The 56828-nt window shown below is 73.0% G+C and carries 50 protein-coding genes and 3 tRNA genes (1 of these 53 only partly in view); 33 read left to right on the top strand and 20 right to left on the bottom strand.

The window, feature by feature from the left end:
• Window positions 1-154 precede the first annotated feature (154 nt).
• The 3 genes from F7Q99_RS07495 to F7Q99_RS07485 all read left to right on the top strand — a co-directional run bounded on the left by F7Q99_RS07495 (window position 155) and on the right by F7Q99_RS07485 (window position 2676).
• The gene (locus F7Q99_RS07495; RefSeq protein ID WP_326846385.1) at window positions 155-847 is read left to right on the top strand and encodes a TerB family tellurite resistance protein; all 693 of its coding nucleotides are present in this window, start codon (window positions 155-157) and stop codon (window positions 845-847) included.
• A 238-nt stretch (window positions 848-1085) separates the two neighbouring features.
• Entirely contained in the window at window positions 1086-1832 is a 747-nt protein-coding gene (recO, locus tag F7Q99_RS07490) for a DNA repair protein RecO (protein WP_153460594.1), read from the top strand.
• A gap of 4 nt (window positions 1833-1836) precedes the next feature.
• Window positions 1837-2676: an isoprenyl transferase gene (locus F7Q99_RS07485; RefSeq protein ID WP_153460593.1), complete on the top strand. Its 840-nt coding sequence runs from the start codon at window positions 1837-1839 to the stop codon at window positions 2674-2676.
• Between the two features lie 69 nt (window positions 2677-2745).
• Here F7Q99_RS07485 and F7Q99_RS07480 read toward each other — a convergent pair whose 3' ends face one another.
• The 4 genes from F7Q99_RS07480 to F7Q99_RS07465 are packed head-to-tail and all read right to left on the bottom strand — an operon-like array spanning window position 2746 to window position 5904.
• Complete coding sequence (locus F7Q99_RS07480; RefSeq protein ID WP_326846384.1) at window positions 2746-3156, bottom strand: Fur family transcriptional regulator; 411 nt, start codon at window positions 3154-3156, stop codon at window positions 2746-2748.
• A gap of 35 nt (window positions 3157-3191) precedes the next feature.
• Window positions 3192-4154, bottom strand: a complete 963-nt coding sequence (locus F7Q99_RS07475) for a metal ABC transporter permease (protein WP_153460591.1) — start codon at window positions 4152-4154, stop codon at window positions 3192-3194.
• Window positions 4151-4915: a metal ABC transporter ATP-binding protein gene (locus F7Q99_RS07470; protein WP_153460590.1), complete on the bottom strand. Its 765-nt coding sequence runs from the start codon at window positions 4913-4915 to the stop codon at window positions 4151-4153. The genes F7Q99_RS07475 and F7Q99_RS07470 overlap by 4 nt, the downstream gene beginning before the upstream one ends.
• Window positions 4916-4932: 17 nt before the next feature.
• Window positions 4933-5904, bottom strand: a complete 972-nt coding sequence (locus tag F7Q99_RS07465; RefSeq protein ID WP_153465917.1) for a metal ABC transporter substrate-binding protein — start codon at window positions 5902-5904, stop codon at window positions 4933-4935.
• Between the two features lie 215 nt (window positions 5905-6119).
• On the opposite strand from F7Q99_RS07465, the gene F7Q99_RS07460 reads away from it, so the two are divergent.
• Window positions 6120-7502 carry a glycine--tRNA ligase gene (locus F7Q99_RS07460; RefSeq protein ID WP_326846383.1) on the top strand — a complete coding sequence of 461 codons (1383 nt, stop codon included), beginning with the start codon at window positions 6120-6122 and terminating at the stop codon, window positions 7500-7502.
• A 69-nt stretch (window positions 7503-7571) separates the two neighbouring features.
• On the opposite strand, the gene F7Q99_RS07455 is transcribed toward F7Q99_RS07460, so the two are convergent.
• The 4 genes from F7Q99_RS07455 to F7Q99_RS07440 form a co-directional block, all read right to left on the bottom strand.
• Window positions 7572-8627 carry a hypothetical protein gene (locus tag F7Q99_RS07455; protein ID WP_153460588.1) on the bottom strand — a complete coding sequence of 352 codons (1056 nt, stop codon included), beginning with the start codon at window positions 8625-8627 and terminating at the stop codon, window positions 7572-7574.
• A gap of 217 nt (window positions 8628-8844) precedes the next feature.
• Entirely contained in the window at window positions 8845-9423 is a 579-nt protein-coding gene (locus F7Q99_RS07450) for an NADAR family protein (protein WP_153460587.1), read from the bottom strand.
• A gap of 91 nt (window positions 9424-9514) precedes the next feature.
• Window positions 9515-9931 carry a type II toxin-antitoxin system VapC family toxin gene (locus F7Q99_RS07445; RefSeq protein WP_326846382.1) on the bottom strand — a complete coding sequence of 139 codons (417 nt, stop codon included), beginning with the start codon at window positions 9929-9931 and terminating at the stop codon, window positions 9515-9517.
• Between the two features lie 101 nt (window positions 9932-10032).
• Window positions 10033-11487, bottom strand: a complete 1455-nt coding sequence (locus F7Q99_RS07440) for an MFS transporter (RefSeq protein WP_407697754.1) — start codon at window positions 11485-11487, stop codon at window positions 10033-10035.
• Between the two features lie 102 nt (window positions 11488-11589).
• On the opposite strand from F7Q99_RS07440, the gene F7Q99_RS07435 reads away from it, so the two are divergent.
• A complete protein-coding gene (locus F7Q99_RS07435; RefSeq protein WP_153460585.1) occupies window positions 11590-12477 on the top strand; it encodes a helix-turn-helix transcriptional regulator in 888 nt (295 codons plus the stop codon).
• On the opposite strand, the gene F7Q99_RS07430 is transcribed toward F7Q99_RS07435, so the two are convergent.
• Window positions 12474-12860, bottom strand: coding sequence for a hypothetical protein (locus tag F7Q99_RS07430; protein WP_153460584.1), 387 nt, complete (start codon window positions 12858-12860; stop codon window positions 12474-12476). The two genes, F7Q99_RS07435 and F7Q99_RS07430, sit on opposite strands and share 4 nt — an antisense overlap.
• Window positions 12857-13411, bottom strand: coding sequence for a hypothetical protein (locus F7Q99_RS07425; protein WP_153460583.1), 555 nt, complete (start codon window positions 13409-13411; stop codon window positions 12857-12859). The genes F7Q99_RS07430 and F7Q99_RS07425 overlap by 4 nt, the downstream gene beginning before the upstream one ends.
• Window positions 13412-13545: 134 nt before the next feature.
• Here F7Q99_RS07425 and F7Q99_RS07420 point away from each other — a divergent pair, with 134 nt between their 5' ends.
• The 6 genes from F7Q99_RS07420 (at window position 13546) to F7Q99_RS07395 (ending at window position 21528) form a co-directional block, all read left to right on the top strand.
• Window positions 13546-14775 (top strand): sensor histidine kinase, encoded by a 1230-nt coding sequence (locus F7Q99_RS07420; RefSeq protein ID WP_153460582.1) that lies wholly within the window; start codon window positions 13546-13548, stop codon window positions 14773-14775.
• Entirely contained in the window at window positions 14763-15407 is a 645-nt protein-coding gene (locus F7Q99_RS07415; protein WP_326846381.1) for a response regulator transcription factor, read from the top strand. The genes F7Q99_RS07420 and F7Q99_RS07415 overlap by 13 nt, the downstream gene beginning before the upstream one ends.
• A 20-nt stretch (window positions 15408-15427) precedes the next feature.
• Window positions 15428-16222: a DUF4097 family beta strand repeat-containing protein gene (locus F7Q99_RS07410; protein ID WP_153460581.1), complete on the top strand. Its 795-nt coding sequence runs from the start codon at window positions 15428-15430 to the stop codon at window positions 16220-16222.
• A gap of 85 nt (window positions 16223-16307) precedes the next feature.
• The gene (dusB, locus tag F7Q99_RS07405) at window positions 16308-17477 is read left to right on the top strand and encodes a tRNA dihydrouridine synthase DusB (protein WP_153460580.1); all 1170 of its coding nucleotides are present in this window, start codon (window positions 16308-16310) and stop codon (window positions 17475-17477) included.
• 562 nt (window positions 17478-18039) lie between these two features.
• On the top strand, window positions 18040-20748 hold the full coding sequence (gene ppdK / locus F7Q99_RS07400; protein ID WP_326846380.1) for a pyruvate, phosphate dikinase: 2709 nt from the start codon (window positions 18040-18042) through the stop codon (window positions 20746-20748).
• Between the two features lie 267 nt (window positions 20749-21015).
• Entirely contained in the window at window positions 21016-21528 is a 513-nt protein-coding gene (locus F7Q99_RS07395; RefSeq protein WP_153460578.1) for a ribonuclease, read from the top strand.
• A 66-nt stretch (window positions 21529-21594) separates the two neighbouring features.
• Here F7Q99_RS07395 and F7Q99_RS07390 read toward each other — a convergent pair whose 3' ends face one another.
• Window positions 21595-22590 carry a hypothetical protein gene (locus F7Q99_RS07390; protein ID WP_153460577.1) on the bottom strand — a complete coding sequence of 332 codons (996 nt, stop codon included), beginning with the start codon at window positions 22588-22590 and terminating at the stop codon, window positions 21595-21597.
• Window positions 22591-22699: 109 nt separating this feature from the next.
• Here F7Q99_RS07390 and F7Q99_RS07385 point away from each other — a divergent pair, with 109 nt between their 5' ends.
• The gene (locus tag F7Q99_RS07385) at window positions 22700-23959 is read left to right on the top strand and encodes an ADP-ribosylglycohydrolase family protein (protein ID WP_326846379.1); all 1260 of its coding nucleotides are present in this window, start codon (window positions 22700-22702) and stop codon (window positions 23957-23959) included.
• Here F7Q99_RS07385 and F7Q99_RS07380 read toward each other — a convergent pair.
• Complete coding sequence (locus F7Q99_RS07380; RefSeq protein WP_326846378.1) at window positions 23949-24680, bottom strand: GNAT family N-acetyltransferase; 732 nt, start codon at window positions 24678-24680, stop codon at window positions 23949-23951. The two genes, F7Q99_RS07385 and F7Q99_RS07380, sit on opposite strands and share 11 nt — an antisense overlap.
• A 730-nt stretch (window positions 24681-25410) precedes the next feature.
• Here F7Q99_RS07380 and F7Q99_RS07375 point away from each other — a divergent pair.
• The 5 genes from F7Q99_RS07375 to F7Q99_RS07355 all read left to right on the top strand — a co-directional run bounded on the left by F7Q99_RS07375 (window position 25411) and on the right by F7Q99_RS07355 (window position 32170).
• A complete protein-coding gene (locus F7Q99_RS07375; protein ID WP_326846377.1) occupies window positions 25411-26355 on the top strand; it encodes a PAC2 family protein in 945 nt (314 codons plus the stop codon).
• Between the two features lie 118 nt (window positions 26356-26473).
• Window positions 26474-27475 carry an SGNH/GDSL hydrolase family protein gene (locus F7Q99_RS07370; protein ID WP_153460576.1) on the top strand — a complete coding sequence of 334 codons (1002 nt, stop codon included), beginning with the start codon at window positions 26474-26476 and terminating at the stop codon, window positions 27473-27475.
• A gap of 102 nt (window positions 27476-27577) precedes the next feature.
• Entirely contained in the window at window positions 27578-28891 is a 1314-nt protein-coding gene (locus tag F7Q99_RS07365) for a deoxyguanosinetriphosphate triphosphohydrolase (RefSeq protein WP_153460575.1), read from the top strand.
• A gap of 56 nt (window positions 28892-28947) precedes the next feature.
• On the top strand, window positions 28948-30852 hold the full coding sequence (gene dnaG, locus F7Q99_RS07360; RefSeq protein ID WP_326846376.1) for a DNA primase: 1905 nt from the start codon (window positions 28948-28950) through the stop codon (window positions 30850-30852).
• 142 nt (window positions 30853-30994) lie between these two features.
• A complete protein-coding gene (locus F7Q99_RS07355) occupies window positions 30995-32170 on the top strand; it encodes an RNA polymerase sigma factor (protein WP_153460574.1) in 1176 nt (391 codons plus the stop codon).
• 98 nt (window positions 32171-32268) lie between these two features.
• Here the strand turns inward: F7Q99_RS07355 and F7Q99_RS07350 are convergent, their stop codons facing one another.
• From F7Q99_RS07350 to F7Q99_RS07335, 4 genes are all read right to left on the bottom strand, one after another.
• Window positions 32269-33330 (bottom strand): helix-turn-helix domain-containing protein, encoded by a 1062-nt coding sequence (locus F7Q99_RS07350; protein WP_195911011.1) that lies wholly within the window; start codon window positions 33328-33330, stop codon window positions 32269-32271.
• A gap of 437 nt (window positions 33331-33767) precedes the next feature.
• Window positions 33768-35171, bottom strand: a complete 1404-nt coding sequence (locus F7Q99_RS07345; protein ID WP_153460572.1) for a glutamate decarboxylase — start codon at window positions 35169-35171, stop codon at window positions 33768-33770.
• 156 nt (window positions 35172-35327) lie between these two features.
• Complete coding sequence (locus tag F7Q99_RS07340; RefSeq protein ID WP_153460571.1) at window positions 35328-36761, bottom strand: FGGY family carbohydrate kinase; 1434 nt, start codon at window positions 36759-36761, stop codon at window positions 35328-35330.
• Between the two features lie 102 nt (window positions 36762-36863).
• A complete protein-coding gene (locus F7Q99_RS07335; RefSeq protein ID WP_153460570.1) occupies window positions 36864-37157 on the bottom strand; it encodes a hypothetical protein in 294 nt (97 codons plus the stop codon).
• Between the two features lie 243 nt (window positions 37158-37400).
• On the opposite strand from F7Q99_RS07335, the gene F7Q99_RS07330 reads away from it, so the two are divergent.
• Both F7Q99_RS07330 and F7Q99_RS07325 read left to right on the top strand, forming a co-directional pair.
• A tRNA-Asn gene (locus tag F7Q99_RS07330) sits at window positions 37401-37473 on the top strand.
• 61 nt (window positions 37474-37534) lie between these two features.
• A tRNA-Asn gene (locus F7Q99_RS07325) sits at window positions 37535-37607 on the top strand.
• A gap of 104 nt (window positions 37608-37711) precedes the next feature.
• On the opposite strand, the gene F7Q99_RS07320 is transcribed toward F7Q99_RS07325, so the two are convergent.
• A complete protein-coding gene (locus tag F7Q99_RS07320) occupies window positions 37712-38458 on the bottom strand; it encodes a trypsin-like serine peptidase (RefSeq protein WP_153460569.1) in 747 nt (248 codons plus the stop codon).
• A 141-nt stretch (window positions 38459-38599) separates the two neighbouring features.
• Window positions 38600-39454: a trypsin-like serine peptidase gene (locus F7Q99_RS07315; protein WP_153460568.1), complete on the bottom strand. Its 855-nt coding sequence runs from the start codon at window positions 39452-39454 to the stop codon at window positions 38600-38602.
• Between the two features lie 187 nt (window positions 39455-39641).
• Here F7Q99_RS07315 and F7Q99_RS07310 point away from each other — a divergent pair.
• The 8 genes from F7Q99_RS07310 (at window position 39642) to F7Q99_RS07275 (ending at window position 46015) form a co-directional block, all read left to right on the top strand.
• Window positions 39642-39715: transfer RNA gene (locus F7Q99_RS07310), tRNA-Ile, on the top strand.
• 327 nt (window positions 39716-40042) lie between these two features.
• Window positions 40043-40996, top strand: a complete 954-nt coding sequence (locus tag F7Q99_RS07305) for an SPFH domain-containing protein (protein ID WP_153460567.1) — start codon at window positions 40043-40045, stop codon at window positions 40994-40996.
• Between the two features lie 8 nt (window positions 40997-41004).
• Window positions 41005-41232: a hypothetical protein gene (locus F7Q99_RS07300; protein WP_326846374.1), complete on the top strand. Its 228-nt coding sequence runs from the start codon at window positions 41005-41007 to the stop codon at window positions 41230-41232.
• A 229-nt stretch (window positions 41233-41461) separates the two neighbouring features.
• A complete protein-coding gene (locus F7Q99_RS07295) occupies window positions 41462-42364 on the top strand; it encodes an ABC transporter ATP-binding protein (protein ID WP_153460566.1) in 903 nt (300 codons plus the stop codon).
• A gap of 30 nt (window positions 42365-42394) precedes the next feature.
• Window positions 42395-43144, top strand: a complete 750-nt coding sequence (locus F7Q99_RS07290) for an ABC transporter permease (protein ID WP_326846373.1) — start codon at window positions 42395-42397, stop codon at window positions 43142-43144.
• Complete coding sequence (locus tag F7Q99_RS07285) at window positions 43141-44430, top strand: sensor histidine kinase (RefSeq protein WP_153465909.1); 1290 nt, start codon at window positions 43141-43143, stop codon at window positions 44428-44430. Before F7Q99_RS07290 ends, F7Q99_RS07285 begins: the two co-directional genes overlap by 4 nt.
• Window positions 44431-44440: 10 nt before the next feature.
• The gene (locus F7Q99_RS07280; protein ID WP_326846372.1) at window positions 44441-45088 is read left to right on the top strand and encodes a response regulator transcription factor; all 648 of its coding nucleotides are present in this window, start codon (window positions 44441-44443) and stop codon (window positions 45086-45088) included.
• 18 nt (window positions 45089-45106) lie between these two features.
• On the top strand, window positions 45107-46015 hold the full coding sequence (locus tag F7Q99_RS07275; RefSeq protein WP_153460565.1) for a 1-aminocyclopropane-1-carboxylate deaminase/D-cysteine desulfhydrase: 909 nt from the start codon (window positions 45107-45109) through the stop codon (window positions 46013-46015).
• On the opposite strand, the gene F7Q99_RS07270 is transcribed toward F7Q99_RS07275, so the two are convergent.
• Window positions 46016-46963, bottom strand: a complete 948-nt coding sequence (locus F7Q99_RS07270; RefSeq protein ID WP_195911010.1) for an FkbM family methyltransferase — start codon at window positions 46961-46963, stop codon at window positions 46016-46018.
• Between the two features lie 392 nt (window positions 46964-47355).
• Here F7Q99_RS07270 and F7Q99_RS07265 point away from each other — a divergent pair, with 392 nt between their 5' ends.
• The 6 genes from F7Q99_RS07265 to F7Q99_RS07245 all read left to right on the top strand — a co-directional run bounded on the left by F7Q99_RS07265 (window position 47356) and on the right by F7Q99_RS07245 (window position 56797).
• Window positions 47356-48057, top strand: a complete 702-nt coding sequence (locus tag F7Q99_RS07265) for a hypothetical protein (RefSeq protein WP_153460563.1) — start codon at window positions 47356-47358, stop codon at window positions 48055-48057.
• Between the two features lie 82 nt (window positions 48058-48139).
• Window positions 48140-50284 (top strand): glycosyltransferase, encoded by a 2145-nt coding sequence (locus F7Q99_RS43065; RefSeq protein WP_195911009.1) that lies wholly within the window; start codon window positions 48140-48142, stop codon window positions 50282-50284.
• Between the two features lie 4 nt (window positions 50285-50288).
• Window positions 50289-51419: a glycosyltransferase family 4 protein gene (locus F7Q99_RS07255; protein ID WP_153460561.1), complete on the top strand. Its 1131-nt coding sequence runs from the start codon at window positions 50289-50291 to the stop codon at window positions 51417-51419.
• An 83-nt stretch (window positions 51420-51502) separates the two neighbouring features.
• Window positions 51503-55291, top strand: a complete 3789-nt coding sequence (locus tag F7Q99_RS40325; RefSeq protein ID WP_195911008.1) for a hypothetical protein — start codon at window positions 51503-51505, stop codon at window positions 55289-55291.
• The gene (locus F7Q99_RS07250) at window positions 55227-56012 is read left to right on the top strand and encodes a glycosyltransferase (RefSeq protein WP_195911007.1); all 786 of its coding nucleotides are present in this window, start codon (window positions 55227-55229) and stop codon (window positions 56010-56012) included. Before F7Q99_RS40325 ends, F7Q99_RS07250 begins: the two co-directional genes overlap by 65 nt.
• Window positions 56009-56797, top strand: a complete 789-nt coding sequence (locus tag F7Q99_RS07245) for a class E sortase (protein ID WP_153460559.1) — start codon at window positions 56009-56011, stop codon at window positions 56795-56797. Before F7Q99_RS07250 ends, F7Q99_RS07245 begins: the two co-directional genes overlap by 4 nt.
• Window positions 56798-56827: 30 nt before the next feature.
• On the opposite strand, the gene F7Q99_RS07240 is transcribed toward F7Q99_RS07245, so the two are convergent.
• On the bottom strand, window position 56828 holds a 1-nt sliver of the coding sequence (locus F7Q99_RS07240; protein ID WP_230210171.1) for an LCP family protein. It continues 1514 nt past the right edge of the window; just 1 of its 1515 coding nucleotides falls inside the window; its start codon lies off the right edge, out of view; the stop codon is cut by the window's right edge — 1 of its three bases falls inside, at window position 56828.

The raw sequence follows: 56828 nt of genomic DNA, 5'->3' as shown, positions 1-56828 counted from the left end.
TCGGCCCGGAAGCCGTTCGAGGTACTGACACGTGCCCGCAACCATGGCAACATCGATCCACCGGTAAGCCGGGCCGGTGGGACGGCCTCGGTGTCCGGTCGCGTGACCTGCCCGCAGTTGTGCAGGCCGCCTGCCATGTCTGGGGAGTGGCGCCGTGACCAGGTTGTGGGGTGTACGCCCGCGGTGGCGGACCGACGTTCTCGGTGACTTCTTCTGTCCCGGCTGTGGCGGGGACCGCAACTACCGGCGCCAGCACGGCCGGCGGTGGCTGCGCCTGCTGGGGACCCCGGTGCTCCCGCTCGGCCCGGTCATCGGCAGCGTGCAGTGCACCGGCTGCCACGGCCGCTTCGGGGTGGAGAGCCTCGAACAGCCCACCTGCGTCCGGCTCGGCGGCATGCTGCGGGACGCCCAGTACACGATCGCGCTGGCCCTGCTCGCGGCCGGCGGCACCGCCCACCGGGCGGCCCGGGAGGCGGCCTGCACGGCGGTGCGCGAGGCCGGGTTCGAGGACTGCGGCGAGGCCCAGGTGCTGGCCGCGCTCGCCGCCCTGTCCGGGCTCGGCGGCGAACTCCACGACGCACACGACGTGGGGGCGCCGTCCGGTCGGAGGCTGGGGGAGAGCAGCGGGCTGGCCGTGGAACTGCACGCGGTGCTCGAACCGCTCGCGCCGCACCTGGCCCACCAGGGCCGGGAGCGGCTGCTGCTCCAGGGCGCGGCGATCGCGCTCGCCGACGGGCGCTACCTGCCGCAGGAGCGGGAGGCGCTGGCCGCGGTCGGGCGCTGCCTGGACCTGCCGCAGGCCCGGGTCGGGGCGCTGCTGGAGGCGGCCACCCGGGCGCCGTACTAGACCGTCGGACCGTTCACCTACCCACTCGTCTCCGAGCCGAGCCTTCGAATCGACTGCTCCGAATCGACTCCTCCGAGCCACTTCCATCCCCCACAGATGGGCCCGACTCGCCCCCCGGCCTCCGGCCGGGAGGTGCCCCCACCGTCCGGGCCCGCCGTGACCCGCACCGCAGAGGCCTCCCCCACGGCCCCCGGTGCGGGCACACGGCTGCACCCGGGGGTGGGGGAGAATGGTCGGCATGAGCTTGTTCCGGGACGACGGCGTGGTGCTGCGGGCGCAGAAGCTCGGCGAGGCCGACCGGATCATCACCCTGCTGACCCGCCAGCACGGCAAGGTGCGGGCGGTGGCACGCGGAGTGCGCAAGACCAAGTCCAAGTTCGGCGCCCGCCTGGAGCCGTTCTCGCACGTGGACGTGCAGTTCTTCAGCCGGGGGAGCGACCTGGTCGGGCGCGGGCTGCCGCTGTGCACCCAGGTGGAGACGATCGCGCCGTACGGCGGTTCGATCGTCACCGACTACGGCCGCTACACGGCCGGGACGGCGATGCTGGAGACGGCCGAGCGGTTCGCCGAGAACGAGGGCGAACCGGCCGTCCAGCAGTACCTGCTGCTCGTGGGGGGCCTTCGCACCCTCGCGGCCGGGCTGCACGAGTCGCATCTGGTGCTGGACGCCTTCCTGCTGCGCTCGCTCGCCGTGAACGGGTACGGCGCGAGCTTCACCGACTGCGCCAAGTGCGGCCTGGAGGGGCCGAACCGTTTCTTCTCGCTTCCGGCGGGCGGTGTGCTCTGCACGGACTGCCGAGTGCCCGGATGTGCCGTACCCTCCCCTGAGACACTGGTACTGCTCGGGGCGCTGCTGTCAGGGGACTGGCAGACGGCCGATGCCTGCGAGCCGCGGTACTGGCGGGAGGGCAGCGGCCTGGTCGCGGCCTATCTGCAGTGGCACCTGGAGCGGGGCATCCGCTCGATGAGATACGTGGAGAAGTGAGCACATGGCAGCGCGACGGCTCTTCGGCGGCGGCAAGCAGCGGGCGTACGCTCCCCCGACCCCGCACCCCAGCGGCGCACAGCCCCCGAAGATCCCCGGCGAGCTGGTGCCCGAGCACGTCGCGATCGTGATGGACGGCAATGGCCGCTGGGCCAAGGAGCGCGGGCTGCCCCGTACCGAGGGCCACAAGGTCGGCGAGTCCGTCGTGCTCGACGTCCTCAAGGGCGCCATCGAGCTCGGGGTCAAGAACATCTCGCTGTACGCGTTCTCCACCGAGAACTGGAAGCGCTCGCCCGACGAGGTGAAGTTCCTGATGAACTTCAACCGGGACGTCATCCGCCGCCGCCGCGACGAGATGGACGCGATGGGGGTGCGGATCCGCTGGGCCGGCCGGATGCCCAAGCTGTGGAAGAGCGTCGTCCAGGAGCTCCAGGTCGCCGAGGAGCAGACCAAGGGCAACGACGCCGTCACGCTCTACATGTGCGTCAACTACGGTGGCCGGGCCGAACTGGCGGACGCGGCACAGGCGATCGCGCGGGACGTGGCGGCCGGGAAGCTCGACCCGAAGAAGGTCAACGAGAAGACCCTCGCCAAGTACATGTACCACCCGGACATGCCGGACGTGGACCTGTTCCTGCGCCCCAGCGGCGAGCAGCGCACCTCCAACTTCCTGCTCTGGCAGTCCGCGTACGCCGAGTTCGTGTTCCAGGACGTGCTCTGGCCGGACTTCGACCGCCGCGACCTGTGGCGCGCCTGCGAGCAGTACGCGATGCGCGACCGCCGCTTCGGCGGGGCGATCCCGAACGAGGTGCCCGCGCCGCTGGAGCTGCCCTCGCAGCGCTGACCCGGACTGATCCGGAGGTACGAGAAGGGCCCGTCGGTCTCGGCGGGCCCTTCTCGTACGTGGCGTTCCTCAGCCCTTCTTGGCGCACTCCGCGCAAGTGCCGAAGATCTCCAGGGTGTGCGCGATGTCGCTGAACCCGTGCTCGGCGGCGACCGAGTTGGCCCACCGCTCCACCGCCGGGCCCTCCACCTCGACGGTCGCGCCGCAGTGCCGGCAGACCAGGTGGTGGTGGTGCCCGCTGCTGCACCGGCGGTACACCGCCTCACCGTCGGCGGTGCGCAGCACGTCCACCTCGCCAGCGTCGGCGAGCGACTGGAGGGTGCGGTAGACCGTGGTCAGACCGACGGAGTCTCCGCGGTGCTTGAGCATGTCGTGGAGCTCCTGCGCGCTGCGGAAGTCCTCGATCTCGTCCAGGGCCGCCGAGACGGCGGCACGCTGCCGGGTCGATCGGGCGCGCGGCGACGGGCCTGCGGTGGTCACCGTGGGTCCTCCTGGGGGTGTGGGCGTCTCGCACCTCATTGTGCCAGCCCCGCCCGCCGCTCCGGCGTGGTCGTGTCAGAGGAGCCTTGAAGGGAGTTCTGTGGGGAATTCCGCCCGGGAACGGAACCCTGAGTGGGCAGTTGGACGTCGCACTCGCGCGGCCCGGAGTCGGCGCCGGCCCGGTGGCGCCGGCGGGCCAGCGGCGCGGCGATCACGCTGAACACCGCGAAGACGCCGATGGCGAGCAGCACGATGGCCGGGCCGGAGGGGACGTCGAGGTGGTACGAGCCGGTGACGCCGGCCAGCGAGACGACCACGCCGAGCGCGATCGAGGCGGCCTGGGTGGCGGCGAAGGAACGGGTGAGCTGCTGGGCGGCGACGACCGGGACCACCATCAGGGCGCTGACCAGCAGCAGCCCGACGACCCGCATGGCGACGGTGACGGTGACCGCGGCCATCACCGCGAGCAGCAGGTTGAGCGTGCGCACCGGCAGCCCGGTGACCCGGGTGAAGTCCTCGTCCTGGCAGATCGCGAAGAGCTGGCGGCGCAGGCCGACGGTGACCGCGATGACCACGGCGCCGAGCACCGCGATGGCGGCCAGGTCCTCCGGGGCGACGGTCAGGATGGAGCCCCACAGGTAGCTCTCCAGCGAGCCGGCGCCGGCCTGGGCGGAGAGCGAGACGAGCAGCTTGCCGCAGGCCATGCCGCCGTAGAAGAGCATCGCGAGGGCGATGTCGCCGCGCTGGTTGCCGCGTGAGCGGACCAGTTCCATGGTGACGGCGCCGAGCACGCAGACCAGGACGGCCATCCAGACCGGGCTGGTCTGGAAGATGAAGCCGAGGCCGACGCCGGTCATCGCGACGTGGCCCATGCCGTCGCCCATCAGGGCCTGCCGGCGCTGCACCAGGTAGATGCCGACGGCGGGGGCGGTGATCCCGACCAGGACGGCGGCGAGCAGGGCGCGCTGCATGAAGTCGTAGGAGAGCATCTCGGTCATGCGAGCAGCCTCGGCGGGGTGTGGCCGGCGTGCGGGTGGACGTGGTCGTGGCCGGGCAGTGCGTGCAGGCCGGTGTTGGGGACGGGCGGGCCGTCGTGCGCGACGCAGCCGTCCCGCAGGACGACGGCGCGGTCGATCAGCGGCTCCAGCGGCCCGAGTTCGTGCAGCACGAGGAGGACGGCGGCGCCGCGGGCGACCTCGGCGCGCAGGGTGTCGGCGAGCACCTGCTGGCTGGCGGCGTCCACGCCGGCCATCGGCTCGTCCATGATCAGCAGGTCGGGGGAGCCGACCAGGGCGCGGGCGATCAGCACCCGCTGCTGCTGGCCGCCGGACAGGTCGGCGACGCCGTCGCCGGCCCGGTCGAGCATGCCGACGGCGGCGAGCGCGCGGTCCACCGCCTCGCGGTCCCGGCGGCGGAACGGCAGCAGGCGGTGCTGCGGCAGCCGTCCGGTGGAGACCACCTCGCGCACCGTCGCCGGGACTCCGGAGGCCGCGGTGGTGCGCTGCGGGACGTACCCGATCCGGTGCCAGGCGCGGAACTTGGCGAAGGGGATGCCGAACAGCTCCAGGTCGCCCCGGTCCAGGGGGACGGAGCCGGTCACGGCCTTGACGGTGGTCGACTTGCCGGAGCCGTTGGCGCCGAGCAGGGCGACCACCTCGCCGGGATGGACCGTCAGGTCGACGCCGCGCAGCACCGGTCGGCCGCCGCGCGAGGCGACGGCGTCGCGAAGGTGGACGGCCGGGGGTATGGCGTGGTTCATGGCGTGCTGGGCTCCCGTCAGCTCGTGGCCGTGGAAGGGGCGGCGCTCGTCGCGCCCAGGGCGGCCTGGAGGTTGGCCAGGTTCTGCTTCATGACGCTCAGGTAGTCGTCCTTGGACGGGTCCTTGACGCCTTCCAGCGGGTCCAGGACGGCGGTCCTGAGGCCGAGGTCCTTGGCGACGGTGTCGGCGAGCCTGGGGCTGACCAGGGTCTCGAAGAAGATCGTGGTGACGCCGTTGTCCCTGGCGGCCTTCTGCACCTCGGCGAGGCGGGCCGGGGTGGGCTCGGACTCCGGGTCGACGCCGTTGATGGCGACCTGGGTGAGGCCGTAGTGGTCGGCGAGGTAGCCGAAGGCGGCGTGGCTGGTGACGAAGGTCCTGGTCGTGGCGTTCTTCAGCCCGGCCTGGAACTCCTTGTCCAGGGCGTCGAGCTTGCCGACCAGTTCGTCGGTGTTCTTCCGGTAGTCGTCCGCGTGCGCCGGATCGGCCTTGGCGAACTCGTCGCCGACGCTCCTGGCGATCGCCGCGTAACGGGTCGGGTCGAGCCAGATGTGCGGGTCGCCGGCCGGGCCCTTCGCCTTCTGGCCGTTGCCCTCCTCGGTGCCCTCGTCGAGGTGGTGGTCGACCAGCGGGCTGGCGGCGGTGGCGTCGATCCTGTGCTTGGCGGAGGACTGGTCGACCGCCTGGTCGACGGTGGGCTGGAGGCCCTTGAGGTAGACGACGGCGTCGGCCTTCTGGACGGCGCCGACCTGCTTGGCGGTGAGCTCGAGGTCGTGCGGCTCGACGCCGGCCGCGGTGAGGTCGGTGACCGCGACGTGGTCCCCGCCGATCTGCCGGGCGAGGAACTCCATCGGGTAGAAGGAGGCGACGACGTCCAGCTTGCCGTCCGCACCCTTGGCGCTGCTGCTGCCGCCGCAGGCGGTGAGGGTGAGGGAGGCGACGAGAGTGGTGGCGGCGAGGGCTATGGAGGTGCAGGCACGTCGTCCGATCATCATGACAATCATTCTCATCTTAATTGGAAACGATTGTCAACTCACTCGGCCGGCCGAACGGGCGGCGACGGACCGAAACGGCTTCGTGGGGATCGGTCGCGTCGGCCGGGCCATACCGACTTGAACCACGTACCCGTATGGCCGGTAACCTGAGGTATTCGGGTACGCGCAACCAGCCGTGCCCTGACCGTGCCGTACGTACTGAAGAGAGCACTGTGGCCGCCGACAAGATCGACACGATCGTCAGCCTGAGCAAGCGCCGTGGCTTCGTCTACCCCTGCAGCGAGATCTACGGCGGCACGCGTGCCGCCTGGGACTACGGGCCGCTGGGTGTCGAGCTCAAGGAGAACATCAAGCGCCAGTGGTGGCGCGCGATGGTCCAGGCCCGTGAGGACGTCGTCGGACTCGACTCGTCGGTGATCCTCGCCCGCGAGGTGTGGGAGGCTTCCGGCCACGTCGCCACCTTCAACGACCCGCTGACCGAGTGCCTCTCCTGCCACAAGCGCCACCGGGCCGACCACCTGGAGGAGAAGTACGAGGCCAAGCACGGCTTCCCGCCGCCGAACGGCCTCAAGGACGTCAACTGCCCCGACTGTGGCACCAAGGGCCAGTTCACCGAGCCCAAGGACTTCTCGGGCATGCTGAAGACCCACCTCGGCGTCACCGAGGAGGCCAGCGGCCTGGCGTACCTGCGCCCCGAGACCGCCCAGGGCATCTTCACCAACTTCAAGGCCGTCCAGACCACCTCGCGCAAGAAGCCGCCGTTCGGTATCGCCCAGGTCGGCAAGAGCTTCCGCAACGAGATCACCCCCGGCAACTTCATCTTCCGCACCCGCGAGTTCGAGCAGATGGAGATGGAGTTCTTCGTCAAGCCGGGCGAGGACGACGAGTGGCACGAGTACTGGCTCCAGCAGCGCTGGGACTGGTACGTCGACCTCGGCCTGCGCACCGAGAACATGCGCCTGTTCGAGCACCCGAAGGAGAAGCTGTCCCACTACGCCAAGCGCACGGTGGACATCGAGTACCGCTTCAACTTCGGCGGCAGCGAGTTCTCCGAGCTCGAGGGCATCGCCAACCGCACCGACTACGACCTGACGGTGCACAGCAACGCCTCCGGCCAGGACCTCAAGTACTTCGACCAGGAGTCCGGCGAGCGGTACTTCCCGTTCGTCATCGAGCCGGCGGCCGGTCTCAACCGCGCCATGCTGGCCTTCCTGATCGACGCCTACTTCGAGGACGAGGCGCCCAACGCCAAGGGCGTCATGGAGAAGCGCGTCGGCATGCGCCTCGACCCGCGCCTGGCCCCGGTGAAGGTCGCCGTCCTGCCGCTGTCGCGCAACGCCGAGCTGTCCCCGAAGGCCCGCGGCCTCGCCGCAGACCTGCGCACCGCGTGGAACGTCGAGTTCGACGACGCCGGCGCCATCGGCAAGCGCTACCGCCGCCAGGACGAGATCGGCACGCCGTTCTGCGTCACCGTCGACTTCGACACGCTCGAGGACAACGCGGTGACCGTGCGCGAGCGCGACACCATGTCGCAGGAGCGCGTCTCGCTCGACCAGGTGAAGGCGTACCTGGCGGCGCGGCTGATCGGCTGCTGAGGTTCGATTTCTGCCGGGGAGCCCTCGTTCGTCCTGTTGCGGGACGGGCGGGGGCTCCCTCGCGTTCGTCTACCGCCGGCCCCGGCGGGGGCGGCTCGCCGCGGCGGGCTCGGTCGGCAGTCCGGCCGAGCGGAGGGCGGCCAGGGTCGTCCGGTGCCGGGCCTCGTCGGCGCGCAGGGCGGCGAGGAGGTGGTCGTACAGCTCCTGGCTTCCGTCCAACGCGGCTGCCAGCCGGACGAGTTCGGCCGGTGGCCGGAGCGCGGCAAGCTCGTGCAGCAGTGCCGCGGGCAGGGGCGCCGGGAGCTCGATGGCCAGCGCGGCCAGATCGGCCGTCGGGCGGCCCGCGGCCTGGCGCAGCAGCGTCCGGACATCGCAGTGGCGCCCGGCGTGCTGGAGGCCGGCGGCGAGGGCCGTCAGCTCGGGCGTCGGCGCCGAGCCCCACTCCCAGAGGAGGGTGGCTCCGTCGGCGAGTTGCCCGGCGTGCTCCAGGGCTGCGAGGAGCGCGGGGAGGGTGTGTGCGGGGTAGCTCCAGAAGGCGTGGAACAGCTCCGCGGCCTCCTCGGCCAGGCCCGCCTCCCGCAGCTCGACCAGCACGGCGACGGCCAGTTCGGGCGTGGTCTGCGCGGCGCTGCGGGCGAGCCGGAGGGAGACGCCCGAGGGGCCGCCTCGCGCCAGGATGCCCGCCAGGTGCGCGGTGTCGGTCGGGGTGAGCCGGGCGGCGGCTTGCGTGAGCAGCTCGGCCGTCTCGGGGTGTGCGCCGCTGTGGTGGAGGGCGGTGACCCGCTGGGCGAGCGCGCCGATGTCGGGGCGCAGGGGTGGGGGCTCGGGAGTGGCGAACTGCGGTGCCTCCTGCGCCCGTTGACGGAGGTCGAGCTCCAAAGCCTGGAGCTGGTCGCTCAGTTGGCGGCAGCGGGCGCCGAGTCCCTCGCGGAGCGTCCGTGCCTGGGCCAGCTGCCGGAGGAGGTCCCCCTCCGGCCGTTGTCTGTCCGGCGACGCCCGTATCGCCTCGGCGAGCCGCCGTTCGCGCTGGCCGGCGTAACGGCTCGCGCGGAGTAACTCGTCCAGTTCGGCGCGGAGTTCGTGAGCGTGTTGCTCGCTCTCCGGCGCGGTCGGCCGCATGCGCATGATCGCCCCACCCTGTCCATCTCGACCCTGACTGCGGGACATCCTGGTGTCGGTATATGGCGGGGGAGTTAAGGGAGCACGTCCAGTCATGTGCGAGTGGTGTCAAGGAGCGCGTAAGGGGCGGTCGTTGCGCGAAGTGCGCCGGTCGCGCTCCGGAGAATCGTCGCCTCGCAGTGCCGGCCAGGGGGCGTGCCGTCCAGCACCGGAGCGACGGACCTCATGCGGCGAGCCGCGCCCGTGCCTCCATCAGTGCGAACCCGAGCAGGTTCTCCCCGCGCCACTTGCTCGGCTGCGCCGCCCGCTCGTCATCGGCGGCGAGCCCGATGCCCCACACCCGGTCCACCGGACTGGCCTCCACGAGCACCCGCCGCTCCGTGCCCAGCAGATACTCCCGCAGCGCCGGATCCTGCCCGAACTTCGCGACATTGCCCTCGACGACCAGCTCGAACCGCCCCGCCGCCCAGGTGGCTTCGTCGAAGCCCTTGATCAGCCGCCCCAGCTTCTTGGCCTCCGCGGGCGTGCGAGCCTCCAGCACCCGCTGCTCGATCGCGTCATCCCCGAACATGCGAGCCTTGCCGGCCATCATCCAGTGCTCCGCGCTGCGATACGTCACCTCGTCGACGGTGAACTCGCAAGGCCACCACTGACTCAACGCCCCCTGCCCGACGCTGCCGTCCTTCCGCGCCCGATGCCCCCAGAACATCAGCCACTTCGGCGCGCGACCGGCCGCGACGGCCGCCGCCAGCTCCTCCCGGCTTCGAGCGTCGACCGGATCCTCCACGTATGTGTTCCCCATATCGTCATCCTGACACAAAGGGGCGGGATCAGGCCAACGGGTTTCCCACGGCGCCTCGTGGCCGAGCGGCGCCGGGGCCCTGACAGGCCGCTTACCGCTCGGCTGCCGGCTGGCCGGGGGAGACCACCGGCAGATCCCGCTCGCCGGCTGCGTCGGCGAGGCGCTTGTCGTACGTGACGAAAGCCGTGAGTGTGTGTTCCAGGTGTTCGGCGCTGGCCAGGTGGATGGCATCGAGCGTGCGCAGGTGCCGCGCGGGGAACCGGCGGGCGGCCCGGAGGGCCGGGTCGGACAGGCGGATCCTCAGCAGCCGGTCGAGCAGGTCCTCCGAGGAGTCAAGAAGCTCCTGCGGGGCGCCGATTCTGATGAGCGCCCGTGGGACCTCCACCTGGGCCAGCGCACTGGTCGCATGGCCTTCGGAGCCTCGGGAGGAGAGGAACGTACGGAGGGCGGCGGACTCGTCCTCCGGGACCACGAGCTTGAGGATCGCGCAGGAATCGAGGTAGATCACCGGTCCTCCTCCTCGCGCATCGCGTGGAGGGCATCGGCTGGAACGGAACGGCCTCGCGATCGGCAACCGATCGCGAGGCCCTCGCCGTGACCCGTCCGGGCTCAGCCGATGGAGCGCGGCAGGCGGGTGGTCAGGTACAGGATGGTGAACGAGCCCATGAGCTGGATGCCCAGGCACAGGGCGAGTGCCCGGTCCAAGCCGAGGGTGGGGGAGAGGGACAGGTAGACGGTGCCCAGGGTGGCGACGCCGAGGGCGAGGCTGGACTGCTGGCCGGTGGCGAGGACGCCGCTGCCGACGCCGGCCCGCGCGGCGGGGACCTTGGAGAGGACGACCCGGAAGAGCGGGGTGCCGATCAGGCCCTGGCCGATGCCGGCGAGGGCGACGCCGGGGGCCATCCGCAGCGGCGAGAAGTGCGCCCAGTCGGCGAGGACGGTGGCCGCGAGGGTGGCGAGGCCGGCGGCCTGGACGACGGCGCCGGCGGTGAGCACCCGGCTGCCGTACCGGCCGATCAGGCGCGGGCCGGAGAGCGAGGCGGTGAAGTAGCCGACGGCCATCGGGACGAGCGCCCAGCCGGCGGCGACGGGGCCGAGGTGGAGGCCCTGCTGGAGGGCGACGGCGATGACGAACATGAAGCCGCCGAAGCCCGCGAAGTAGGGGAGCGCGATGCCGAGGCCGCGCCGCATCTCGGGGATCCGCAGCAGGGTCGGCGGCACGAGCGGGGTGGCGCCGCGCTGTTCGGCGCGGCGCTCGACGACGGCGAACGCGGCGGCGAGGACCGGGAACAGGGCGAGCAGCACCCAGGACCAGAGCGGCCAGCCGGCGGCACGGCCCTCCATCAGCGGGACGAGCAGGGCGAGCAGGGCGGCGGTGAGCAGGAGCGTGCCGGGGACGTCGACCCGGGCGGCCTGGGTGGCGCGGCTCTCCGGGACGTAGCGGACGGCGAGGACGAGGGCGAGCAGGGCGAACGGCACGTTGAGCAGGAAGACCGAGCGCCAGCCGGTGCCGAACAGGTCGGCGGCGACGAGCATGCCGCCGAGGACCTGCCCGATGACGACGGAGATGCCGCCGACCGCGCCGTAGATGCTAAGGGCGCGGCCGCGCCGGGCACCGTCGGTGGCGGCGGTGATGGTGCCGAGGACCTGCGGGATCAGCAGGGCGGCGGAGGCGCCCTGGGCGGCGCGGGCGGCCACCAGGGACCAGGCTCCGGGGGCGAGTCCGCAGGCGAGCGAGGTGAGGGCGAAGGCGGCGGCGCCGGCGACGAAGAGGCGGCGGCGGCCGAAGATGTCGCCGAGCCGGCCGCCGAGGACGAGCAGGACGGCGAAGGCGATGCCGTAGCCGGCGGCGACGAGTTCGAGGACGGCGGGGCCGGCGGCGAGGTCGTGGTCGATGGTGGGGAGGGCGACGTTGACGATGAAGAAGTCGAGCATCGGCAGGAACGCCCCGAGCAGGACGGTGACCAGCCCGGCGGTGCCGAGGGAGGGAGCGCGGACGGCCGAGGTGCCGGGGGTGGTGGCGGTGCGGACCGGGGCGGGAGCGACGGCGAGTTGTTGGGTCACGGGTCATACGATCCGCCCGGCCGTAGCCTGGTACCAGAGTGTGGTTATCCAGGTATAAGAAGTACCTGGCAACTGGATGCGCGCTGTCGCATCCTAGGACACATGAGCCTGACGACCGCTGCCGCACAAGCCCCCGCCGCACCCGTCACGAGAGCCGCCACCACCCCCGCCGACGCCCGCCGCCGCGACCTGGCCGCCTTCCTCCGCAGCCGCCGCGAGCGCATCTCGCCCGACCAGGTGGGCCTGCCGCCGACCGGCCGCCGCCGGACGCCGGGGCTGCGCCGCGAGGAGGTCGCACAGCTCGCCGCGGTCGGGGTGACCTGGTACACGTGGCTGGAGCAGGGGCGGGACATCCAGGTGTCCGCGCAGGTGCTGGACGCCGTCTCGCGCGCGCTGCTACTGGACCGGAGCGAGCGCGCGCACCTGTTCACGCTGGCCGGTGCGGACGATCCGGTGCCGGTGGTGGAGTGCCCGTCGGTGACGCCGAGCGTGCGCCTGGTGCTGGACCGGATGGCGCCGTACCCGGCCGGGGTGATCAACGCCCGGTACGACGTGCTGGCGTACAACGCGCAGTACACGGGGATCGTGGGCGACCTCGCCGCGCTGCCGCCGGAGGACCGGAACCTGATGTGGCTGGCGTTCACGCCCTCGCGCTTTCGCGAGGTGCTCGTCGACTACGAGGGGGAACGCGACGTGATGGTGGCCCGGTTCCGCGCGGGGATGGCCGACCACAGTGCGGAGCCGGCCTGGAAGACGCTGCTCGCCCGGCTGCGCAGGGCCTCGCCGGACTTCGAGGCGGCCTGGCAGCGGCACGACGTGATGCGTCCGGGCAACGGGCTCAAGCGGTTCCGCGTGCCGGGCGTCGGGCTGCTGCACTGCGACTACACCAACTTCTGGCTGGGGCCGAGCCTCGGGACGCGGATGATCACCTACACCCCGCGCGACGAGCGGACCCGCGAGCTGATGAACCTTCTGCCCGACAGGCTCTAACGAGAGGCGGCCGCGCGCCCGAGCAGCAAGCATACGGCGGAGAGCGGGAGTTCGACGCAGAGCGCCATCACCGTGGCGGCGAGCACCGCGTGCCCGGGCCCGGCGCAGGCGATGTCCGCGAGCGCGTCGCCGGCGAGCAGCAGGGCCACCGCCCCGCCCGCCCAGCGGGCGGCGGCGCTGCGCCGGCGCAGCAGCGCGTCGAGCGAGAGCAGGGCCGAGAACTCCAGCAGGTCGAGGACGACCCACGGCGTCTCGTGGCAGACGGCGAGCACCCCGAGCCACGGCAGCAGTGCCACCGCGGCCATCACCGGCACGCGCTCGAAGCGGGCCGGGAGGACGAACGGTATCGAGGCCGGACGACCGGCCAGAACGGCCGTACTCACCCCGCACCCCCGGCAACCGCACCCGCACCACGCGACATCCGCACCCGCTGCAGCGCCAGCCGCTCGACCCCGCCGCCCGCCGGGTGCTCGACCAGGACCCCGTCGAACGGCCCCTCGGCCCAGGCGAGCCAGAACCGCCCGGCCACCGTGACGACCTCACCGGCGACGGCCCGCGCCCCGCGGAACGCCCGCAGCCACCCGCCACCGGTGAACGCCACCGCCGGCGCGGTGCCGTCCGCCGCCAGCCGCCCCCAGGCGAGCACCCGGTACGAACGGCCCCCGACCGCGCAGCGCCGCGCACCGCGCAGCAGCTGCGGGGTGAGCCGGGCGGCGACCAGGACGTCGGCCAGCTCGCCGTGCTCGTACACCTCCAGCGCGGCCCGGCCGCGGCCGGCGCCCACGCTGCGCACCGACCAGGGCCCGGGCCCGGCCGGCAGCGTCCCGTCCGACTCCGGCGCCGGGCGCAGCGCGTCCCCGGGAACACCCCCGTGGTCCCCGGGGAGGGGCCGCCCGTGCGGCGGAGTGGCGGAGTGCGATGCGGTGCTCGTCATGCCGTCAAGCTTTCCGCGGATCATGGGCGTTGTCGGTGGTGCCCTGCCCCGAACCGAGGGTGTAGCTAGCTACACCCCCACGGGGAAGCCCCCTTCATGGCAGTCGATGATCATCGCCCTCTACGCTGTCCGTCATGCCCTCCACCACGTTGCGCCGAGCGCTCGTCAGGAGCGCCCGGCGGCCCCCGTGGTCGGCGGACGCCTGGCGTGACACCCGCTTCATAGCCGCCGGGATACCCCTGGCCCTGCCGGTCTGGCTGGCCGTCACCGTGCCGTCGGTGCTCCTCCCGGTGACGGTCCTGGTCCTGGTCTGTGCCCGCCTGTTCACCGCCGTCCAACGCGGTCGGCTGCGCGCCCTGTACGGCGTGGAGGTGCCGCCGCTGCTGCGCCCGGCCGACGCCTCGGCGGGGCTGGCGGCACGCCTGCGGGCCGGGGTGAACTGGCGTCAGGCCGCCTACCACCTGCTGGTCGGCCCGTCGCTGGCCCTCGGCTCGCTGGTGGTGGTGTACTGCTGGGGCGCCGCCGTGGTGCTGGCCACCGTGTACGGCTGGATCTGGCTGATGCCGTTCGGCTCCCCGCTGCGCTCGTCGCTGGCCGGGCTGGACGTGTGGCTGACCGCGGGTGGCGCGCTCCTGTTGGTCGTGACGCCGTGGATGGCGGCGCTGATGGCCTCGCTGGAGGTGCGCTCGGCGCGGAAGCTGCTCGGCCCCAACCGGGCGGAGGCCCTGGAGCGCCGGGTCGAGGAGATCGCCGAAAGCCGGGCCGGCCTGGTCGACGCGGTCGACGCCGAGCGTCGCCGGATCGAGCGCGACCTGCACGACGGCGCCCAGCAGCGGCTCACCTCCCTCGCGATGAACCTGGGTCTGGCCCGGCGCACCCTCAAGGACGTCCCGCCGGAGGTCATGCAGGTGATCGTCGACGCGCACGAGGAGGCCCAGGCGGCCATCGACGAGCTGCGCGACCTGGTCCGCGGCCTGCACCCGGCCGTCCTGGAGGACCGCGGCCTGGACGCGGCGCTGTCCGGCATCGCCGCCCGCGCCCCGCTGCCGGTGCGCCTGGACGTCGACCTGACCGAGCGGATCGCCCCCACCGTCGAGGCGGTCGCCTACTTCACCGTCTCCGAGGCGCTCACCAACGTGGCCAAGCACGCCCGTGCCAAGAACGTCGACGTGTCGGTGCGGACGGCCGGGGGCCGGCTGCGCCTGGTCATCAGCGACGACGGCGTGGGCGGCGCGGACCCGACGCGCGGCACCGGGCTCACCGGTCTGCGCAAGCGCGCCGCCTCCGTCGACGGCACGCTGTCCGTTCTCAGCCCCCTCGGGGGTCCCACCACCATCACCGTGGAGTTGCCGTGCGCGCTGTGATCGCCGAGGACTCGGTCCTGCTGAGGGTCGGCCTGGTCAAGGTCCTGGAGGCGGTGGGCTTCGAGGTGGTGGCCGCCGTCGGGGACGGCGACCAGCTGCTCGCCGCGGTGGAGGAGCACCGTCCGAAGGTGGTGGTCGCGGACGTCCGGATGCCGCCGGGCTTCCACGACGAGGGCGTGAAGGCCGCGATGATCATCCGCCGGCAGTGGCCGGAGGTGGCCGTGCTGCTGCTCTCCCAGTTCGTCGAGGAGCGCTACGCCGCCGATCTGCTGGCCACCAACACCAGCGGCGTCGGCTATCTGCTCAAGCAGCGGGTGGCCAACGTGGACGACTTCGTGGACGCGCTCCAGCGGGTCGCCGAGGGCGGTACCGCGCTGGACCCGGAGGTGGTCGCCCAGCTGCTGGTGCGCCGCCACCGGGACCCGCTGGAGAAGCTGACCCCGCGCGAGCGGGACGTCCTCTCGCTGATGGCGGAGGGCCGCTCGAACGCCGCCATCGCCTCGTCCCTGGTGGTCAGCGACAGCGCGGTGGCCAAGCACATCAACTCGATCTTCACCAAGCTCGACCTTCCGCCGGCCGACGACAGCCACCGCCGGGTGATGGCGGTGCTGCGGTTCCTGGAGGTCGGGTAGCCGTGGCGGAGAGTCCGTCGGTGGGTGATGGCACGGCGGTGCGGGGCCGGAAGGCCTGGCGGATCACCGGGACGCTCGCCATCGTGTTCGTGATGGTCATGGGCGGAGCGCAGACCTTCGCCCTGGTGGCGCAGCAGGAGACGTCCACCGCGAAGTCGTACGACAACGTCACCGTCCACAAGCTCCAGCTGGCGACCGGTAGTGCGTCCGTGCGGGTCCGGCCGGGCCGGGAGAACCGGGTCGTGGTCCGGAAGAGCCTGAAGTGGATGACCCGCAAGCCGGACGTCTCGACCGCCTTCGAGGGCGACGTGCTGACCGTCGGGGTCGCCTGCCGGCAGCCGTTGCCAATGCTCGGCTGCAGCGCCGAGATCGAGCTGGAGGTGCCGCCCGCCACCGAGGTGTCGGGGGCGGTGGCTTCGGGGAGCGTCGAGGTGACGGACCTGACCGGGGACGTCCGGCTGGACGCCACCTCCGGGGCGCTGTACCTGCGCCGCCTCTCCGGGGAGGTCCACGCGCAGTCCACGTCGGGGCTGGTGGAGGGGAGCGAGCTCACCTCGGCCCGGGTGGACGCGCGTTCCACCTCGGGGGCGGTGGAGCTGGGCTTCGTGCGAGTGCCGCACGCCGTGGACGTGAGTACCGTCTCCGGGTCGGTGACGATGACGGTGCCGAAGGACAGCCAGTACCGGCTCACCGGGACGGCCGGTTCGGGCAGCCGGAGCATCGAGGCGGCGCTGGGCAACAGTTCCAGCCCCGACAGCATCCGGGCCTCGGTCGAATCGGGCTCCCTGCGGATCGTCTACGGCAAGGAGCAGTAGGGCCGCGGGAGCGGTACGGCCGGGCGGGTGACCCGGTTGGGGGACAATGGAGAGTCCCGTTCCCCGTCCCCGAGGTCAGCCGCGCATGACAGTCACGCCCGCACCCACCGCGACCACCACCGAGTTCGCGCCGCTGGACATCGGCCCGATCCAGGTGTGGCCGCCCGTCGTGCTGGCGCCGATGGCCGGCATCACCAACGCGCCGTTCCGCACCCTGTGCCGCGAGCAGAGCGGTGGCAAGGGCCTGTACGTCTCGGAGATGATCACCACCCGGGCGCTGGTCGAGCGCAACGCCAAGACGATGCAGCTGATCAAGTTCGACCCGAGCGAGAAGCCGCGATCGATCCAGCTGTACGGCGTGGACCCGGTGACCGTCGGCAAGGCCGCCCGGATGATCGCGGACGAGGGCCTGGCCGACCACATCGACCTCAACTTCGGCTGCCCCGTCCCGAAGGTGACCCGCAAGGGCGGCGGCTCGGCGCTGCCGTACAAGCGCAACCTGCTGCGCGACATCCTGCGCGAGGCCGTGGCCAACGCGGGCGACCTGCCGGTCACGATGAAGATGCGCAAGGGCATCGACGACGACCACCTCACCTACCTGGACGCCGGCCGGATCGGCGCCGAGGAGGGCGTGGCCGCGATCGCCCTGCACGGGCGCACCGCCGCCCAGCACTACGGCGGGACGGCCGACTGGTCGGCGATCGCCCGGCTGCGCGAGTCCGTCCCGGCGCACATCCCGGTGCTCGGCAACGGGGACATCTGGTCGGCGGACGACGCGCTGCGGATGATGCGCGAGACCGGCTGCGACGGGGTCGTGGTGGGCCGCGGCTGCCTGGGCCGGCCGTGGCTGTTCCGGGACCTGGTCTCGATCTTCGAGGGCGACGTCGACTACGCGCGCCCGGACTTCGGCTACGTGGCGGGCGCGATGGTGCGGCACGCGCAGCTGCTCGGCGAGTGGCTGGGCGACGAGGCGCGCGGTGTGATCGACTTCCGCAAGCACGTCGCCTGGTACACCAAGGGCTTCTCGGTCGGCTCCGAGCTGCGGGTGAAGCTCGCCAGCTCCTCCTCCCTGGCCGAACTGGCCGAAACCCTGTCCCTGGTGGAGCAGTCCCAGGCCTGGCCGGTCGGCGCGGACGGCCCGCGCGGGCGGACCAGCGGCAACAACCGGGTGGTCCTGCCGGAGGGCTGGTTGGACGATCCGTACGACTGCGCCCGGCCGAGCGCGGACGCCGAATCGGACACCTCGGGCGGATGATCTGTCCGTAGTGGCGAAATTGCCCTCCGGGGGTCCATCGCCGGCCCACCCCCGCCCTCTTGTCCAGTCCGGACAGGAGGGCTCCTTTTTGGCAGATGATCATCACGCAATGAGCATGTCTCTGGACGGAGTGCGACGATCGGCGGAGTCGGACTACGTTCGACAGGCCGGATGCGCTGGTGACTCTTGCCACATACGGTGGAGGCTGACGGCCGGTCAGTGGACGAAATGGCCACATCGGCCGTGAATCGCTTCCCGAAGCCGTCCGGCCGGGGATCGTCGATCCGGGTGCAGGAAATCAAGCCGGGGCAACGCGGTGGACCACTCGCCGCTACCCTCCGTCCAAATCATGTGATCTTCAGTTTCCATGCCTTTAAGACTTGAAGGCTGGCTAGCGTCATCCGGACGATTTCAGCAACAGAGGTGAACGCCTTTATGGACATTCGATCTATCGGGTTACCGCTCGGTACCGGCCTCGTACGGCCTATTGGGGGCAGAGAAGAACCTTCGAAATGGGTATGTTCTCCGGCGTCAGGGCAACCGCGTACGAGGAGACCGACCCGTGCCGTCCCAGCAGAAGTTTGTTTACTCCTTCACCGAAGGAAACAAGGACCTCAAGGATCTTCTTGGCGGCAAGGGCGCGAACCTGGCCGAGATGACCAACCTGGGACTCCCCGTCCCCCCGGGGTTCACCATCACCACCGAGGCCTGCAAGGTCTTCCTGGAGACCGGTAGCGAGCCGTCCTCCCTGCACGAGGAGATCAGCGCCCACCTGGACGCCCTCGAGCAGGAGATGGGCAAGAAGCTCGGCCAGGCCGACAACCCGCTGCTGGTGTCCGTCCGCTCCGGCGCCAAGTTCTCCATGCCCGGCATGATGGACACCGTCCTCAACATCGGCCTCTCCGACGCCTCGGTGACCGGCCTCGTCGCACAGTCCGGCAACGAGCGCTTCGCCTGGGACTCCTACCGCCGCCTGGTCCAGATGTTCGGCAAGACCGTGCTGGGCGTCGACGGCGAGCTGTTCGAGGAGGCCCTGGACGAGGCCAAGCACGCCAAGGGCACCGTCAACGACCTGGACCTGGACGCCTCCGACCTCCGGGAACTCGTCGAGGTGTTCAAGGGCATCGTCGAGCGCGAGACCGGCCGGGCCTTCCCGCAGGACCCGCGCGAGCAGATGGACCTCGCCATCCACGCCGTCTTCCACTCCTGGAACGGCGACCGCGCCCGGCTGTACCGCCGCCAGGAGCGCATCCCGAACGACCTCGGCACCGCGGTCAACGTCTGCACCATGGTCTTCGGCAACCTCGGAGAGGACTCCGGCACCGGCGTCGCCTTCACCCGTGACCCCTCCACGGGCACCCAGGGCGTCTACGGCGACTACCTGTCCAACGCCCAGGGCGAGGACGTCGTCGCCGGCATCCGCAATACCCTGCCGCTGTCCGAGCTGGAGAAGCTCGACAAGAAGTCGTACGACGAGCTGATGGCGATCATGCAGAAGCTCGAGAACCACTACCGCGACCTCTGCGACATCGAGTTCACCATCGAGCGCGGCAAGCTCTGGATGCTGCAGACCCGTGTCGGCAAGCGCACCGCCGCGGCCGCCTTCCGGATCGCCGTCCAGCTGGTCGACCAGGGCCTGATCGACCTGGACGAGGCCCTGATGCGGGTCACCGGCGGCCAGCTGGCCCAGCTGATGTTCCCGCGCTTCGCCCCGACCGCCGAGTCCAAGCAGATCGCCTGGGGCCTCGCCGCCTCGCCGGGCGCCGCGATCGGCAAGGTCGTCTTCGACTCGTACACCGCCGTCAAGTGGTCCCGCTCCGGCGAGAAGGTCATCCTGGTCCGCCGCGAGACCAACCCGGACGACCTGGACGGCATGATCGCCGCCGAGGGCATCCTCACCTCGCGCGGCGGCAAGACCTCGCACGCCGCCGTCGTCGCCCGCGGCATGGGCAAGACCTGTGTCTGCGGCGCCGAGGAGCTGGAGGTCGACACCAAGGCCCGCCGCTTCACCACCGCCGACGGGCTGGTCGTGGAGGAGGGCGACGTCGTCTCCATCGACGGCGCCACCGGCAAGGTCTACCTCGGCGAGGTGCCCGTCCTGCCGTCCCCCGTCGTCGAGTACTTCGAGGGCACCCTGCACGCCGGCGCCGACGTCCAGGGCGGGCTCGTCCAGGCCGTCCACCGGCTGATGTCGCACGCCGACGGCCGCCGCCGGCTCGCCGTGCGCGCCAACGCCGACAACGCCGAGGACGGCTCGCGCGCCCGCCGCTACGGCGCCCAGGGCATCGGCCTGTGCCGCACCGAGCACATGTTCCTCGGCGAGGAGCGGCGCAAGGAGGTCGAGCACCTGATCCTCGCGGACAACGACAAGGACCGCGAGCTCGCCCTCTCCACCCTGCTGCCGCTGCAGAAGGGCGACTTCCTGGAGCTCTTCCAGGCGATGGACGGCCTGCCGGTCACCGTCCGCCTGCTCGATCCGCCGCTGCACGAGTTCCTGCCGAACATCACCGAGCTGTCGGTGCGCGTCGCCCTCGCCGAGGCCCGCAAGGACCCCAACGAGAACGACCTGCGCCTGCTCCAGGCGGTGCACAAGCTGCACGAGCAGAACCCGATGCTCGGCCTGCGCGGCGTCCGCCTCGGCCTGGTCATCCCCGGCCTGTTCGGCATGCAGGTCCGCGCGATCGCCGAGGCCGCCGCCGAGCGCAAGCTGGCCGGCGGGGACCCGCGCCCCGAGGTGATGATCCCGCTGGTCGGCACCGTCCAGGAGCTGGAGCTGGTCCGCGACGAGTGCGAGCGCGTGCTCGCCGAGGTCGCCCAGTCCACCGGCGTCACGCTGGACATCAAGCTCGGCACCATGATCGAGCTGCCGCGCGCCGCCGTGACCGCCGGTCAGATCGCCGAGGCCGCCGAATTCTTCTCCTTCGGCACCAACGACCTCACCCAGACCGTGTGGGGCTTCTCCCGGGACGACGTCGAGGCCTCGTTCTTCACCGCCTACCTGGAGAAGGGCATCTTCGGGGTCTCCCCGTTCGAGACCATCGACCGCGACGGCGTCGGCTCCCTCGTCAAGCACGCCGTCGAGGCCGGCCGGGCCACCCGCCCCGACCTCAAGCTCGGCGTCTGCGGCGAGCACGGCGGCGACCCGGAGTCGGTCCACTTCTTCCACGAGGTGGGGCTGGACTACGTCTCCTGCTCCCCCTTCCGGATCCCGGTGGCGCGCCTGGAGGCAGGCCGCGCCGCCATCGAGTCGGCGGGCAGCGACTCGCGCTGAGAGGGTAGGCGCCCTCCTTGCCCGCCATCGGGCACGAGGGGTCCGCTCTACTCAACGCGCGGGTCGGACTGACCGCTCTCCCTCCCCTCGGGAGGGCGTACACCGGAGCTCGGCGCAGGAGAACCGGCGTACGTAACACGGCCGGGCGGGGACGGACAACGGCGTCCGTCCCCGCCCGGCCGTACGTCTGTGCGGCGACGTCCCTGTGGCGGCGACCACAGGGGGACCTGGTCGGCCGGCGCCTGACTGCCTGCCAAGCTGGGGCGCATGACCAGACGTAACCGCCCGCTCGTTGTCGTGGCCGTCGTGATCCTGGCGGTCCTCGCCGCGGCCGGGTACCTCCTCACACGCAAGGGCAGCAGCCACCCCAAGGCCGCCGCGACCTCCACCGCGACGGCCGCGGGCTCCTCGGCCCCCAAGCCCTCCGCTCCCAAGCCGTCCCCGCCCTCCGGAGGCGCCCCCGCCCCGAGCGGCACCTGGGTGCCCGCCGACCCCGCGCTGGCCGACGTCTGCCGCACCAAGCTCCCCAGCCAGGCCCAGGACACCCTCGGCCTGATCGCCAAGGGCGGCCCCTACCCGTACAACCGCGACGGCATCGTCTTTGAGAACCGCGAGAACCGCCTCCCGCGCAAGGCCGACGGCTACTACCACGAGTTCACCGTCGTCACCCCGGGCTCCAACGACCGCGGCACCCGCCGCGTCGTCACCGGCGGCACCGGCGAGCAGTACTGGTCGCCCGACCACTACACGACCTTCCAGGAGATCGACCCGCGCTGCTGAAGCGACGCCTCGCCGCCAGCGACGGAAAACTGATTTGGCATCAACTCGCCTTTTGCTGACTGATGTTCACCGCGCCCGGCGCCAGCTGATGCGGGAGTGCGGGCCGTGTGGGCCGGTGGTGAGGAGGGCGGTAAGTTCGTGCAGGACCGGGGTCGGGTCGCGGCGGAGCTGGACGGGGGTGGTGCGTACGACCGGGAGGCCCGCGGCCGTGAGGCGGTTGGCGCGGGCCAGGCCTCGTTCGTGGTCGGCCGGGCGCAGGTGCCAGGCGCGGGAGTCGATCTCCAACGCCACGCAGGCGTGCGGCCAGTAGGCGTCCGGGACGGCGAGGAAGCGGCCGTCGAGGAACAGCACCGGGTTCCACAACGGCTCCGGGAGGCCGGAGTTGTGCAGCAGCTCGCGCGCCTCGCCCTCGACCACCGACCGCACGCCGGCCGTCAGGTCCTCGACCACCTGGACCACCTGAGGCATCCCGAGCGAGCCCGGCCGGGCCAGCAAGTAGTCCAGTAGCTCGCCGAGTTCGCAGTGCCGCCGCTGCACCGCCTCCGCGCACAGCGCCCGGAACCGGCGCTGCCCGGTCTCGCGCGGGGCGAGATCCGCCAGCGCCCGCGCGACGGTGGTGCTCCACAGCCCGTCGTCGCGCTCGTACCCGCCCGGCATCGGCCCGGACGCGCGGTGGATCCGGACGAACCCGCGGTCGCCGACCCGCCGCGGCCCGGGGATCAGCACGTCGACCCGCGCGAGGTCGGCCGGGTGCCCCGCACTCGGCAGCCCCGCGTCGGCCAGCACCGCGAACCCGGTCAGCAGGACCTCCCCGGCCTGTGGTTCGCGCCCCTTCGGACTCGCGTACGCGAGTGCGGCTAGCAGCCGTTGAGGAGCGGTCAGCCGCCCGGTCTGCAGGCAGATCACCCGCGGCAGCACCTGCTGCCACGGCCCGCCGGCCCGCAGCCGGTGGGCGATCGTGCCGGGCGGGACGCCGAGGCGGCGCAGCTGCGCCCGGGTGACGATGTGCTGCTGGTCGGCGCCGAGCAGCGTGACGGGGTCGAGAGGGTTCGCGCGGGTCATGACCGGTGTGCTGCCCGCCCGAATGGGAGGTATGCGAAACATCGCCCGTCGGGGGCGTGCCGGCAAAGATGTTGACGGAGCCCCGGCCGAAGCGCTGAGCTGGGCCCATATGACAACCGCACACACCGGCCCCGCGCTCGACGCACTCAACGGCCTCGCCGTCGGTGACGCCCTCGGCGCCCAGTTCTTCGTCCCCGAGGTCGCCGCCGCGCACCTCGCCGCCCGCACCGCCCCGCCCGGCCCCTGGCCGTGGACCGACGACACCGAGATGGCCTGCTCGGTGCACGCCGCCCTCACCGAACGCGGCACCGTCGACACCTTCGACCTCACCCACGCCTTCGCCGACCGCCACGACTTCGACCGCGGCTACGGCCCGGCCGCCAACCGGATGCTCCGGCTGATCCGCGAGGGCGGCGACGCCAAGGCGCTGGCCGCCGAACTCTTCGACGGCCAGGGCTCGTACGGCAACGGCGCCGCGATGCGGGTCGCTCCGCTCGGGGCGGCGCTCGCCGGGGACCTGGACGAGGTCGTCCGGCTGGCGGCCCGGACGGCGGTCATCACCCACACCCACCCGCAGGCCGTGGACGGCGCGATCGCGGTCGCGGTGGCGGCGGCCGTCGCGGTCCGGGCTCGGACCGAGAGCATGACGCCGAAGGGCTTTCTGGGTCGGGTCACCCACCACACCCCGCTCGGCGCCGTCCACGACGGCCTGTCCGAGGCGACCGAACTGCTCGCCGAACCGGACCTTCGGGTCGCCGCCAAGGTGCTCGGCAACGGCAGCAGGACGTCCGCGGCCGACACCGTGCCGTACGCCCTCTGGTGCGCGGCCCGACGGCTCACCGACTACCCGGCCGCCGTCTGGGAGGCGATCGCGGCCGGCGGCGACATGGACACCGTCGCCGCGATCACCGGGGGAGTGGTCGCCGCGTACACCGGCACCCACGGCATCCCCGCCGCCTGGATCGCCGCCCGCGAGCCGCTGCCGGCCTGGGCATTCCCCGAAGCAGGCAGCGTTCCAGGCGGTCAGGGCAGCGAGGGGATGCTGGTGCCACGCCCCCATCCCGTCCCGGACGTGGTGTGGACGGACGAACAGTGGCAGCGCATCCGGACCGGATCCGATCCGGCCGCGGTCGACTACCGCTGGCGGCTCCACACCCACGAGGGCACCCTCCGGCTGTGCGACCCGAAGGGCCGCGCCCGCTGGGAGGTGACCGTCGCCCGCGTCCGGGACGGATGGCGGCCGGTGTCCGCCGTCGCCGAGACGGCCTACAGCCGGTTCCCGATGGAACCGGACGGCGGGTGCCTCGACGTCCTCACCCGGGTCCTGAGGAACGCCGCCGGCGGTGGGTGGTCGCCCCTCAGGCCGTGATCAGGTGCCCGGTGCCGCTGCCGCCGTGTCTAAGGCACTCCTGGTTGATCGCCGGATCCGGGGCGCTCGGCGAGGTGGCGGCGGCGATCCGCAGCTCGATGATGTCCCGGACGGCCGGCCACTCGGAGTCGAGGATCGAGTAGAACGCGGTGGACCGCACCACCCCGTCCAGCCCGCGCGAGTGCGCCCGGCGGACGCCCTCGGACGTCGCGCCGAGCCGCTCGATGGCGGCACGCGAGCGCAGGTTGCGGGCGTCGGCGCGCAGCGAGATCCGCTGCACGCCCCACGTCTCGAAGGCGTGGCGCAGCATCAGCAGCTTGGCCTCGGTGTTGATGCCGGTGCCCTGGGCCCGCGGCGAGAGCCAGGTGTTGCCGATCTCGGCGGCGTCCGGGACGGCCGTGGCAGGGTCGCCGAACGGCACGCCGGGCACCGGCGGCCAGACCAGCGGGCCCTGCCAGTAGTCGAGTTCCAGGAAGCGGGTGGAGCCGACCACCCGGCCGTCGGCGACGCTCACCGTCGCGAACGGCAGCGACCGGCCCGCGGCCTGGTCGGCGAGGGCGCGCGCGATGTAGTCGCGGGCCGCTTCCAGGCCGTGCGGGACGGGGGTGAAGGCGTAGGTCGTACGGTCCTCGGCGCCGGCCTCGGCGATGGCCTCGGCGTGGTGCGCGGCGAGGGGCTCCAGCCGCACGGTGCGGCCGGTGAGGATGACAGGTACGGGCACGGAACCTTCGGTCCTTCATCGGTCGGAGGGTGCCTCCCGCGCCGGGGTACGGCACGGGCTGCGGTGGACTGGTTCGCCCCGCCCCGGAGTCCGTCGCCGGGTACCCCTGTGCACGCCGGAGAGCCGGTCGGGCAGGGGCGGGGCGGCGGCGGCCCGGAGCGGGCGGCGCGGTGCCGGAACGGACGCGGGTCCACGGACCGGTCCGGCAGGACGAGCGAGGGGACAGTGTGCGTCCGCGAAATGGCCGAGAAGGAAACGAGAGCGCGAAGGGAAGCAGGCGGCCAGGTGAAGGCAAGAAGCGTCGTGGTTGGCTGGCCAGCACCGATCCGGGACGTGATCGACGGCGTTACGGACGACGTGATGACGACGCGACGATGCGAGGCAGCGAGAGGACGATACCCGCCAGAAGGCGGTGCGTCACTTCGCGGCACGCGAATGGCTGCGCGGGCCGGTCCGGCACGCTGTGGACCAGCCGGCCGGACACCCCTGAGCATACCCCTGACCAGGGGCTTTTCGATCGAGTGCGATCATGGTTCGAAGCGGTCGGCCGAGAGCGCCGGCGCGGCCGTCGGAGAGGTCGTCGGTGCGGCTGTCAGTGCGGCCGTTCGAGAGGTCGTCGGCGAGGCCGTCCGGGCGGGCGGGAATTCCGGTGGGGCCCGGCACGCTGGAGTGACGAGAAGGGCGACAAGCCGGTACGTCGTGATGAGCAGAGAACGGGGTTGGGTGCGCGGTGCGTGACTTCCAGGCGTTGTACGAGCTGGATCAGCAGGGCGTGGCCGCCGTGGCCGCGGCCAACGCGGAGTTGCGCGACACCGGCGCGGGCCTCGTGCTGCTCCACCACTTCGAGGGCTTCATGGACGCCGGGGAGGCCGGCGGCCAGGTGGTGGCCCACCTGCTCGAGACGGGCTCGCCGCGGGTGGTGGCCCGCTTCGACCACGACCGCCTGGTCGACTACCGGGCGCGCCGCCCCGCGATGGCCTTCGACCGCGACCGCTGGACGTCCTACGACCCGCCGGAGATCCTGCTCCAGCTCGTCCGTGACGCCGCCGGCGCGCCGTTCCTGCTGCTCACCGGGCCCGAGCCGGACGTCGAGTGGGAGCGCTTCGGCGCCGCCGTCCGGGAGCTGGTGGAACGCTTCGAGGTCCGGCTGAGCCTGGACTTCCACGGCATCCCGATGGGCGTGCCGCACACCCGCCCGGTCGGCCTGACCCCGCACGGCAACCGACTGGACCTCGCCGCCGACTACCCGCAGTGGTTCGAGCAGGCGCAGGTCCCGGGCAGCGCGCAGGCGCTGCTGGAGTACCGGCTCGCCGAGGCCGGGCACGACGTGCTGGGCTTCGCCGTGCACGTCCCCCACTACGTGGCCCGCTCGGCCTACCCGGCGGCCGCGGTGCTGATCCTGGAGGCGGTGCAGTCCGCCACCGGCCTGGTGCTGCCGGGCACCCCGCTGCGCCGCCGGGTCGACGAGGTGTTCGCCGAAATCGAGGAACAGCTGTCGCAGGGGGACGACGAGTTGCGCTCGGCGATCCGCGGCATGGAAGGCCAGTACGACGCCGTGGCGGGCGTGGAGAGCCGGGAGAGCCTGCTGGCCGAACCGGTGGACCTGCCGTCCGCGGACGAGCTGGGCCGGCGCTTCGAGCAGTTCCTGGCCGATCACGAGCGGGGCGCCGAGTAGAGCTCCCGCAAGCGGGAGTCATTCGGCGGGTGCCGTTCGTTGGCCCCTGCGGTGCCCGGGGGACGGGCCGCCGCAGGAGACGCCCGTGACTCCGACCCCCGGGGGGGAAGCCTTGCCGATGACCACACGCCCGGCCGCCGCCGTGACGGCCGCCGGGCTGGCCGCGGTGCTGCTCGCAGCGTGCAGTTCCGGCGGCGGACCGGAGAAGGGCTTCGCGGGCGCCCTGCCCGCCCGCTCCTCGGCCGACCCCGCGTCGACCTCGACGCCGACCCCCACGCCGACCCCGACCCCGACGCCCTCCGGGCCGTACGTGGCGCTCGGCGACTCGTACACCTCCGGGCCGAAGATCACCCCGCAGGTGGGCGACCCGAAGGGCTGCGCCCGCTCGGCGGTCAACTACCCGTCGCTGGTGGCGAAAGCGCTCGGGCTGGCGGCCGGGCAGTTCCAGGACGTCAGCTGCAGCGGCGCCCGCACCGGCGACCTCACCCGCGCCCAGCAGACCGACGCCGGGGCCAACCCGCCCCAGTTCGACGCGCTGACCCCGGCCACCCGGCTGGTCACCCTCGGGATCGGCGGCAACGACGCGGGCTTCATGGAGGTCGTCACCCAGTGCGCCAAGGACAACCTGATGGACACGGTGAAGGGCCTGGTCAGCGGCGAACGCGCCACCTCGCCCTGCCGCGACCACTACGCCGGCGACGGCACCGATCAGGTCCGGAGCAGGGTCGACGCGACCGGTGAACGGCTCGGCCAGGCCCTCCAGGAGATCAGGCGCCGCTCCCCGCAGGCCCGGGTGTACGTGATCGGCTACCCGGCGCTGCTCCCGGCGGACCCGGCGAGCTGCCTGCCGGTGCTCGGCGGCACCGTCGCCGCCGCCGACATCGGCTTCCTGGTGGAGAAGGAACAGCAGCTCAACGGCATGCTCAAGACGCGCGCGGAGAGCGCCGGGGCGGTGTTCGTGGACGCCGCCGCGCCGTCCGCCGGGCACGACATGTGCGCCGGCGAGGCCACCCGCTGGGTCGAGCCGCCCTTCCCGGCCCCGGGCCTGGCGGCGATCCACCCCAACGCCAAGGGCCAGGAGGCGGTCGCCACCGCTGTTTTGAAGGCCGTTCGGGGCTGAACCTCGAGCGGGACGGCGTGCGGGGAGAGTTCACGCGCCGGCTCACGCTCCTTCGCGCGGCACACCCCGCGTGTCGGAGGCCCGGCGTACGGTGAGAACCATATGGACGACACCGCGCACCGCCCCGCCGCCGCCCCGCTCCCGTACGACCACGCCGCCGAGGCCCGCTGGGTGCCCGAACCGGACAAGCGCCCCGGCCGTACGGCGTTCCAGCGCGACCGCGCCCGGGTGCTGCACTCGGCCGCGCTCCGCCGCCTGGCCGGCACCACCCAGGTGGTCGCCCCGATGCGCAGTGACTTCCCCCGCACCCGGCTCACCCACTCCCTCGAATGCGCCCAGGTCGGGCGGGAGTTGGGAGCGGCCCTCGGCTGCGACCCGGACCTCGTCGAGACCGGCTGCCTGGCCCACGACATCGGCCACCCGCCGTTCGGCCACACCGGCGAGGAGGCCCTCGACCAGGCCGCCGAGGCCTGCGGCGGCTTCGAGGGCAACGCGCAGTCGCTGCGCATCCTCACCCGCCTCGAACCCAAGCGCTTCGCCCCGCAGGACGAGCAGCCCGCCGCCCGGCTCGCCCCCTGGCCCGGCCGCAGCGTCGGCCTCAACCTGACCCGCGCCGCCCTCGACGCCGCCACCAAGTACCCGTGGAGCCGCGGCGCCCACCCCGTCGACCCGGCCTCGCCCAAGTACGGCGTCTACGCCGACGACCTGCCGGTCTTCCGCTGGCTGCGGGCCGGCTCCCCGCCCGGGCGCAAGTGCTTCGAGGCCACCGTCATGGACTGGTCCGACGACGTCGCCTACTCCACCCACGACGTCGAGGACGGCCTCCAGGCCGGTCACATCGACCCGGCCGCCCTGCGCGCCCCGAGCGAGCGCGCCGAACTCTTCAAGGTCGCCGAGCGCTACGCCCGCGACGCCGAACCGGAGGAGCTCGCCGCCGCCCTCGACCGACTGCTCGCCCAGGACTGGTGGCCCCGCTCCTACGACGGCACCGCGCGGGCCCGGGCGGGCCTCAAGGACCTCACCAGCCAGCTGATCGGCCGCTTCTGCCTGGCCGCCGAACAGGCCACCCGGGCCCGCTACGGCCCCGGCCGGCTCACCCGGTACACGGCCGAGCTGGTGGTGCCGCGGGACGTCCGGCTGGAGTGCGCGGTGCTCAAGGCGGTCGCCGTCCGCTACGTGATGCAGCGCGACGAGCAGGCGCAGCTGCGGGCCCGCCAACGGATCGTGATCGCCGAGCTGGCCTACGTGCTCACCCAACGCGCCCCCGAGGGCCTGGACCCGGTCTTCGCCGCCCTCTACCGCGAGGCCGAGGACGACCGCGCCGCCCTGCGCACGGTCATCGACCAGATCGCGACCCTCACCGACGCCTCCGCCCTGGCCCTCCACGCCAAACTCGTCGGCGCCGCCTGGACGTGAGCGGACCGGCCCCCCGGCGCAGCCGGAAACTCCGGCCACCCCAGTAGACTTCCGGGGTGGCCGGGCGGATCAGGGATGAAGACGTACAGGCGGTGCGCAGCGCACTGCCGATCGACGCGGTGGTCGGCGACTACGTACAGCTGACCAACGGTGGCGGCGGCGAGTACAAGGGCGTCTGCCCCTTCCACGACGAGAAGTCCGCCTCCTTCTACGTGAACCCCGCCAAGGGCGTCTTCCACTGCTTCGGCTGCCAGGAGAACGGCGACACCATCGCCTTCCTGATGAAGATCGAGCACTTCACCTTCGCCGAGGCCGTCGAGCGGATGGCCGCCCAGGCCGGCATCACCCTGCGCTACGAGGAGGGCGGCTACAGCCCCCGGCACCAGCAGGGCGAACGGACCCGCCTGGTCGAGGCGCACAAGGTGGCCGCCGCCTTCTACCAGGAGCAACTGGCGTCGCCGGAGGCGGAGATCGGCCGCCGTTTCCTGGCCGAGCGAGGTTTCGACGAGGAGGCGGCCCGGACCTTCGGCGTCGGCTACGCCCCGGCCGGTTGGGAGCACCTGGTCCGCTATCTGCGCGGGAAGGGCTTCTCGGACAAGGAGATCCTGGTCGGCGGCCTGGCCTCGCAGGGTCAGCGCGGGGGCCTGATCGACCGCTTCCGGGGCCGGCTGGTCTGGCCGATCCGGGACATCGCGGGCGAGGTGGTGGGCTTCGGCGCCCGCCGTCTGCGCGAGGACGACAACGGTCCGAAGTACCTGAACACCCCCGAGACGCCGATCTACAAGAAGTCGCACGTGCTGTACGGCATCGATCTGGCGAAGAAGGAGATCGCCAAGTCGGGTCGTGCCGTGGTGGTCGAGGGCTACACCGACGTAATGGCCTGCCACCTGGCGGGCGTCACCTCGGCGGTGGCCACCTGCGGTACGGCCTTCGCCGAGGACCACATCAAGATCATCCGCCGGCTGCTGATGGACACCTCCCAGTACCGCGGCGAGACGGTCTTCACCTTCGACGGCGACGCGGCCGGCCAGAAGGCCGCCCTGCGCGCCTTCGAGGACGACCAGAAGTTCGCCGCCAAGACCTCCATCGCGGTCAGCCCGGGCGGCATGGACCCGTGCGAGCTGCGCCTGGCCAAGGGCGACGACGCGGTCCGCGAGCTGATCGACAACCCGGTCCCGCTGTTCGAGTTCGCGCTGACCTCGGTGGTGGCCCGGCACCGGGTGGACACCCCGGAGGGGCGGTCGGCGGCGCTGGAGGAGGCGGCCCCGATCGTCGCCAAGATCAAGGACCGGTCGATCCAGCACGAGTACGCCGTCCGTCTGGCCGGCATGCTCGGCATCCTGGACGAGCCCTTCGTCGTCCGCCGGGTCTCCCAGCTGGCCCGCTGGGACCGCGAGCGCCAGCAGAACCCGCGCGGCGCCGCCCAGCAGCGCCGCCCCGAGCCCGCACCCGTACGGCCCGCGCAGCCCGCCTTCCGGCTGAACCCGCGCGACCCGGCCCAGTTCGTGGAGCGCGAGCTGCTCAAGCTGGCGCTCCAGCACCCGGACCTCGTCAGCCCGGCCTTCGACCACTACGGCGACGACGAGTTCCCGACGCCGCCGTACACGGCCGTGCGGCAGGCGATCGCCAAGGCCGGCGGCGCCGCGTACGGGGCGACCGCGCCGGACTTCACGAGCGCGGTGCGCGAGGCGGCCCCGGACGACCGCGTGCGCTCGCTGGTGACCGAGCTGACCGTGGAGCCGGTGCGCTCGCGCCGCAAGGCGGACGCCGTCTACGCGGGGGAGTTCCTGGTCAAGCTGCGCCTGCTGGCCGTGGACCGGCGGATCGCCGAGGTCCGCGCGTACCTCCAGCGGCTCGGGCCCCGGGCGAACGCCGAGGAACAGCACGCGGTGCAGACGGAGCTGTGGCAGCTCCAGCAGTACGGGCAGCAGCTGCGCAGCCGGGGCGCCGCGGCGCTCTGACGCCCGGTCGGCAGGTGCCGGGTGGTGGTGCGCAGAAAGTCGGCGCACGAGTCTCGGCCACGGAGCGTGGCGTACCGCACACTGGAGGGCGTCCCGCCTCCGTGCAGCGCGGGTCCGCCAGAGTCGCGCCCGCCCCGAGGGGATGCCCGTGGACCAAGGCCTTGCCGCGACGTCCAGCCCGACCGTCAGACCGACCCCCACCCCACCGCGCACCGGCCCGGCACCCTGCCGCTCCGAGGAGGAGACGGACCACGGCCGGGCCGACTCCCCGCCCCCGGACGGTGCCCGGGTCCCCGCCCAGGGCCACCCCGACGCCCCGGACCCCGAAGCGGACCCCGAAGACGACCCCGAAGACGATGACGAACCGGACGAGGAACCCGGCCCCCGCGAACGGGCCGAGGCCGCCGGCCCGGCCGCGGACCTGCTGCGCCAGTACCTGCGCGAGATCGGCCGGATCCGGCTCCTCGACGCCGCCGAGGAGGTGGAGCTGGCCCGCCGGATCGAGGCCGGCCTGTTCGCCGAGGAGCGGCTGAACCGCGAACCCCCGCCGCCCGACCCGCTGGCCCACGAGCTGGACACCCTCGTGGTGATGGGCCGGATCGCCAAGCGCCGCCTGATCGAGGCGAACCTGCGCCTCGTGGTGTCCATCGCCAAGCGCTACGTCGGCCGCGGGCTCGCCCTGCTGGACCTGGTCCAGGAGGGCAACCTCGGCCTGATAAGGGCGGTGGAGAAGTTCGACTACGCCCGCGGCTACAAGTTCTCCACCTACGCCACCTGGTGGATCCGGCAGGCGATGAGCCGGGCGCTGGCGGACCAGGCCCGGACGATCCGGGTGCCGGTGCACGTGGTCGAGCTGATCAACCGGGTGGTCCGGGTGCAGCGCGTGCTGCTCCAGGAACGCGGCGTCGAGCCGGGCGCGGCCGACATCGCGACGGCCCTGGAGCTGACCGAGGAGCGGGTGCGCGAGCTGCTCCGGCTGGCCCAGGAGCCGATCTCGCTGCACACCCCGGTGGGGGAGGACGACGACGTCGCGCTGGGCGACCTGATCGAGGACGCCGACGCCACGTCACCCGCCGAGTCCGCCACGTTCCTGCTGCTGCGTCGGCACCTGGACGCGGTGCTGGCCACCCTGGGCGAGCGGGAGCGTCAGGTGGTCCAGCTCCGCTACGGCCTGGACGACGGCCGCCCGCGCACGCTGGAGGAGATCGGCGCGGTGTTCGGGGTGACGCGGGAGCGGATCCGGCAGATCGAGTCGAAGACGCTGATCAAGCTCCGTGATCACGCCTTCGCCGCGCAACTGCGCGGCTACCTCGACTGAGCTCGACTGGGCCCGACTGAGCTCGACTGGGCCCGACTGGGCCCGACTGGGCCCGACTGGGCCCGACTGGGCCCGACTGGGCCCGACTGGGCCCGCTGCTACGACGCGCCGGGCGACGGCGAGACGGAGCCGGTGGCCGAAGCCGTGGGCTGGGGTGTGGCCGTCGGGGCGGCCGAGGCACCGGCCCCCGGGGGCGGCGAGAGGGGGCCGCTCGGGATCGGGGTGGAAACCACCACCGAGGCCAGATTGGCGACCGTCGAGGTGCAGTCGTGCCCGGCCGGCTGGAAGCCGCAGACCTGGAAGCCGACGGACGGGTCCGCCGCGTTCAGCATCATCGAGAAGTTGTCGTAGCCGTAGTGGATGAGCGCCGTCTCGCTGTCACCGGTGCTGTCGGTGATGATCGCGTAGTCCTTCGGCTCGCCCTCGGTGATCGCGGCCCAGGCGGCCTGGCAGGTCTGGCTGTACCGGAGGTAGATGACGACCTTTCCGATGACCTGGGTCTGCAGCGTCCTGGCGTCCTTGCCGCAGCCGGTCTTCTGGGGGTTCTTGTGCGCGCAGCCGACGGCCCGGCAGGGGGAGGCGTCGGTGGAGTCCCCGGCAGAGGCGGACACGGGGGCGGAGGGCGGGACGGGATCGGCGACCGGTGCCTCCGGGGCGTCGTGCCGGATGGCCTTCAGCCCCGCCAGTACCAGCAGGACCGCCAGCACGGCGGCGCAGGACAGCAGGGCCACCGGGCGCCGCCACCACGCCACGGCGGGCACGGCGACGGCCGACTCGGGCTGCTCGGCGGGGGCCTGCGGGTCCACGAGCTCCGTCGAAGCCGTCTCCGCAGTCTGCGCCGTTGCCGCCGCCTCTGCCGGGGACTCCACCGACGCCTCCGCGCGGGCCTCGTCCTCGGGCCGCGCCACGGCCTGCTGCCACAGCGCCCGCAGGGCGGGCCCGTCGCACTCCACCGAGCCGATAAGTGCGTTCAGCGCCTGCTCGGTGATGACCCGTTTGCCGTTCAGCCAGCGCTCCCAGGAGGCCCGGCTGTAGTGGGTGCGGGTGGCCAGTTCGGACAGCGAGAGCCCGGCGGCATCCTTGAGGGTGCGCAGTTCCTCGGTCAGGCTGCGGGCGGGCCCGGTCAGCTCCTCGGGCAGTTGCTTCCAGGCGGAACCCATGCGGCCCTTCCAAATCGAGACGGGGATCGGGAGCGGGGAGGGGCGGAACGGGCTCTGACCCGGGCCGTTCGGGTGTCTCCGCTTCTCCAACCTCATCGGCCTGCTGTCTCAAACCCCAGGTCCTGGCGCTGAGACGGTCCGAAGTGTCTCACAACCCCCGGGAACGCTCGAACATTCATGGTCTCGTGATGCAGAGTTATCCGGCCGGCGCGGTTCGCCCCGCCGGATCCTTCGTTCGGACGCCGACCGGTCTCGCCGGTCGTCCGTCCGGCCCCACGTCCCGATTCCCTCACCGGCCGGGGCAGCCTCGCGGGGGGAGGCTGCCCCGGACGTTCGGGACGCACACGGCGGGGAGGGCGCCTCGATGCGCCCTCCCCGCCGTGATCACGTCCGGGCCTCGCAGCGGCCCCCGATCAGGCCCCGGATCAGGCCTCGGGTCAGTGGTGGAAGCCCGACCGGGCCGGCACGCCGAGGTCCTTCAGCGGGACGGGCTGGCGCCGCAGCTCGGGCAGCAGTCGGTCGAGGTCGGCCAGCAGCAGGTCGGCGAGGTCCCGGGAGAAGCCGTTGCGGCAGACCACCCGGAGCACCGACAGGTCCTCCCGGTTCGCGGGGAACGTGTACGCGGGCACCTGCCAGCCGCGCTCGCGCAGCCGCCGGGAGACGTCGAACACGTCGAACGGGACGTCATCGGCCGTGGTGACGGCGAACACCGGCAGCTCGTCGCCCCGGGTGAGCAGCCGGAAGCCGTCGAGCTTCCCGATCGCGTCGGACAGGTACGTGGCGACCTCGCGGGAGGCGCCCTGGACGGCCCGGAAGCCGTCCCGGCCGAGCCGCAGGAAGGTGTAGTACTGCGCGACCACCTGGGCGCCGGGCCGGGAGAAGTTGAGCGCGAAGGTGGGCATCTCCCCGCCGAGGTAGTTGACCCGGAAGACCAGCTCCTCCGGCAGCGCGTCCCTGTCCCGCCAGAGCACCCAGCCGACGCCGGGGTAGACCAGGCCGTACTTGTGGCCGGAGGTGTTGATCGAGGCGACCCGGGGCAGTCGGAAGTCCCACACCAGCTCGGGGTCGAGGAAGGGCGCCACCATCGCGCCGGAGGCGCCGTCCACGTGCACGGGGATGTCGAGGCCGGTGCGCCGGTGGAGATCGTCCAGGGCCGCGCAGATCTCCGCGATGGGCTCGTAGGAGCCGTCGAAGGTGGAGCCGAGCACGCCGACCACGCCGATGGTGTCCTCGTCGCACTGGGCGACCGCCTGCTCGGCGTCGAGGTGGAAGCGCTCGCCCTCCATCGGCACGGTGCGCGCCTCGACCTCCCAGAAGGTGCAGAACTTCTCCCAGCACACCTGGACGTTGACGCCCATCACCAGGTTGGGCCGGGCCCCGGCCGCGTAGCGCTCGGCGTTGCGGTGCATCCAGCGGCGCTTGAGCGCGAGGCCGGCCAGCATGCAGGCCTCGCTGGAGCCGGTGGTGGAGCAGCCGACCGCGTCGTCCGGGGCGGGGGCGTGCCACAGGTCGGCGAGGATCGCCACGCAGCGCCGCTCCAGTTCGGCGGTCTGCGGGTACTCGTCCTTGTCGATCATGTTCTTGTCCAGGCACTCGGTCATCAGCCGGGTGGCCTGGACCTCCATGGAGGTGGTGACGAAGGTCGCCAGGTTGAGTTTGGCGTTGCCGTCCAGCATCAGCTCGTCGTGGATCAGCTGGTAGGCGGTCTCGGCCGGGACGGGACCGTCGGCGAGCCGGTGCAGCGGCGGCGCCAGCTCCATCGCGCCCAGCGGGTCGGCGGTGCCCACGAACGGACTGATGCTCAGCCGGCGGTCGTCGCCGGCCCCTTTGTGCAGCGCCATGGGTGCCCGCCGTCCTTCCGTCCGGTGCCGTGTCCCGTCCCACGCTGCCATCTGGCGCCGGGTGACGCATCTTCACGGGCCGAATGCGCCGCATGCGCCGAACACGCCGAATGCGATGATCGCGCCGAGCGCGGCCAAGGCGCCGAACGCGCCGGTTCAGGCGGCCGTCTCCGGGTGGATCTGCTCGCGGGCGGCCCGGTACTGCTGACGGATCGCGGCGCCGATCGCCAGGTCCTGGTCTCCGTCCGGTGCGAGGGTCTCGGCCTCCGGCAGCTCCCAGGCCGGCGGCTCGGGCGTGCCGGCGAGCGCCCAGGCGGCCTGCCGGGCGGCCCCGCGGGCGGCGTGGGCGCCCGGCGGCGGCACCACGACCGGGACACCGAACACCAGCGGGGCGACGTGCCGGACGGCCGGCAGCCGCCCGGCCGGGCCGAGCAGGAACACCCGCTTGATACCGACGCCCTGGGCGCGCAGCACGTCCAGCGCGTCCGCGATGTTGCAGAGCATGCCCTCGACGGCGGCCCGGGCCAGGTGCTGCGGGGTCATCGACTCGGCCCGCAGGCCGGTCACGGTGCCGGCCGCGTGCGGCAGCGCGGGCGTCTGCTCGCCGTCCAGGTAGGGCAGGACGACGACCCCGTACGCGCCGGGGGAGGAGCCCAGGGCGAGGTCGCTCAGGCCCTCCAGGTCCCGGCCGAGCAGCGCGGCGGTGGAGCGGAGCACCTGGGCGGCGTTCAGGGTGGCGACCATCGGCAGGTGGCGGCCGGTGGCGTCGGCGAACGAGGAGACCAGCCCGGTGGCGTCGACGACGGCCTGCTCGTGCACCGCGAAGATCGTCCCGGCGCTGCCGAGCGAGACCACCGCGTCGCCGGGGCCGAGGCCGAGACCGAGCGCGGCGGCCATGTTGTCGCCGGTGCCGGCGGAGATCAGCAGGCCCTCGGGGGTGTGCCCGGCGGGCTCGGCGGGGCCGAGGACGGTGGGGAGCTTCAGCTCGTGGCCGAGCGCCAGCTGCACCAGGTCCTGCCGGTACTCGCCGGTGATCGGGGACCAGTAGCCGGTGCCGGAGGCGTCGCCCCGGTCGGTGGTGCGGCGCCTGGGGTTGCCGAGCAACTGGGCGACCAGCCAGTCGTGCGGCAGCAGCACCTCGGCGACCCGGCGGGCGTTGGCCGGCTCGAACTCGGCCAGCCAGCGCAGCTTTGCGATGGTGTACGTGGGCCCGGGGACGGCGCCGATCGCGGCGGTCCAGGCGGCCGGGCCGCCGAGCGCGTCGAGGAGCTTGGCGGCGGCGCCGCTGGAGCGCGGGTCGTTCCACAGGATCGCGGGCCGCACCAGCACGCCGCCCGCGTCGAGGCCGATCATGCCGTGCTGCTGCGCGCTGACGCCGATGGCCCGGACGCCCTCCAGCAGGCCGCCGGCCGCGGCGTCGCCGAGCGAGTGCAGCCACATCTGGGGGTCGGCCTCACCGGCTCGGGTGTCGGGGCTCTCCGGCACGGGGTGCGGTGCCTTGCCGGAGCGCAGGACCGCACCGGTCTCGGTGTCGCACGCGACGATCCGGGTGCGGCTGGTCGAGCTGTCTATCCCCGCGACGATGGCCATGTCGAGATCATGCCTCAGCAGGGCCCGGTACGCGTCCGGACCGGGCGATCGCCCGCCCGGAACCCGCGCGCAGGCTCCGGTCGTCTGGGCGTCACCGTGGCGTCACGGCCGGAAGGTGCCCCAGCCGTCGTCCTCGGTGCGGGCCCGGTTGAAGTACGGCACCCGTTCGGTGACGGCGTTCGGCAGCCGGTCCCCGACCTTGTCGGCGACGGCGCCGGCCGCCTTCCCGGCCACCGCGCCGGCCTGCTGCCTCGCCCGGTCGGTCACCCCCTGGACCTTGGGGCTCTGGGCGATCTGCCGGGTGATCTTGGCGATCTGCTCGTAGCGCTGGCGCCCGGCCTTCGAGCCCAGGACGTAGCCGGCCGCGAATCCGACGGCCAACGACAGCTTCCACATGATCGGATTCCACCCTCTCCTGGCGGCTTCTGCCGCATTGCCCTACCCGTCCGTCGCGACGGCGAACCGTCCGCGTCCCCAGCATCTCCCGGGGGACGCGCCGGGCGCGCGCGGGGCACGCCAGCCGGGGAACCGGGGCCGCCGGGGAAAGCGATTGGCGGACCACCCCCCCGAGTGCGCTAATGTATGTCCCGCAGCGAACGCCGAGGAGCCCGGGAAACCGGGGGCCGGAGCGGTAGCCGATCCCCCATAGCTCAATTGGCAGAGCAGCCGACTGTTAATCGGCAGGTTATTGGTTCGAGTCCAATTGGGGGAGCTCGGGCAGCGGATCCTTCGGGTCCGTTTCCTGTGCGTGGTACGGAAGTTGAGTACCGCGATCCCGCATAGCTCAATTGGCAGAGCAGCCGGCTGTTAACCGGCAGGTTTTTGGTTCGAGTCCAAATGCGGGAGCTGCGCCGGGTACGCCCGGTGACTGCTCAGAGCGAAGGCCCCTCGGACGACCGGGGGGCCTTCGTGTTGTTGCCTCCGTCACGTCCTCGCCGGCCCTCGCGGACTCAGGCGGTCGCCTGCCGGTACAGGTCGGCCACCCGGCCGTCGAAGGTGATGCTGTACGAGGTGTCGGGGGTGTCCCCGCCCTCCTGGTAGCCGCCGATCACGCCGACGACCTTCCCGGACGTGGTGACCCACGGGCTGCCGCTGGTGCCGTCGGTGTAGCCGCCGCAGTCGAACCGCTCCTGGGTCGCGCTCTGCGAGCGGGTCTTCACCGAGCAGGTGATCGGCTCGTCGCGCTCGTTGGGGTAGCCGGTGACCGAGACGGCCAGCCCGATGCCCTGGCCGGTGGCGATCTGGTTGCCGCCGACGGCCTCCTCGACCTGCTTGCCGGCGACGGGGCGCACCGTGATGAACGCCACGTCGTACTCGGGGTCGTCGGCCTCCGCCCAGTGCGGGTCGACGGTGATCGACTGCACCGGCCAACTCCCGTACGGGGAATAGCCGTTGCGGTAGCCGGGGGTGAACACCAGGCCGTCCAGCAGGCCGATCCGGTGGTTCTGCACGCAGTGCGCCGCGGTCACCAGCAGGTTGCGCTTGGGGCTCTGCACGACGCTCGCCGTGCAGGCCCGCGGGCCCTGCGGGGTGTGGACCGCGAGCGTGCCGATCCGGTCGCGGGCCGCGCTCTGCTGTGCTACTTCGGCGGTGGGCGCCTGGTCCGTCCCGCCGCACGCGGTGCCGGTGGCGAGCAGCAGGGCCGCCAGCGCGGCCGTCCGTGCCGCGCGCGCGGGCCGTACCGGGCGGGGGGCCATCGGCGCTCCGTCTCGTTCCTCGGGGCGGGTGCCGGGTCCTGCGTTCCGCCGTTCGTGAGGAAGATGTACCAGGCCGGGCCGTGCGACGCCACTGTCTGTCGTTCGATACGACTTCGGACGCGTCCTCGGCGGCCTCCGCCGCTACCGGGTCGCGCGGTCGTAGAGCGCCTGGACGCGGTCGCCGAAGTAGCAGCTGTACGAGACGTCGGGGGTGTCCCCGCCTTGCTGGTAGCCGCCGATCACGCCGACCACGGTGCCCGTCCGGGTGCTCGGGTCGAAGTCGGTGACCCAGGGGCTGCCGCTGGTGCCGCCGGTGTAGTCGGGGCAGGCGATCCGCAGCTGGGAGGGGCTCTGCTGGGCGGTGGTGTTGGCGCAGGTGATCGGGACGTCGCTGCCCCCGGGGTAGCCGGTGACGCGCACGGAGACCTGGTAGCCGCGGTTGGTGCCGAGCTTGTTGGCGCCGAGCACCTGCTGCACCTGCTGCCCGTTCTGCGCCTGGACGACGGCGAAGGCGACGTCCACGTCCGGGTCGGCGTGGTTCTTCCAGCCGTCGTCGACGGTGACGGCCACCAGCGGCCAGACGCCGCTCGGGGCGTCGCCGTTGCGGTAGCCCGGGATGAACACCAGGTCGCTGCGCCGGCCGAGCTGCGGATCCCAGACGCAGTGCGCGGCGGTGACGATCAGGTTCAGCCCGGCGCTGTCGACCACGCTCGCGGTGCAGAAGTGGTCGCCGTCCGCGTTGCGGGTGAAGACGGCGCCGACCAGGCCGTTCAGCACGCTGGGCCCGGCGGTGCGGGTGACCCCGGTGTGCCTGGCGGCCGCGCCCCTGAGCCGCTGCCGGCTCCAGCCGTGGGTGTTGCCCGAGACGGTGGGCGAGGCGGCGGCCGAGGTGACCGTCGGGGTGCTCCCGCCGGGCCCGGCCGCGGTGGTGCAGCCCGCCGCGGCCAGCAGCACCAGCACGACGCCGGACGCCGCACCCGCCTCACGTATCGTCATCAGCCCAGGCTGCCCGTCCGGCCACGGCCCGGCGAGTCGGACTGCTCCACCCGGAGAGGCGTGCACCCCCGCGTACCCATGTGCGCCCCCGGCGCGCACCACGGGTGATCGACCGGCTATGCTGCCCGGGACGGCCTTCGGGGCCGTCTGCTGCTGCCGTGCCGACGACCGGCGCGCGCGGCGAACCGGGGCGGTAGCTCAGCCGGTTAGAGCAGGGGACTCATAATCCCTTGGTCGTGGGTTCGAGTCCCACCCGCCCCACCTTCGACCATGGTCCGCCGGTCGGGTGAAGAAGCCCCTGACCAGCCAAAACGTCCGGGCCTGCCGAGTGGAACTGTAGAGCAACGGCCCCGCGTGCCACGTTCCGCCACGCCGGTTTTCACCCTCCCTGGGGACATGCCGGGAGGCAGGGCGACGGCCGCAACATCAACACGACCCGTGGGGCCGCCACCATGCGTCGGTGGCGGCCCCACGGCGTGCGCGGATCACATCGGGGTCCCCGTCCGTGAGGGCCCCTGGCGCCGGCCGCGGAAAAAGTGATATCACTTTGCTAACTGAGCGGAATCACTCGCTGGAGGAGTCGGTCCCATGACCACACCGCGTATCCCCGTCGAAGAAGAAGACGGCCCTGCCCTGGACCTCCCGGCCCCCAAGATCACCGAACGCGTCATCACCGCGGCCGCCGGCCTGCCGGTGCTCGTGAGCGGACTGCTCGGCCTGGTCGCGGGAGTCGGGTCGATGATCGCCGGCGGCGTGCAGATCTCCGGCGGCGCCAAGGGTGTGGGCGTCGCCCTGGTGATAGCCGGGCCGGTGCTCGCGCTGGCCTCGCTGCTGACGCTCTGCGGCCTCACCGTGGTCTCGCCCGGCGAGGCCCGGGTGGTCCAGCTGCTCGGCAACTACCGCGGCACCATCCGTGCCGAGGGCCTGAGCTGGCTGAACCCGTTCACCAGCCGCCGCCGGATCTCCACCCGGATCCGCAACCACGAGACCGAGACCACCAAGGTCAACGACGCGGACGGCAACCCGATCGAGATGGCCGCCGTCGTCGTCTGGCAGGTCGAGGACACCGCCAAGGCCGTGTTCGAGGTGGACGACTACACCGACTTCGTCGCCATCCAGACCGAGACGGCCGTCCGGCACATCGCCAGCAGCTACCCGTACGACGCCCACCACGAGGGGCAGTTGTCGCTGCGCGACGGCGCGGACGAGGTCACCCGCAAGCTCTCCGCCGAGATCGCCGCCCGGGTCGTCTCGGCCGGCGTCCGGGTCGTCGAGTCCCGGATCACCCGGCTCGCCTACGCGCCCGAGGTCGCCCAGGTGATGCTCCAGCGGCAGCAGGCCGGGGCCGTGGTCGCGGCTCGTCGGCTGATCGTCGAGGGCGCCGTCGGTATGGTCGAGGAGGCCCTGGACCGGCTTGCCGAGCGCGACGTCGTCGAACTGGACGAGGAGCGCAAGGCGGCCATGGTGAGCAACCTCCTGGTGGTGCTCTGCGGCGACCGCGGCACCCAGCCGGTCGTGAACACGGGCTCCCTCTACCAGTAAGGAGCGGCGTGGCGACCGAGCGGAAGAAGATCCTGCTGCGGCTGGACCCGGCGGTGCACGACGCGCTGGCCCGGTGGGCGGCGGACGAACTGCGCAGTACGAACGCACAGATCGAGTTCCTGCTCCGACGCGCCCTCACCGAAGCGGGGCGGATGCCCGGCGGCGCGGCCCGCCTCCCCAGGCGCGGCCGCCCTCCCAAGGAGAGCCCGGAACCCGGCGATCCCGACGCTGGATGACCGGGCGGCCCACCACACCCGCCCGACTGCGCATCGAGCCCGGTCGCCGATCCCGGCGGCCGGGCTCCCTGCTGCCTGGGCACCGGCCCCATCCACCGATCGGTTGATTCCCCGTCCACCGCATCCACCGGCCGGCCTGACCGTCCGGTCGATCCGCCGCAACGGCCCCGCGCGGGAAGCTCGTTGCAGGCCGGGAGAACGCCCGGAACGAGCGGGAGGGAGCGGCGCGATGGCCGTGATCGAGGTGGCGGGGCTGCGGAAGGCGTACGGGCGACGCCAGGTGCTGGAGGACGTGTCCTTCACCGTGGAGCGCGGCGAGGTGTTCGGCCTGCTCGGCCCGAACGGCGCCGGCAAGACCACCGCCGTCGAGTGCTGCGAGGGCCTGCGCCGGGCCGACGGCGGGACCGTCCGCGTGCTCGGGCTGGACCCGGTCCGCGACGCGTACCGGCTGCGCACCCGGATCGGCATCCAGATCCAACAGGCCCGGCTGCAGAGCGCGTTGCGCGTCGGCGAGGCGTTGGAGCTGTACGCCGCCCTCTACCCGAACCCGCGCGACCGGCGGGAGCTGCTGGACGAGTGGGGGCTCGCCGGCGAGGTCCGGACGCCCTTCGACAAGCTCTCCGGCGGCCAGCGCCAGCGGCTGTTCATCGCGCTCGCCCTGGTCGGCAACCCCGAGGTGGCGTTCCTGGACGAGCTGACGACCGCGCTCGACCCGCAGGGCCGCCGCGACACCTGGGACCTGATCCGCCGCATCCGCGACAACGGCGTGACGGTCGTGCTGGTCTCTCACTTCATGGACGAGGTCGAGGCGCTCTGCGACCGGGCCGCCGTCCTGGACGGCGGGCGGATCGTCGCCGCCGGCACCCCGGCCGAACTGGTCGCCCGCTCGGGCGCCCGCGGCACGCTGGGCTTCCGTCCGACCGCGCCGCTGGACACCGCCCGACTGGCGGCCCTGCCCGGGGTGACCGGGGTCGAGGAGCGGGACGGCCGGATCGAGGTCACCGGCGTCGGGTCCTTCGCCGACGAGGTCACCGGGCTGCTCGCCCGCGAGGGGATCGTCGTCACCGGCCTGCGCATCCGCGAGCACAGCCTCGACGACGCCTACCTCGCCCTGACCCGCCACGACGCCTGACCCGCCACCACTCCCGAGGGGACCACTACCGTGAACCACACCGTCCTCGCCGTGCGCCGCCTGGCGGCCGTCGAGGCCCGCCTGTTCCTCCGCGACCCGCTGACCGCCTTCTTCAGCCTCGCCTTCCCGGTCACGCTGCTGATCGTCCTGGGCTCCATCCCGGCCCTGCGCCGGACCTCGCCCGACCTGCACGGCATGAGCACCATCCAGCTGTACGCGCCGATCCTGGCCGTCTTCACCCTGCTGTTGCTCGGCCTCAACGGCCTGCCGTCGCTGCTCGCCGCCTACCGCGAACGCGGCGTGCTGCGCCGCATGTCGGCGAGCCCGGTCCGCCCGGGGCTGCTGTTCGCCGCGCTGCTCCCGCTGTACGTCGGCATCGCGGCCGTCTCGGTGCTGCTGGTCGTCGTCGCGGGGCTCGCCCTCGGCGTCACGCTGCCGCGTCAACCGCTGGGCTTCCTGCTGGCGTTCGTGCTCGCCGCCGCCGCCCTGATGTCCGTCGGCCTGCTGATCGCCGCGTTCGTCCCGTCCGCCAAGGCCGGGAACGCGGCCGGCGCGCTGGCCTTCTTCCCGATGATGTTCTTCTCCGGGATCTGGCTGCCGCGCGACATGTCGCCGGCCCTGCTCAACCGGATCGGCGACTTCACCCCCAGCGGCGCCGCCGTCCAGACCCTGCAGGACGCCTGGGCCGGGCACTTCCCGCACCTGGTGGGCCTGCTCACACTCGCGGCGTACGCCCTGCTCGCGGCCACCGCGGCTGCCAAGCTGTTCCGGTGGGAATGATCAAGGAGCACGCGGCAGACGAGCGCACGCTCGGCGCCTGGCAGCAGCGGCTGGACCGGGCCGCCGGCCTGCTCGGCTACGTCGCGCTGCTGGTCGCCACCGCCCTCGCCCTGCTGGTCCCCGTACCGACCGCGCGCTCCGCCCGGGTCACCCTCCCGGCCGCGGCCGCCGCCCTGCTCTGGCTGCTGCTGCGCTCGGCGTTGGACCGCCGCCCCGGACCGGACGGGCGGGCGCGGTACGGCGGCGCCCACTTCCTCGGCTTGCTCGCGGTGACCACCGTCCTGGTGCTGGACAACCCGATCTACGGCTTCTTCGCCTTCACCGGCTACCTGCACGCCAGCCGGTACCTGGAGGAGCGGGCCCGGGTGGTGGGCACGGCGGCCGCCGCAGTGCCCACCACGCTCGCCCAGACCGGCGGGGTCCTGCCCACCAGCGGCACGCAGGCCGGTGGATTCCTGGCCGTTCTCGCCTTCAACCTGGTGGTGGTCGGGATCCTCCTCGCGCTGAGCGAGGTCGCCGACCGGCTGAGCCGGCGCCGCAAGGAGGCCAACGCCGAACTCGCCGAGGCCAACCGGCTGTTGACCGAGATGCTGGCCGAGAACGCCGGACTGCACGCCCAACTGCTGGTCCAGGCCCGCGAGGCCGGGGCCGCCGACGAACGCCGCCGGCTCGCCCGGGAGATGCACGACACCGTCGCCCAGGGCCTGGCCGGCATCGTCACCCAGCTCCAGGCCGCCGACCAGGCCCGCGAGCAGCACGCCCCGGCCAAGCAGTGGCAGCGCCACCTCGACAGCGCCGCCGCGCTCGCTCGGGAGAGCCTCACCCAGGCCCGCCGGGCCGTCCACGCGCTGCGCCCGCTGGAGCTGGAGCGGGCGGCCCTGCCGGAGGCGCTGGCCGAGCTGGTCGAGCAGTGGCGGGAGCGCAACAGCGCCGCCGCCGGGCTGACCGTGACCGGCGAGGCCCGCCCGCTGCACCCCGAGGTCGAGGTGACGCTGCTGCGGATAGCCCAGGAGTCGCTGGCCAACGCCGCCAAGTACGCCCGGGCCTCCCGGATCGGGCTGACCCTCTCGTACATGCCCGACCTGGTCACCCTGGACGTCCGGGACGACGGCGTCGGCTTCGACCCGGCCGCCGAGCCCGCCTCCCGGGCCACCGGCGGCGGCTACGGACTGACCGTGATGCGCCGCCGCGCCGAACGCCTCGCCGGGCGGCTCGACCTGGAGACCGAACCGGGCGCCGGCACCACGGTGTCCGCGACCCTGCCGGCGATCAGCACCGAGGAATGAGGAGGAGCCCGTGGAGGACGCACCGATCCGGCTGCTGCTGGTGGACGACCACCCCGTGGTCCGGGACGGGCTGCGCGGCATGTTCGCCGCCGCCCCCGGCTTCGAGGTGGTCGGCGAGGCCGGGGACGGCGCCGAGGCGCTGCCGCTGATCGCCGCGCTGCGCCCGGACGTGGTGCTGATGGACCTGCGGATGCCGCGGATGGACGGCGTCACGACGATCCGCACGATGGCCGAGCGCGGCCTGCCCGGGCGGGTCCTGGTGCTCACCACGTACGACACCGACGCGGACGTGCTGCCCGCCGTCCGGGCCGGCGCCACCGGCTACCTGCTCAAGGACGCGGCCCGGGAGGAGCTGTTCCACGCCGTCCGTGCGGCCGCCCGCGGCGCCTCGGTGATCGCGCCGACGGTGGCCGCCAAGCTGCTCGGCCAGGTCCGGGAGCCGGTCCGGGAGGCGCTCAGCCGGCGTGAGGTGGAGGTGCTGGAGCTGGTCGCCTCCGGGGCGACCAACCGGGAGGCCGCGGCCCGGCTGTTCATCAGCGAGGCCACCGTCAAGACCCACCTGATCCACATCTACACCAAGCTCGACGTCAAGGACCGCGCCTCCGCCGTCGCGGCCGCCTACAACCTGGGCCTGCTCACCCCGACCGGTCGTGCGTAGGGCCCGTATGCTGGCCGGATGCTCGAACCCGCCCTGCTGCCGACCCCGCTGGTGGACTGCACCGACGCGGCGCTCGCCCGGGCCGGGGTGGAGCTGCGGCTGAAGCGGGACGACCTGCTCCACCCGACCGTCCCCGGCAACAAGTGGCGCAAGCTGGCGCCCAACCTGGCGGCCGCGGTCGAGCAGGGCCACACCCGGCTGCTGACCTTCGGCGGCGCCTACTCCACCCATCTGCGCGCGGTCGCCGTGGCCGCCGCGGCGCTGGGCCTGACGAGCGTCGGGCTGGTGCGCGGCGAGGAGCTGGCCGACCGTCCGCGCAACTGGTCCCTGCGGGCGGCCGAGGACGCCGGGATGGAGCTCGCCTTCCTCTCCCGCGCGGAGTACCGCGAGGCGACCGGCCGCGGCGGGACGGACACGACGGACGGGCTCCAGCGCCGCTGGGGCCCGTGCCTGGTGCTCCCCGAGGGCGGCTCCAACGCCCTGGCCGCGATGGGCGCCGCGGCGATCCCGGCCGAGCTGCCCGACCTCGGCACGCACGACGTGGTCTGCTGCCCGGTCGGCACCGGCGCCACCCTGGCCGGGATCGCGGCAGGCTTGCCGCCCGGTGCCCGGGCCCTCGGTGTGGCGGTGCTGCGCGGCGGCGCCGGCTACCTGGAGGGCGAGGTCGCCAGGCTCCACCGGGCAGCGTACGGCCGGGAGTTCGGCAACTGGCGGATCGACCACGGGCACCACGGCGGCGGCTACGGCAAGGTCCCGGCCGAACTGGCCGACTTCGCGGACTCCTTCGAGCGCCGCCAGGGGATCGCTCTGGAACGGCGCTACGTGGCCAAGCTCCTCGCCGCCCTGTACGACCTGGCCGCCGCGGGCGCCTTCCCGCAGGGCACCCGCCTGACCGCCGTCGTCACCGGCCTGCCCGACCCCGCGTAGCTACGCCCGGGAGACGAGCCGCCGTTCCTGGCGCTCGCCGTAGCGCGAAGCCCAGTCGGCGAACAGCCGCCGGTGCTCCGGGCGGACCGCGGCCACCACGTTGACCAGGCGGGCCCGGTAGCGGGCCGCCAGCAGATCCTCCGGCGCGCAGGACAGCACCCTGCGCCGGCTCTCCTCGATGATGTGGATCTCGTCGTAGGTCTCGGCCAGCAGATCCACGAACTCGCGTGCGGCGAAGCCGCACCTGCGCAGCTGCGGCACGCTGAACTCGATCAGGAGAGCGGGCCGGTCCTCGGCGATGGTGCGGCGGGCGCCGCGCAGCACATGCCCGTCGTAGCCCTCCACGTCGATCTTGAGGACGTCGACCGGGTGCCGCTCGCCACGTTGCGCGAACACCTCGGGAAGGCAGGTGTCCAGGGAGACCTGTGGCACCGTCAGGCCGGATCCTCCGTCGACCGCGACCGAGTGCAGGCCGACGTCGTCCGCCACCCGGAGCGTCGCGGTACCGGGGACGTCCCCGACCGCCACCGGCTCGATCACCGCGTCCGCCACGTTGCCGGCGCCGTTGCGACGAAGGTTGGCCTTGAGTCTGGCCAGATTTCCCGGCTCCGGTTCGAAAGCCACCAGAACTCCGCCGGAGTCAAGATGACGCACCGCCAGGCAGCTGTAAATCCCCAGATTGGCGCCGACGTCGACCACCGTCCTGCTCTGCGCGCAGAGCTTTTCGAACAGTTCGAGCTCGATGCTCTCGTAGAAGCCGCCGAACAGGCCTGCGGCGATCGAGGCGCTGCTGGTCGGAACCGTCAACGCCAGCCCGCGGAAATCGGCCGTCACATCGCCGGAACCGTGGCCGAACCTGACGAGCCGGCGCAGGGCGATGCCGGACAGCGGAAGCTGGCCGATGGCGGTGCCCTTGAGGCAGGCTCTCCCGGCCCGGATGACTGCCATGGTCGCGCGCCTTCTGATCTCCATGTGTCCCTCTCTCTGGGATGGTCGCCGGATCCGCGTGCCATCATTCGCCCGGCGCAGTGCCGGTCGATGGCGAACACACCGGGGTGGGCGGCATTCTCTGAAATTCCCCCGCGCGCATCAGTTCGAGGGCTCGATTCCATGCTCGACTTGAGGATTTGATCGAGCGCGAGTTCGCATCTGTTCCGGGGCGCTTCGAGGATCTTTGACGGCGGTGGATTCACGCTCGCGCTGCTCGGTTGGAATTACTTTGTGAGGTCTTCCGGGGGACAGGCCGAAGCTGCGCGACTGCGGGGCGGGTCGGATGTCTAAGGCTGAGAGGGCTGCCCGGGCATTCGCCTGGGCGGTTGGACATCCAGTCAGGAGAACTGATGAAGAATCAGCTACGCGTCGGCCTGGTCCGCTGCGGTGCGGTGGCCCTTGCCATCGCGGCCGGAACCGTCGGTGCGAGCGGCCAGGCCCTGGCCGCCGTGCCGCAGCTGGCCGACAAGGCGCCGGCGGTCGGCAGCTACCCGGTGTACAACGGCAGCCTGACGGCCAGTGGGCCCACGACCGGCCTGCTGCCCGGCTCCCAGGTCACCGTCTCGGGTGGCGGGTTCGCGCCCGGCGCGTCCGTCGACCTGTCCCTCTACTCGGTGCGGGTGGGCCTGGGCACCGCCACGGCCGACGGCGCCGGCAACTTCACCTACACCGTGACGCTGCCGTACGAGCTGAAGCCCGGCGTTCACACCATCCAGGGCGTCGGCGCCGACGCTCGGGGCGGCACCCTGATCGAGACCCTCCAGATCACGGTCGCGCCCTACCCGCACAACGAGCACCCGTACCCGCACCCGCCGCACAAGGAGGGGGCGGAGCACAAGGAGCACGGGAAGGACCCCGACAAGCCCGCCGCCTCGCACGGCGAGCACTCGGGCAAGCACCTGGCCGAGACGGGTGCGGACACGGCGACCCAGCCGGCGGACCGCGGCCTGGGCATCTCCCCGGCAGCGGCGGCCGTCGCCGGCCTCGGGGCTGTCGGAGCGATCGGTGCCTCGGTGCTGGGGCGTCGGACGTACCGCAGGACGCGTGGCTGAGCGTCAGAATCCGATGACGCACAATCAGGTACGTGCAGAGTGCGTGCCAGCCCAGGACACCGCTGCCCGAATCACCCCCAAGGTGGGTCAGGCAGCGGGTCCTGAGGGGCTGAACGTCCCTCCCGCTCACGGCCGCTGGCGTCGGAGTGCCGCTGCCGGCGGGGCGCTGCTCGCGCTCTCCGGCGGCGCAGACCTGTTGCTCCAGGCGGTGGCCAGCCGGAATCTGGGCACCGCCCAGTACAGCGGGCTCGCCGCGCTGCTCGCCGTCCTCGCGGCGATGGGGGTGGCGCTGGCCGCCGTACAGACCGTGCTCGCCGCCTCGGTGGTGCGGCACACCGAGCGCGCCGAGGCGGTGGACCCGCTCCCGCTGCTGCGCCGTGCGGTGGCGCTCGCCGCACTCGTGGCCCTGTTCCTGGCACCGGCGGCCTGGCCGCTGGCCCGGGCACTGCACTTCGACGGGCCGCTGCCGGTTCTGCTCGTGGACCTCTTCCTCGTCCCGAGCACGGCCTGCGTGGTGCTCTGGGCGCAGACGTACGGCGTGCGCGGCCTGCCCGGCGTAGGCGTCCCGGTCGCCGCGGGCGGCCTGGTGCGGCTGGCCGCGGGCGTGTCGGCACTGTGGAACGGAGGTGGAATCTGCGGGGTCGTCGCGGCGACGGTGCTCGGCGAGAGCGTCACCGCGGTGCTGCTGCTGGCCGGCCTGCGACGGATCGGGCAGGGCCCGCGGCTGCACACCGGCGCGGTGCTGCGGCTGCCTCCGCGCGCCGCCGTGGCGGGGGTCGCCACCTTCGCCGGGCTGTGGGCGCTCACCGGGATCGACGTCGTGTGCGCCCGTACCTGGCTGCCCGCCGACCAGGCCGGCAGCTACTGTGCCGCGGCCCTGCTGGCCAAGGCGACGCTCTTCGCGGCGAACCTGATCGTGCTGTTCCTCCTGCGCAAGATGGCCTCGGGCGACGACAGGGCGGCCGGTCGGGCCCTCGGTTCGGGGCTGGCCGCCGCCGCCCTGGCCGGAACCGCCGTGACCGGTCTGCTGGCGCTCGGCGGCCGGACCGTGGTCCCGCTGGTGTTCGGCCCGGGCTACCGGATCGAGCCGCTGCTGGGGCTGCTGCTCGGCATCTGCGCCGCCCTGCTGCTGGCGCTGACCGTGCTTCTCCACTATCACGCCACCAACGGCACCTCGGTCAGCGGCGGTTGGGTCGGCGCGCTTGCCTTCCCGGTGCTGGTGGCCGTGTTCTCCCGGACGGCGTCGGGCATCGCCGCCGCCCACGGCGTGGCGGCCGGGATCGCCGTGCTCTGCGCCCTGCCCGGCACGGGCACGGCGCGCCGGCGCGAGGCCGGTGCCGGGGTGGCCCCGGCGCGGACGGGCGAGCAGTCCGTCCTCCGGCCGCCGCACCCGCTCGCCCGAGCCGCGGACCTCGACGTCAGCATCGTCATCCCCTACTACAACCCGGGGCTCGCGGTGCGGCACCAGGTGGCCGACGTGCTGCGGGTGCTGGACGGCTACGGCGTCCCGTACGAGGTGGTGGCGGTCGCCGACGGCTGCACGGACGGCAGCGAGTGGCTGCTGGCGGATCTGGAGCACCCCAATTTGCGCCGGATCGGCTACCCCGTGAACGCGGGCAAGGGCGCGGCGGTGCGGACCGGGTTCGAGCTCTGCCGCGGCCGGTGGGTCGGCTTCATCGACGCCGACGGGGATCTTCCCGCCGATCTCCTTCCGATGGTGCTGGACGCCGCGCGCGACCAGGACGCCGACGCGGTGATCGGCACGAAGTGGCAGCAGTCCAGCACGTTCTCACCGGAGCTCGGCATCGGACGGTGGATCTGCTCGCACGTCTACCGCTGGGTGACCCAGCTGCTCTTCCGGCTTCCGGTCACGGACACCCAGACCGGGCTGAAGGTGTTCCGGAGGGAGGCCCTCGCCGAGCTGCTCCCGCGCTGCCAGGAGGACCGCTTCGTCTTCGACCTGGAGATCCTCGCCCTGCTGTACCGCCACCGGTACCGGCGGATCGCCGAGGTGCCGGTGCGCTTCAAGCCGCGTTCGTGCAGCACGGTGTGTGCGGCGGCCGTCTTCCTCATGGTGGCCGACACCGTGCGTCTGAGCGTGCGCCTGCACCGGCCGCCCAGGCCCGGCGTCGTCAGGTCGCGCCCGGCGTCCGGCAACTCCTACCACCAGACCGCCCCGGCCGACCCGCAGTCAGCTCTGCGGCCGGTCCCCGACGCGCTGAGCTGAGGCCATGCGAATCTGCCTGTTCAACTGGAAGGACTGCGCCCATCCGACCGCCGGGGGCGCCGAGACGTACACCCGGGAGGTGCTCACCCGCTGGGCGGCCGCCGGGCACCAGGTCACCTGGTTCGCCGGTGCGGTCGACGGGGCGCCCGAGCAGGAGCGGCGCGAGGGCGTGACGGTGGTGCGCCGGGGCGGGAAGCTGGGGGTCTACGCGGCTGCCCGCGCCTGGTACGCCAGACACGGGGCGGGCCGCTTCGACCTGCTCATCGACGAGGTCAACACCAGGCCGTTCGGTTGCGCCAGCTGGGCCGGCGGGACGCCGGTGGTCGCACTGGTGCACCAGGTGGCCCGTGAGATCTGGTCGGCCGAGTTCCCGCCTCCCCTGTCGTGGGCCGGACGGTACCTGGCGGAGCCCCTCTGGTTGCACTCGCTTCGCCGCACCCCGGTCCTGACGGTGTCCGCCTCCAGCTCGGACTCCCTGCGCGAGTACGGGATCCGGGACATCTGGCTGGTCCCGGAGGGCATCTCCAGGCGGCCGCGTCCCGCCATCCCCCGCCAGGCGCGGCCCACCGTGATCAGCGTGGGCCGGCTGGCTCCGGTCAAGCAGGTGGACCACGCCATCGAGGCGTTCCGCCGGCTGCGCCGCGACCTGCCCGCGGCGCAGCTGTGGATCGTCGGGGACGGGCCGCAGCGCGAGCGGCTGGAGCGCACGGCGCCCGAGGGCGTGACCTTCCACGGCCGCGTTTCCGACGAGGTCCGTGACCGGCTGCTGGCCGAGTCGCACGTGCTGGTCGCCACGTCGCTGCGGGAGGGCTGGGCCCTGGTGGTGGACGAGGCGGCCGCCATGGGCGTGCCGACGATCGGCTACGACCGGCCCGGCCTGCGCGACTCGGTGCCGGCGGCCGGCGGGGTGCTCGTGCCTCCCAATCCGCGGGCGCTCGCGGCGACCCTGGCGCGAAAACTGCCCGGGCTGGTCGCCGAGCCGGCGGAGCAGGGCTGGCCGGGCGGGGCGGTGTCCTGGGACGAACTGGCCGACCGGTTCCTGGCCACCGCCCTCCAGGCCGCCGGGCTGCTGGGAAGGGAATCCGGCACCGGGCACGCCGCATCCCTGGAGCACGTGTCGGGACGGCAGCATTGATCGCGGGCAGTGACACCACCTCGGATGCGACGCACGGTGCGGCGGGACAGGCGATTCCTCACCCGACGCACCGTGCGGTCGTCATGTTCCTGACTCTCCTCCGAAGGGCCGCCGCGGCCACGGCCGGCTGGGCGCACCGGCACCGGGACGTGCTGGTGCGCTACGCACTGCCGGCGGCGGCCGGGGCGGCCCTTCCGGTCAGCTGGTACCGGCCGGGCCACCACTTCGCCACCGGAGACGTCGGGCCGTTCGTACGGGCCAACCTCACCGCGGAGCTGGGCAGCATCTGGGGGCACCAGACCATCGGCGCGGGCGGGCCGTCCTACGAGGTCGCCCGGCTTCCCGACGTGGTGCTGATCAAGCTGTGCGAGCTGACCGGCCTCGGTGCGCCGTTCGCCCAGCTGCTGTTGTACGCGCTGATCCTCGGTGCGGCGGCGGCCGGGACCTCCTACCTCGCGTCCTGCTGGCTCTCCCGGCCGGTGGCGGCGGCCAGCGCGGGCGTGCTGTCCGTCGTCAACGCCTATCAGCTGGTCTCCCTGCTGAATCCCCTCCCGGCTCTGGCCGGCGCGCTGACGGCCTTCCTCGGCGGGCACCTCCTGCGCGCGGCCCAGGGCAGGCGGGTCAGGGTCCGGACGGTCGCGCTGACCACGCTTCCGCTGTGCTACCTCGGGATGAATCCCCCGCTGCTGGCCGTCGTCGCGCTCGGCGTCGTCGCGCTCGGCGCGGCGTGCGTGCCGCTGACCGGGGGACGGCTGCGCCCCGTCCTCGTCCTGGTGCTTCGGGCCGCGCCGGTGGCCCTCGGCCTGCAACTGTGGTGGCTCGTTCCGGAGCTCGTCACCCTTCAGGGCGGCGGCGGGGGCACCTCGTTCAGCGCGCAGACCAATGTGCAGGCCTGGACGTGGACCCAGGCCCGCAACACGCTCGGCAACATCGTCGCGCTCAACGCGCACTGGGGCTGGAGCCACCCCGAGTACTACCCGTTCGCCCCGGCCATGGACCGGCAGCCCTGGGCGGCCCTGCGCTGGGCGGTGCCGCTCCTCGCGCTGCTCGGTGCCGCGCTCCCGCCGGGGTCGCGCCGGACCAAGTGGGCGATGCGCGGGCTCGCCGCCGTCGGCGGGGTGCTGGTCCTGCTCTGCAAGGGCCTGCACTCGCCGCTTGCCGGCCTCAACGGCTGGCTGTACAGCCACGTTCCGGGCATGTGGCTGTTCCGCGAACCGATGAGCAAGTTCGGCGTGCTGCTCGTCCTGGTCGTGGCGCTGCTGGCCGGTGCGGCCGTGCAGCGGGCACTGGACGAGGTGCCGACCGCGTCCTCCCGGTGGCGTGGCTGGTCGACGGCCGTCACGGGCACGCTGGTGGCCGTTGCCATCGCCTACCCCTGGCCGCTGTGGACGGGGGCCCTGGTCAGCTGGCCGCGCCCGCCGCTGCCCTCGGCGTCGGTGGCCGTCCCGGCACCGTGGCTGGAGATCGCGAAGCGGGCCAACACGTCCGGTGCGCCCGGGAAGGTGCTCGAACTTCCGCTGCAGAGCTACTACCAGTCGCTCACCACCTGGGGTTACCACGGCGCCGACACCGTGCCCCAGCAGCTGCTCACCCGGCCGCTCCTCCAGCGGCTGCCCGGCGGATACTTCGACTCCTCGCCCCGGCTCGCGGAGCTGCTGACCCTGGTGGAGCAGAGCCTCGGCGACGGCGAGACCGACACCGCGATCGGCGCGCTGCGGGCCCTCGACGTCGGCCAGGTGATCATCCGCCACGACCTGACGACCACGCCCGGAGACCTGCCGACCGCCGATGCGGACAAGCTCGGCGCGGCGCTCGCCGCGCTGCCCGGTGTCCGGCGCAGCGATGCCACCGAGGTCGCCGATCTCTACGAACTCCCTGCCCCGGCACGGCAGGTGGACTCCCTGGTGCTCAACCGGCCGACGGACGCGAAGGCGGCCGCCGAAGCCGCCGCCAAGGGTGCTGCCACCACCGACGACCCGACGGCACCCGTCGACGGCGCGCGCCTGGCCTTCACGACCACCGGATCCCAGTCCGTCGATCTACGGCGGGCCGGAGACTACCGGGTCTCGCTCGCGCGGCCGGTACCGACCAGCTACCTGCCCGAGTACCGCAGCGAGCGGGGCTCGTCCGAGGTGCTGCTCTCCGAGGCCCAGAAGATCGTGATCGACGGCGCCGCGCTCCCGACCGGTCCGGCCCTGCGGATTCCGCTCACCGGCCGCACCGACACGAAGCCGGCCGCGCTGCTGGTCGGCCAGACCATGCACCCCTGGCAGCCGGGCGTGCCGGTGGGAGTGGGGCTCGGGGAGTCGGTCGCGGTCGCGGTGCCCGACGGCGGCAACCTCGTCGCCGACCAGTCCAGGCAGTCCGACGGAGGCTGCGGCGGCGAGCATCCGGGCCGGCCGGTGGAGCGGGGTGCGGACGGCAGCTGGTCCGTCCGTGCCGTTTCGGGCACCTCCTGCATCACGTTGCCGCTGCGCGCCGTCCCCGACGACGGCCTGCTGTCCGTCTCGCTGACCTATCGCACGGTGAGTGGCGACGGCCCCCGGGTCTGTCTCTGGCAGGCCGGGCCGGACACCTGCGCGACGGCCCGCCGACTGCCCGCCGACCCGGGTTGGCAGACCTGGACCGCCGCGGTCCGCGTGGAGCCCGGTACCGACTCCCTCAGGCTGTACGGCTACGCCGACGGAGTGGGGAGCCAGCCCGGCATCGTGGAGTACCGCGACCCCGTGGCCACGGCGTTGAGGGTGGCGGGCAGTGTGAAGGCTCCTGCCTCGCCGCCAGCCGACGTGTCCTGGCACGCTGCCGCGGGTCGGCACGTGGTGGAGGGTGTGCAGCCCGAGCTCGACGGGTCCCGGCTGGCACTGAGCGGCCTGCAGGACTGCGGCCGGCGCGACGACCGGGGCTACCAGGCCACCGGGCTGTCGGCCGCCCGGCTCGGTGCGACCGGGGTCCGGCTGGAGGCCAAGGCCCATGCCGCCTGCGTCACGGTGCTGGCGGGCTCCGCCGACCCCGGCACCGCCGGCGGGACGGGCAGCTACCGGATCTCCCTGCGCTACCGGACGCTCTCCGGCAGCCCGGCCCGGCTCTGTCTCTGGCAGGACGGGCCGAACCGGTGCGCGCTCCTCCCGCACATGGTGGACAGCGCGCAGTGGAACAGCTTCGAGACGGTCCTGACCGTCCGGCCCGGAACCGTCGACACGGCTCTCTATCTTTACGCCGACGGGACCGAGGCCGGCACCACCGTGGTGGAGTACGACGACATCCGGTTCGCTCCCGTCGCTTCGCCGCTGACCGTCAAGATCGATCCCGACAAGCCGGCCGCCGCCACGGGTGGGCCGCGCCTCACCCGGATCGGAGCGGCCGACTACCGGGTCAACCTCGCGGGGGTGGACGGCGCGGCCGTCGTGGCGCTGCCGGAGTCCTCCGACACCCGCTGGCGGCTCACGGGACTGCCTGCCGGCTGGACCGCGCGCCCGGTCGAGGCGGACGGCTACCGCGCGGCCTGGCTGGTGAGCGGCAAGGGGGACGCCGAGCTTCGTGTCGACTTCGGCCCGGACCGGTGGTGGCGCTGGGCCGTCGGGTTGTCCGCCGTCCTGCTGCTGGCGATGGTCGAACCCCTGCTGCGGCACCGGTGGGGCGCCCGCCGGAGCCCGGCGGTCCTCGATGCCGAACCCGTACGAACCGCCCCCTCCAGTGCCGCGTCCGAGCGGTCTGGGCACGACTCCCCGGAGGCCTTGGATGATTCCTTCCCCCGCCAGGCGCCCGCTGATCTCGGTGGTCGTTCCGACCAGGGACAGCACGCCGCAGGTGACGAGACTGCTCGACTCGCTGGTGAGTCAGGACTGCCCCGGCGTGGAGGTGCTGGTGAATGAGGACGTCCGCTCCCGTGACTCCGTCCGGCGCGTGGCCCTGGCGTTCCAGGAGCGGGGGCTGGACGTGCGGGTGCTGCGTGACAACCCGTCGAGGGCGGCGGGCCGGCGCAGGGCGGCCGCCCAGGCGTCCGGGGCGGTGGTCCTGCACCTCGACTCCGACATGACGGCGAGCCCCGGACTGCTCGCGGAGTGCCGGCACCTGATCGACAGCCAGGAGTTCGACGCGCTGGTGATCCCCGAGGTGTCCGTGGGCGAGGGTTTCTGGGGCCGCTGCAAGGTGCTGGAGAAGCGCTGCTACACCGGCGACCAGAAGGTCGAGGCGCTGCGGTGTCTGCGCCGCGAGCTCTACGACCGGATCGGCGGGCACGACGAGGCCCTCGTCTGGGCGGAGGACAGGGACCTCGACCTGCGGGTGCGGGCCACCGGAGCACGGGTGGGTACGACCACCGGCGTCCTGGTGCACGACGAGGGGCGGACGACCCTGCGGGGGACGATGCGGAAGAAGGCGCGCTACGCGAGGACGGCCCGCTCCTACGCCGCCAAGCACCCCCGGGACTTCGCCGCCCAGGCCAGCCCCGCGCGGCTGGTGGGGCTGGCGGTGAGGGGCTGGCGCATCAGCCGGGATCCGTTGCTGGTGGGCGGCATGCTGCTGCTCAAGAGCTGTGAGTTCGCCGCCGTCGCGACCGCCCTGCTGGTTTCCGGCCGGGCTCCTCGCCGATGACCGCCCCCGCCCCCACTCCCGACGACGGCGGTGCCGGGCCCGGTGCCGAGGCCGGTGCCGTGCCGAGTGCCGAGCCCGCTGAGGCCGTGCGCGGGTACCGCTTGGACCGGCGGTGGATCGCCCTGTGCGTGGTGCTGTGCGCGGCGACCGGTGGGTTCCTGTTCCCCGAGGGCTCCGTGCCGGCAGGCTCCGGGAGCGAGCCCGGTCCGGCGCTCGTGCGGCAGCCGGTGCCCGTGCCGTCGGGCAAGCCGTCGCTGCCCCAGCCGTCCGCCAGCCCGGCGCCGAGCGGGACGAGCCGGAGCCCCGAGCCGCGCCCCACCCCGGGGCAGGACATCGCGGCCATCTCCATCCCGCACCTGGAGCAGCTGGGCCACCCGTACCGCTTCACGGTGAAGGAGGGCGTCGACAAGGCGTCGATCCTCAACACCGGCGCGGTGGGCCACTACGAGGACACCCAGTTGCCCGGGGAGGAGGGCAACTTCGGGCTGGCCGCGCACCGCAACACGCACGGGGAGCCGTTCCGCTACATCAACGAGCTACGGCCGGGGGACACCGTGCTGGTCGAGACGGCGTCGGCCTCGTACCAGTACGTCCTGGACCTGGAGCTGCCGCAGACGGGTGCCGACAACTACTCGGTGCTCGATCCGGTGCCGTCCCAGGGCGGTTACAACAAGCCGGGCAGGTACATCACCCTGACCACGTGCACGCCGGAGTTCACCTCGAAGTACCGGCTGATCTGGTGGGGGCACCTCGAGCGCGTCGCCAAGGGGACGGGCGGGTCGTGACGGTGTGCGGCGGCGGTACGTGGCAGCGGCT

This window comes from Streptomyces kaniharaensis, assembly GCF_009569385.1.
Taxonomy (GTDB): Bacteria; Actinomycetota; Actinomycetes; order Streptomycetales; family Streptomycetaceae; genus Kitasatospora; species Kitasatospora kaniharaensis.
The sequence above is the reverse complement of the archived record's forward strand: the minus strand, read 5'-3'. Positions and strand labels throughout refer to the sequence as shown.

Coding starts and splice junctions, on each gene's coding strand:
- recO (WP_153460594.1), top strand. CDS start 1,086: ATGAGCTTGTTCCGGGACGACGGCGTGGTGCTGCGGGCGCAGAAGCTC.
- F7Q99_RS07485 (WP_153460593.1), top strand. CDS start 1,837: ATGGCAGCGCGACGGCTCTTCGGCGGCGGCAAGCAGCGGGCGTACGCT.
- F7Q99_RS07475 (WP_153460591.1), bottom strand. CDS start 4,154: ATGACCGAGATGCTCTCCTACGACTTCATGCAGCGCGCCCTGCTCGCC.
- F7Q99_RS07470 (WP_153460590.1), bottom strand. CDS start 4,915: ATGAACCACGCCATACCCCCGGCCGTCCACCTTCGCGACGCCGTCGCC.
- F7Q99_RS07465 (WP_153465917.1), bottom strand. CDS start 5,904: ATGATCGGACGACGTGCCTGCACCTCCATAGCCCTCGCCGCCACCACT.
- F7Q99_RS07455 (WP_153460588.1), bottom strand. CDS start 8,627: ATGCGCATGCGGCCGACCGCGCCGGAGAGCGAGCAACACGCTCACGAA.
- F7Q99_RS07450 (WP_153460587.1), bottom strand. CDS start 9,423: ATGGGGAACACATACGTGGAGGATCCGGTCGACGCTCGAAGCCGGGAG.
- F7Q99_RS07435 (WP_153460585.1), top strand. CDS start 11,590: ATGAGCCTGACGACCGCTGCCGCACAAGCCCCCGCCGCACCCGTCACG.
- F7Q99_RS07425 (WP_153460583.1), bottom strand. CDS start 13,411: ATGACGAGCACCGCATCGCACTCCGCCACTCCGCCGCACGGGCGGCCC.
- F7Q99_RS07420 (WP_153460582.1), top strand. CDS start 13,546: ATGCCCTCCACCACGTTGCGCCGAGCGCTCGTCAGGAGCGCCCGGCGG.
- dusB (WP_153460580.1), top strand. CDS start 16,308: ATGACAGTCACGCCCGCACCCACCGCGACCACCACCGAGTTCGCGCCG.
- F7Q99_RS07395 (WP_153460578.1), top strand. CDS start 21,016: ATGACCAGACGTAACCGCCCGCTCGTTGTCGTGGCCGTCGTGATCCTG.
- F7Q99_RS07390 (WP_153460577.1), bottom strand. CDS start 22,590: ATGACCCGCGCGAACCCTCTCGACCCCGTCACGCTGCTCGGCGCCGAC.
- F7Q99_RS07385 (WP_326846379.1), top strand. CDS start 22,700: ATGACAACCGCACACACCGGCCCCGCGCTCGACGCACTCAACGGCCTC.
- F7Q99_RS07370 (WP_153460576.1), top strand. CDS start 26,474: ATGACCACACGCCCGGCCGCCGCCGTGACGGCCGCCGGGCTGGCCGCG.
- F7Q99_RS07365 (WP_153460575.1), top strand. CDS start 27,578: ATGGACGACACCGCGCACCGCCCCGCCGCCGCCCCGCTCCCGTACGAC.
- F7Q99_RS07355 (WP_153460574.1), top strand. CDS start 30,995: ATGCCCGTGGACCAAGGCCTTGCCGCGACGTCCAGCCCGACCGTCAGA.
- F7Q99_RS07350 (WP_195911011.1), bottom strand. CDS start 33,330: ATGGGTTCCGCCTGGAAGCAACTGCCCGAGGAGCTGACCGGGCCCGCC.
- F7Q99_RS07345 (WP_153460572.1), bottom strand. CDS start 35,171: ATGGCGCTGCACAAAGGGGCCGGCGACGACCGCCGGCTGAGCATCAGT.
- F7Q99_RS07340 (WP_153460571.1), bottom strand. CDS start 36,761: ATGGCCATCGTCGCGGGGATAGACAGCTCGACCAGCCGCACCCGGATC.
- F7Q99_RS07335 (WP_153460570.1), bottom strand. CDS start 37,157: ATGTGGAAGCTGTCGTTGGCCGTCGGATTCGCGGCCGGCTACGTCCTG.
- F7Q99_RS07320 (WP_153460569.1), bottom strand. CDS start 38,458: ATGGCCCCCCGCCCGGTACGGCCCGCGCGCGCGGCACGGACGGCCGCG.
- F7Q99_RS07315 (WP_153460568.1), bottom strand. CDS start 39,454: ATGACGATACGTGAGGCGGGTGCGGCGTCCGGCGTCGTGCTGGTGCTG.
- F7Q99_RS07305 (WP_153460567.1), top strand. CDS start 40,043: ATGACCACACCGCGTATCCCCGTCGAAGAAGAAGACGGCCCTGCCCTG.
- F7Q99_RS07295 (WP_153460566.1), top strand. CDS start 41,462: ATGGCCGTGATCGAGGTGGCGGGGCTGCGGAAGGCGTACGGGCGACGC.
- F7Q99_RS07285 (WP_153465909.1), top strand. CDS start 43,141: ATGATCAAGGAGCACGCGGCAGACGAGCGCACGCTCGGCGCCTGGCAG.
- F7Q99_RS07275 (WP_153460565.1), top strand. CDS start 45,107: ATGCTCGAACCCGCCCTGCTGCCGACCCCGCTGGTGGACTGCACCGAC.
- F7Q99_RS07270 (WP_195911010.1), bottom strand. CDS start 46,963: ATGGCAGTCATCCGGGCCGGGAGAGCCTGCCTCAAGGGCACCGCCATC.
- F7Q99_RS07265 (WP_153460563.1), top strand. CDS start 47,356: ATGAAGAATCAGCTACGCGTCGGCCTGGTCCGCTGCGGTGCGGTGGCC.
- F7Q99_RS07255 (WP_153460561.1), top strand. CDS start 50,289: ATGCGAATCTGCCTGTTCAACTGGAAGGACTGCGCCCATCCGACCGCC.
- F7Q99_RS40325 (WP_195911008.1), top strand. CDS start 51,503: ATGTTCCTGACTCTCCTCCGAAGGGCCGCCGCGGCCACGGCCGGCTGG.
- F7Q99_RS07245 (WP_153460559.1), top strand. CDS start 56,009: ATGACCGCCCCCGCCCCCACTCCCGACGACGGCGGTGCCGGGCCCGGT.